This window comes from Mesorhizobium sp. 43Arga (assembly GCF_053714255.1).
In genome coordinates, this window is the sequence record NZ_JBSKBO010000005.1 from 277,267 (window position 1) to 334,937 (window position 57,671).

General features: G+C 64.0%; 49 protein-coding genes and 1 riboswitch (2 of these 50 only partly in view). Of the genes, 15 read left to right on the forward strand and 34 right to left on the reverse strand.

Annotated features, from left to right (window positions below):
- The 4 genes from trpA to ACWGS8_RS19585 all read left to right on the forward strand — a co-directional run.
- Positions 1-2, forward strand: partial view of a tryptophan synthase subunit alpha gene (gene trpA, locus ACWGS8_RS19570; RefSeq protein ID WP_454582466.1) — a 2-nt sliver only. Its footprint begins 838 nt before the window's first position; a 2-nt sliver of its 840-nt coding sequence is all that appears in the window; the start codon falls outside the window, past its left edge; its stop codon straddles the left edge of the window (only 2 of its three bases are visible, at positions 1-2).
- Between the two features lie 48 nt (positions 3-50).
- Entirely contained in the window at positions 51-977 is a 927-nt protein-coding gene (gene accD, locus ACWGS8_RS19575; RefSeq protein WP_454582467.1) for an acetyl-CoA carboxylase, carboxyltransferase subunit beta, read from the forward strand.
- Positions 978-1,161: 184 nt separating this feature from the next.
- A complete protein-coding gene (locus ACWGS8_RS19580; protein ID WP_454582468.1) occupies positions 1,162-2,487 on the forward strand; it encodes a bifunctional folylpolyglutamate synthase/dihydrofolate synthase in 1,326 nt (441 codons plus the stop codon).
- Positions 2,488-2,517: 30 nt separating this feature from the next.
- A complete protein-coding gene (locus tag ACWGS8_RS19585; protein ID WP_454582469.1) occupies positions 2,518-2,937 on the forward strand; it encodes a VOC family protein in 420 nt (139 codons plus the stop codon).
- 42 nt (positions 2,938-2,979) lie between these two features.
- Here the strand turns inward: ACWGS8_RS19585 and ACWGS8_RS19590 are convergent, their stop codons facing one another.
- The 13 genes from ACWGS8_RS19590 to ACWGS8_RS19650 form a co-directional block, all read right to left on the reverse strand.
- Positions 2,980-3,261, reverse strand: a complete 282-nt coding sequence (locus ACWGS8_RS19590) for a cupin domain-containing protein (protein WP_140770270.1) — start codon at positions 3,259-3,261, stop codon at positions 2,980-2,982.
- A gap of 208 nt (positions 3,262-3,469) precedes the next feature.
- Positions 3,470-3,793 carry a thioredoxin gene (trxA, locus tag ACWGS8_RS19595; protein ID WP_010912931.1) on the reverse strand — a complete coding sequence of 108 codons (324 nt, stop codon included), beginning with the start codon at positions 3,791-3,793 and terminating at the stop codon, positions 3,470-3,472.
- Between the two features lie 77 nt (positions 3,794-3,870).
- Positions 3,871-7,383, reverse strand: coding sequence for a double-strand break repair helicase AddA (addA, locus tag ACWGS8_RS19600; protein WP_454582470.1), 3,513 nt, complete (start codon positions 7,381-7,383; stop codon positions 3,871-3,873).
- Positions 7,380-10,514, reverse strand: a complete 3,135-nt coding sequence (addB, locus tag ACWGS8_RS19605; protein ID WP_454582471.1) for a double-strand break repair protein AddB — start codon at positions 10,512-10,514, stop codon at positions 7,380-7,382. The genes addA and addB overlap by 4 nt, the downstream gene beginning before the upstream one ends.
- A complete protein-coding gene (locus ACWGS8_RS19610) occupies positions 10,511-11,257 on the reverse strand; it encodes a nucleotidyltransferase family protein (RefSeq protein WP_454582472.1) in 747 nt (248 codons plus the stop codon). The genes addB and ACWGS8_RS19610 overlap by 4 nt, the downstream gene beginning before the upstream one ends.
- Positions 11,254-12,765 carry a tRNA (adenosine(37)-N6)-threonylcarbamoyltransferase complex ATPase subunit type 1 TsaE gene (gene tsaE / locus ACWGS8_RS19615; RefSeq protein WP_454582473.1) on the reverse strand — a complete coding sequence of 504 codons (1,512 nt, stop codon included), beginning with the start codon at positions 12,763-12,765 and terminating at the stop codon, positions 11,254-11,256. Before tsaE ends, ACWGS8_RS19610 begins: the two co-directional genes overlap by 4 nt.
- 8 nt (positions 12,766-12,773) lie before the next feature.
- Positions 12,774-15,329 carry an ATP-binding protein gene (locus ACWGS8_RS19620; RefSeq protein ID WP_454582474.1) on the reverse strand — a complete coding sequence of 852 codons (2,556 nt, stop codon included), beginning with the start codon at positions 15,327-15,329 and terminating at the stop codon, positions 12,774-12,776.
- A gap of 200 nt (positions 15,330-15,529) precedes the next feature.
- Complete coding sequence (ahcY, locus tag ACWGS8_RS19625) at positions 15,530-16,930, reverse strand: adenosylhomocysteinase (RefSeq protein ID WP_010912937.1); 1,401 nt, start codon at positions 16,928-16,930, stop codon at positions 15,530-15,532.
- A gap of 175 nt (positions 16,931-17,105) precedes the next feature.
- On the reverse strand, positions 17,106-17,417 hold the full coding sequence (locus ACWGS8_RS19630) for an HPr family phosphocarrier protein (RefSeq protein ID WP_454582475.1): 312 nt from the start codon (positions 17,415-17,417) through the stop codon (positions 17,106-17,108).
- Positions 17,414-17,815, reverse strand: coding sequence for a PTS sugar transporter subunit IIA (locus tag ACWGS8_RS19635; protein WP_010912939.1), 402 nt, complete (start codon positions 17,813-17,815; stop codon positions 17,414-17,416). The genes ACWGS8_RS19630 and ACWGS8_RS19635 overlap by 4 nt, the downstream gene beginning before the upstream one ends.
- A 164-nt stretch (positions 17,816-17,979) precedes the next feature.
- Positions 17,980-18,441 carry an HPr kinase/phosphorylase gene (locus ACWGS8_RS19640; RefSeq protein WP_454582476.1) on the reverse strand — a complete coding sequence of 154 codons (462 nt, stop codon included), beginning with the start codon at positions 18,439-18,441 and terminating at the stop codon, positions 17,980-17,982.
- A gap of 79 nt (positions 18,442-18,520) precedes the next feature.
- Complete coding sequence (locus tag ACWGS8_RS19645) at positions 18,521-20,305, reverse strand: stimulus-sensing domain-containing protein (RefSeq protein ID WP_454582477.1); 1,785 nt, start codon at positions 20,303-20,305, stop codon at positions 18,521-18,523.
- Between the two features lie 106 nt (positions 20,306-20,411).
- Complete coding sequence (locus ACWGS8_RS19650; protein ID WP_010912942.1) at positions 20,412-21,113, reverse strand: response regulator transcription factor; 702 nt, start codon at positions 21,111-21,113, stop codon at positions 20,412-20,414.
- 343 nt (positions 21,114-21,456) lie between these two features.
- Between ACWGS8_RS19650 and ACWGS8_RS19655 the strand changes: the two genes are divergently transcribed.
- From ACWGS8_RS19655 to ACWGS8_RS19665, 3 genes are all read left to right on the forward strand, one after another.
- Complete coding sequence (locus ACWGS8_RS19655) at positions 21,457-23,067, forward strand: phosphoenolpyruvate carboxykinase (RefSeq protein WP_454582478.1); 1,611 nt, start codon at positions 21,457-21,459, stop codon at positions 23,065-23,067.
- Between the two features lie 98 nt (positions 23,068-23,165).
- The gene (arfB, locus tag ACWGS8_RS19660) at positions 23,166-23,603 is read left to right on the forward strand and encodes an alternative ribosome rescue aminoacyl-tRNA hydrolase ArfB (protein WP_010912944.1); all 438 of its coding nucleotides are present in this window, start codon (positions 23,166-23,168) and stop codon (positions 23,601-23,603) included.
- A gap of 91 nt (positions 23,604-23,694) precedes the next feature.
- Complete coding sequence (locus ACWGS8_RS19665) at positions 23,695-24,324, forward strand: alpha-ketoglutarate-dependent dioxygenase AlkB family protein (RefSeq protein ID WP_454582652.1); 630 nt, start codon at positions 23,695-23,697, stop codon at positions 24,322-24,324.
- Between the two features lie 97 nt (positions 24,325-24,421).
- Here ACWGS8_RS19665 and ACWGS8_RS19670 read toward each other — a convergent pair whose 3' ends face one another.
- Complete coding sequence (locus tag ACWGS8_RS19670; protein ID WP_454582653.1) at positions 24,422-25,519, reverse strand: 2Fe-2S iron-sulfur cluster-binding protein; 1,098 nt, start codon at positions 25,517-25,519, stop codon at positions 24,422-24,424.
- A 77-nt stretch (positions 25,520-25,596) separates the two neighbouring features.
- Positions 25,597-26,844 carry an aromatic ring-hydroxylating oxygenase subunit alpha gene (locus tag ACWGS8_RS19675; RefSeq protein ID WP_454582479.1) on the reverse strand — a complete coding sequence of 416 codons (1,248 nt, stop codon included), beginning with the start codon at positions 26,842-26,844 and terminating at the stop codon, positions 25,597-25,599.
- A 114-nt stretch (positions 26,845-26,958) separates the two neighbouring features.
- Positions 26,959-27,159, reverse strand: a riboswitch (cobalamin riboswitch).
- A 483-nt stretch (positions 27,160-27,642) separates the two neighbouring features.
- Between ACWGS8_RS19675 and ACWGS8_RS19680 the strand changes: the two genes are divergently transcribed.
- The 3 genes from ACWGS8_RS19680 (at position 27,643) to ACWGS8_RS19690 (ending at position 28,438) form a co-directional block, all read left to right on the forward strand.
- Positions 27,643-27,843 (forward strand): DUF680 domain-containing protein, encoded by a 201-nt coding sequence (locus tag ACWGS8_RS19680; protein WP_454582480.1) that lies wholly within the window; start codon positions 27,643-27,645, stop codon positions 27,841-27,843.
- A gap of 72 nt (positions 27,844-27,915) precedes the next feature.
- Entirely contained in the window at positions 27,916-28,119 is a 204-nt protein-coding gene (locus tag ACWGS8_RS19685; protein ID WP_454582481.1) for a DUF680 domain-containing protein, read from the forward strand.
- A 67-nt stretch (positions 28,120-28,186) separates the two neighbouring features.
- Complete coding sequence (locus tag ACWGS8_RS19690) at positions 28,187-28,438, forward strand: DUF680 domain-containing protein (RefSeq protein ID WP_454582482.1); 252 nt, start codon at positions 28,187-28,189, stop codon at positions 28,436-28,438.
- An 83-nt stretch (positions 28,439-28,521) separates the two neighbouring features.
- Here the strand turns inward: ACWGS8_RS19690 and ACWGS8_RS19695 are convergent, their stop codons facing one another.
- The 5 genes from ACWGS8_RS19695 to ACWGS8_RS19715 all read right to left on the reverse strand — a co-directional run bounded on the left by ACWGS8_RS19695 (position 28,522) and on the right by ACWGS8_RS19715 (position 35,087).
- Positions 28,522-29,634 carry an ABC transporter ATP-binding protein gene (locus tag ACWGS8_RS19695; RefSeq protein WP_454582483.1) on the reverse strand — a complete coding sequence of 371 codons (1,113 nt, stop codon included), beginning with the start codon at positions 29,632-29,634 and terminating at the stop codon, positions 28,522-28,524.
- Positions 29,635-29,663: 29 nt separating this feature from the next.
- Positions 29,664-31,328 (reverse strand): beta-galactosidase BglA, encoded by a 1,665-nt coding sequence (gene bglA, locus ACWGS8_RS19700; RefSeq protein WP_454582484.1) that lies wholly within the window; start codon positions 31,326-31,328, stop codon positions 29,664-29,666.
- Between the two features lie 4 nt (positions 31,329-31,332).
- Entirely contained in the window at positions 31,333-32,487 is a 1,155-nt protein-coding gene (locus ACWGS8_RS19705) for a carbohydrate ABC transporter permease (protein ID WP_010912955.1), read from the reverse strand.
- A gap of 1 nt (position 32,488) precedes the next feature.
- A complete protein-coding gene (locus ACWGS8_RS19710; protein ID WP_032932653.1) occupies positions 32,489-33,502 on the reverse strand; it encodes a carbohydrate ABC transporter permease in 1,014 nt (337 codons plus the stop codon).
- Between the two features lie 229 nt (positions 33,503-33,731).
- Positions 33,732-35,087: an ABC transporter substrate-binding protein gene (locus tag ACWGS8_RS19715; RefSeq protein WP_032932654.1), complete on the reverse strand. Its 1,356-nt coding sequence runs from the start codon at positions 35,085-35,087 to the stop codon at positions 33,732-33,734.
- A 361-nt stretch (positions 35,088-35,448) separates the two neighbouring features.
- On the opposite strand from ACWGS8_RS19715, the gene ACWGS8_RS19720 reads away from it, so the two are divergent.
- Positions 35,449-36,471 (forward strand): substrate-binding domain-containing protein, encoded by a 1,023-nt coding sequence (locus ACWGS8_RS19720; RefSeq protein WP_454582485.1) that lies wholly within the window; start codon positions 35,449-35,451, stop codon positions 36,469-36,471.
- Between the two features lie 231 nt (positions 36,472-36,702).
- Here ACWGS8_RS19720 and ACWGS8_RS19725 read toward each other — a convergent pair whose 3' ends face one another.
- From ACWGS8_RS19725 to puuE, 14 genes are all read right to left on the reverse strand, one after another.
- Positions 36,703-38,151: a S8 family serine peptidase gene (locus ACWGS8_RS19725; RefSeq protein ID WP_454582486.1), complete on the reverse strand. Its 1,449-nt coding sequence runs from the start codon at positions 38,149-38,151 to the stop codon at positions 36,703-36,705.
- Complete coding sequence (locus tag ACWGS8_RS19730; RefSeq protein WP_454582487.1) at positions 38,141-38,809, reverse strand: anti-sigma factor; 669 nt, start codon at positions 38,807-38,809, stop codon at positions 38,141-38,143. The genes ACWGS8_RS19725 and ACWGS8_RS19730 overlap by 11 nt, the downstream gene beginning before the upstream one ends.
- On the reverse strand, positions 38,806-39,372 hold the full coding sequence (locus tag ACWGS8_RS19735) for a sigma-70 family RNA polymerase sigma factor (protein WP_038651547.1): 567 nt from the start codon (positions 39,370-39,372) through the stop codon (positions 38,806-38,808). The genes ACWGS8_RS19730 and ACWGS8_RS19735 overlap by 4 nt, the downstream gene beginning before the upstream one ends.
- A 225-nt stretch (positions 39,373-39,597) precedes the next feature.
- Positions 39,598-40,491, reverse strand: coding sequence for an alkaline phosphatase family protein (locus tag ACWGS8_RS19740; RefSeq protein ID WP_454582488.1), 894 nt, complete (start codon positions 40,489-40,491; stop codon positions 39,598-39,600).
- Positions 40,492-40,689: 198 nt separating this feature from the next.
- Positions 40,690-42,279 carry an ABC transporter substrate-binding protein gene (locus ACWGS8_RS19745; protein WP_454582489.1) on the reverse strand — a complete coding sequence of 530 codons (1,590 nt, stop codon included), beginning with the start codon at positions 42,277-42,279 and terminating at the stop codon, positions 40,690-40,692.
- A 170-nt stretch (positions 42,280-42,449) separates the two neighbouring features.
- Positions 42,450-44,105, reverse strand: coding sequence for an ABC transporter ATP-binding protein (locus ACWGS8_RS19750; RefSeq protein WP_454582490.1), 1,656 nt, complete (start codon positions 44,103-44,105; stop codon positions 42,450-42,452).
- Positions 44,105-44,929, reverse strand: coding sequence for an ABC transporter permease (locus tag ACWGS8_RS19755; protein WP_454582491.1), 825 nt, complete (start codon positions 44,927-44,929; stop codon positions 44,105-44,107). The genes ACWGS8_RS19750 and ACWGS8_RS19755 overlap by 1 nt, the downstream gene beginning before the upstream one ends.
- Before the next feature lie 10 nt (positions 44,930-44,939).
- Entirely contained in the window at positions 44,940-45,899 is a 960-nt protein-coding gene (locus ACWGS8_RS19760; protein WP_454582492.1) for an ABC transporter permease, read from the reverse strand.
- Positions 45,900-45,915: 16 nt separating this feature from the next.
- Positions 45,916-47,502 (reverse strand): ABC transporter substrate-binding protein, encoded by a 1,587-nt coding sequence (locus ACWGS8_RS19765; protein WP_454582493.1) that lies wholly within the window; start codon positions 47,500-47,502, stop codon positions 45,916-45,918.
- A 154-nt stretch (positions 47,503-47,656) separates the two neighbouring features.
- Positions 47,657-49,642, reverse strand: coding sequence for a CocE/NonD family hydrolase (locus ACWGS8_RS19770; RefSeq protein WP_454582494.1), 1,986 nt, complete (start codon positions 49,640-49,642; stop codon positions 47,657-47,659).
- A 96-nt stretch (positions 49,643-49,738) separates the two neighbouring features.
- Complete coding sequence (locus ACWGS8_RS19775; RefSeq protein WP_454582495.1) at positions 49,739-50,332, reverse strand: nucleoside deaminase; 594 nt, start codon at positions 50,330-50,332, stop codon at positions 49,739-49,741.
- Between the two features lie 15 nt (positions 50,333-50,347).
- Positions 50,348-50,839, reverse strand: coding sequence for an ureidoglycolate lyase (locus ACWGS8_RS19780; RefSeq protein ID WP_454582496.1), 492 nt, complete (start codon positions 50,837-50,839; stop codon positions 50,348-50,350).
- On the reverse strand, positions 50,836-51,699 hold the full coding sequence (locus ACWGS8_RS19785) for a bifunctional allantoicase/(S)-ureidoglycine aminohydrolase (RefSeq protein ID WP_454582497.1): 864 nt from the start codon (positions 51,697-51,699) through the stop codon (positions 50,836-50,838). The genes ACWGS8_RS19780 and ACWGS8_RS19785 overlap by 4 nt, the downstream gene beginning before the upstream one ends.
- 10 nt (positions 51,700-51,709) lie before the next feature.
- A complete protein-coding gene (gene puuE / locus ACWGS8_RS19790; protein WP_454582498.1) occupies positions 51,710-53,128 on the reverse strand; it encodes an allantoinase PuuE in 1,419 nt (472 codons plus the stop codon).
- Positions 53,129-53,329: 201 nt separating this feature from the next.
- Here puuE and uraH point away from each other — a divergent pair, with 201 nt between their 5' ends.
- The 4 genes from uraH to xdhC form a co-directional block, all read left to right on the forward strand.
- Entirely contained in the window at positions 53,330-53,704 is a 375-nt protein-coding gene (gene uraH / locus ACWGS8_RS19795) for a hydroxyisourate hydrolase (protein ID WP_454582499.1), read from the forward strand.
- 3 nt (positions 53,705-53,707) lie between these two features.
- Positions 53,708-55,189, forward strand: a complete 1,482-nt coding sequence (xdhA, locus tag ACWGS8_RS19800; RefSeq protein WP_454582500.1) for a xanthine dehydrogenase small subunit — start codon at positions 53,708-53,710, stop codon at positions 55,187-55,189.
- Complete coding sequence (gene xdhB, locus ACWGS8_RS19805; RefSeq protein WP_454582501.1) at positions 55,189-57,534, forward strand: xanthine dehydrogenase molybdopterin binding subunit; 2,346 nt, start codon at positions 55,189-55,191, stop codon at positions 57,532-57,534. The genes xdhA and xdhB overlap by 1 nt, the downstream gene beginning before the upstream one ends.
- Positions 57,535-57,596: 62 nt before the next feature.
- Positions 57,597-57,671, forward strand: partial view of a xanthine dehydrogenase accessory protein XdhC gene (gene xdhC, locus ACWGS8_RS19810; RefSeq protein WP_454582654.1) — the 5' portion only. 927 nt of this gene lie beyond the right edge of the window; the window shows 75 of its 1,002 coding nt (coding positions 1-75); it begins with the start codon at positions 57,597-57,599; its stop codon lies beyond the right edge, outside the window.

Here is a 57,671-nt window from a genome sequence, read left to right on the forward strand (position 1 = left end):
AGTTTTCCTACGTCTTTAGCCAACTCTTCGTCAGGACAGGAGCCGAAGCGATGAACTGGATCACCAATTACGTTCGCCCGAAAATCAATTCGATGCTCGGCCGGCGCACCGACATGCCCGAGAATCTCTGGATCAAAGATCCCGAGACCGGCGAAATGGTGTTCCACAAGGATCTGGAATCCAACCAGTTCGTCATCCCGTCTTCCGGCCATCACATGAAGATTTCGGCCAAGGAGCGGCTGAAATACTTCCTCGACGACGGCAAGTACGAGCAGCTCGAAAACCCCAAGGTCGTGCTGGATCCGCTGAAGTTCCGCGACGAGAAGCGCTACACCGACCGGCTGAAAGACGCCAAGGCGAAGACTGGCCTGGAAGATGCCATCGTCAACGCGCTGGGCACCATCGACGGCCTGCCGGTGGTGGTGACGGTGCAGGATTTCGCCTTCATGGGCGGCTCGCTCGGCATGGCGGCGGGCGACGCCATCGTGCATGCTTTCGAGGTCGCCCTGCAGCGCAAGCGGCCGCTGATCCTGTTCGCCGCCTCAGGCGGCGCGCGCATGCAGGAAGGTATATTGTCCCTTATGCAATTGCCGCGCACCACGGTCGGCGTCGACCGGCTGAAGGAAGCCGGCCTTCCCTATATCGTCGTGCTGACCAACCCGACCACCGGCGGCGTCACCGCCTCCTATGCCATGCTGGGCGACGTGCATATCGCTGAACCGGGTGCGCTGATCGGCTTTGCCGGGCCGCGCGTCATTGAGCAGACCATCCGCGAGAAACTGCCGGACGGCTTCCAGCGCTCCGAATATCTGATGGAGCACGGCATGGTCGACATGGTGGTGTCGCGGCTGGAGATGCGCCAAACGGTCGCGCGGCTGTTGAAGATGCTGCTCAAGATGCCGGGCGAGCAGAAGCCGCTGGAGCCGGAAATCCTGCCGCCCGCGGTGGTTGCCGCCGAAGCCAGGCCGCACCCCTGACGCGACACTGTGCATGTCGCCCAAAAATGACCTCGGTTTTTGGAAAACGACATGCACAAAACAAGGCTGCCTTGGCCGCCGCGAACAGTGATTGCGCCATGTCCATGGCGCGCTGTAGCCTTTTGATTGCCATGGCCATTCCGGGATTGATTCTGGTTCTCGGGCCATGCGCCGGGATCTTGTCATGACAACGCTTGCCGCCGACCGTGAAATCGAAGCCCTGATGGTGCTTCACCCGAAAGGCTTCGACCTTTCGCTCGACCGCATCACGCGGCTTTTGCAGCGGCTGGGCAATCCGCAGGACTTGCTGCCGCCGGTCATCCACATCGCCGGCACCAACGGCAAGGGTTCCTGCGCCGCCTTTTCCCGTGCGCTGCTCGAAGCCGCCGGCCACCTTGTCCATGTCCATACTTCGCCGCATCTGGTGAACTGGGCCGAGCGCTACCGGCTGGCTGACGAAGGCGGCGGCAAACTCGTCGACGATGAGACCTTCGCCGAGGCCATTGCCCGCGTCGCCAAGGCCAATGACGGCCAGAAGATCACCGTCTTCGAGATCCTCACCGCCGTCACCTTCATCCTGTTTTCCGAACATCCCGCCGAAGCCGCCATCATCGAGGTCGGCCTCGGCGGTCGTTTCGACGCCACCAATGTTGTCGCCAGGCCCGCCGTGACGGTGATCATGCCGGTGTCGATGGACCACGAAGCCTATCTCGGCGACCGGGTCGAACTGATCGCCGCCGAAAAGGCCGGCATCATGAAGCGCGGCTGCCCGGTGGTCATCGGCGCGCAGGAAAGCGAGACGGCGCTGCAGGTGCTGATCGAGACCGCCGAGCGGCTGGAGTGCCCGACCTACGTCTATGGCCAGGATTTCCTCGCCTTCGAGGAAAACGGCCGCATGGTCTACCAGGACGAGGACGGGCTGATGGACCTGCCGCCGCCGCGCCTGCCCGGGCGCCATCAGTTCGCCAATGCGGCCGCGGCGATCGCCGCGGTCAAGGCGGCGGGCTTCGAGATCAGCCATCGCGCCGCCGAGAAGGCGATGACCCATGTCGCCTGGCCCGGCCGCATGCAGAAGCTGATGCAAGGCCGGCTGACAGAGCGGGCACCGAAGGGCGCCGACATCTGGCTCGACGGCGGCCACAATCCGGGCGCCGGCGTGGTCGTCGCCGAGGCGCTGGCCGAACAGGAGGAAAAGAACCCGCGGCCGCTCTTCCTCATTTCGGGCATGATCAACACCAAGGACCAGAGCGGCTATTTCCGCGCCTTCAAGGGCCTCGTCCGGCACGTCTACACCGTGCCGGTGAGCCTGAGCGATGCCGGCGTGCCGAATGACGAACTGGCGATCCGCGCTACGGAAGCCGGGCTTACGGCCGAGCCTGTGAGTTCCGTCGCCAACGCGCTGATGCTGCTGCGCGACACCTGGGACGGCCCGCCGCCGCGCATCCTGATCGGCGGATCACTCTATCTTGCCGGCGCGGTGCTGGCCGAGAATGGCACGCCGCCGACCTGAGCGCTTGATGACCGACGCAGGGAGCCCGTGATGATCAAGGTGAAGCAGCTCGCCCATGTCTGCATCCTCGCGCATGATCTGGAAACGACGCGAAGCTTCTACCGCGACGTGCTCGGCATGGACACAAGGTTCAATTTCCTGCGCGACGGCAAGATTTTCGGCTTCTATTTGGATTGCGGCGGCCGCAGCCATGTCGAGGTGTTCCAGAAAGACGGCACGAGCTTCACCGAGCTCAATCAGATCAACCATTTCTGCCTGGAAGTCGAAGACATCGACGCCGCGATCGCTCATATCAAGTCGAAGGGCGTCGACGTCACGGCCAAGAAGCATGCCTGCGACGACACGTTTCAGGCCTGGATCCGTGATCCCAACGGCGTGAAGATCGAGCTGTTCGAATACACCGCCAAAAGCGCGCAGTTCATCGGCGGCGACCGCATCGCCGACTGGTGACCGCATTCCAGCTTGCACCAGTCCGGGCACGGCCCTGGCGGGTCACTTCAGCTCGATCTCGATAAAGGCATATTCGCCGTCATTGGCGCTGATGACGTCGTGCTCGACGCCCTCCTTGCGGAAATAGGGCGCGCCTTTCTTCATCTCGGCGAAGGTTTCGCCGTCCTTGGTCTTGAGCTTCAGCTTGCCGTCCATCAGCGGCACCACGACATAATCGTGGCCATGGCGATGCCAGCCGGTGTTGTCGCCCGGCTGGAAGCGGTATTCGGTGACGATGACGCGCTCATTGTCGATGAAGACGGTGGCCTTGGCGGATCCGGTCATGTCGCTCTCCCTGTTTCTACCGCCAGCAGAAGACATGGCGTGCCCTGATGTGAGGGCCAGAGCGGCCCAGCGCATGACCCAGAGGATCATGAGCCATCCAATCGCTACAGCGTCCTTTGCGCGTTCAAGGACGCGCGGCGCTGTAGGTGGCGCCAACAAAAAGCCCGGCGCAATGGCCGGGCTCTTGGGATCGAGAATGTTGAGTCGATCAGAGGCTGCCATTGATCCAGTGCGACAGCGCGGTCTTCGGTGCGGCGCCAACCTTCATGTCGGCCACTTCGCCACCCTTGAAGATCATCAGCGTCGGGATCGAGCGCACGCCGAACTGCGCGGCAAGCTCGGGGTTCTCATCGATGTTGAGTTTGGCGATCTTGATCTTGGCTCCGAGTTCAGTGGCGATGTCTTCGAGCGACGGCGCGATCTGCTTGCAGGGGCCGCACCATTCCGCCCAGAAATCAACCACCACCGGTACGTTGGCGTTGAGCACGTCAGCCTGGAAATTGTTCTTATCGACCTTGACGGTGGCACCCATGCGGAAAATTCCTTTCGAGAGTTCTTTGTCGCACCAAATGTGGTGGTTATCTAGCCCTTCTTCAAGCAGGTCTTGTGTCACGCTCCCGTGAGTCGGGCAAGGGCATCGTCCAAGGCCCTGGCAGGCAGGTCGATCAGCCTTGGCGCTTCGGTGAACAGAAGGGCCGCCTTGACCTCGCGCCCGGGATAAAGCGGCTTGAGCAGGGCGCGATAGAGCGCAAGCTGCAGAAGATAGGCCGGCGGGACTTCGGCGAGCGAAGCGGGCGCCGGCCGGTTGGTCTTGTAGTCGACGATCGAAACCGTGTCCGCCGTCACCGCCAGCCGGTCGATCTTGCCGGAGATCGAGCGCATTTTGCCCCTGATCTGCAGGCTGCCCGTGATCGCCACCTCGGCGCGCGATGAGGGCGCGAACAACCGGCCGAGGCGTGGGTCGTCAAGAATGGCGATGACCGAGGCCAGGGCCTTTTCCCGCTCTGATGGCGGCCACCCGGCACCCGTTCGTGCGAGATAACGCTCGGCGGCCCCTTGGCGTTCACCCTCGGCAATGCCGGGCAGCATCTGCAGCAGCTTGTGCAAAGCGAGCCCGCGCTGCACGGCAAAGCCCGGTTCGGCATCGGCGTCCAGCACCGGGGAAGCCTCGTCGACGACCGCTTCCTTGCCTTCGTCGATCAGCGCGGAGGCACCGGATGGCGACAGCGGCCGCGGCAGGTCCTCGAAGGGCGGCAAGGGCCGGAACAGGGTTCCCGGCAACGGACCGAAAGCATCGGTCTGCCGCGCCTGTTCATCGGCGCTCGCCGCGACGGGCGGCAGCTTGGTCACGTGGAAACGATGCACCGGCTCGCCGCCGGCGGGATGCGCACGCTGTTCGCTTTCCGGCGCGCCAATCAGCGCGCGGCTGACGATCGAATGCCAGGTGCCGGTGTTCGGCGCCCGCTTGCCGTGATAGCCGCAGACGATCAGCCGGTCCTCGGCACGGGTCATGCCGACATAGAGCAGCCGGCGGTATTCATCGTCGGCGAGTTCGCGGGCGCGGGCGGCCGCCGCCTTCGAGAAGCCGTTGGCGACATCGCTGGCCGAACGCCAGAGATAGCCCTTGCCGTCAAAATTGCGGCCCGAGCCGTCGAACGGCATCAGGCGCGGCAGATGCTGGTCGCTGAACGGGGCGGAGCCGCCATCGACCAGGAACACCACCGGCGCTTCCAGGCCCTTGGCGGCGTGCACGGTCATGACGCGGACCTCGTCGCGCGTCTGGTCCATCTCGCGCTTGATTTCGGGGCCGGCATTTTCCAGCGTCGACAGGAAGGCCTCCAGGCCGGGCAGGCCGGTGCGTTCCTCGGCAAGGCAGAAACTCAGGAATTCATCGAGAATGTCGCCAGCTTCCGGCCCGAGCCGGGCGATCATTTTTCTGCGCACGCCGTCACGCGCCAGCAGGCCGGCATAGAATTCGAACACCGGCTTGAAGGCAGCCTCGTCAGCCCAGACGTCGAGTTGCGCGACAATCTTCGCCAGGCGCTCGTTTTCTTCGGCATGCTGGCGCAGCGACGCGGCCAGCGACAGGCCGGGAGGCCTCTGTGCCGCGAGCGTGAACAGGGCCTCCTCCGGCAGGTCGAAGATCGGACTGCGCAGCACGGCGGCGAGCGACAGATCGTCCTGCGGCTGGAGCAAGAGATGGCCGAGCGCGATCAGGTCCTTGACCGCGATGTGGCCGGGCAGGCTCAGCCGGTCGGCGCCGGCAACCGGAATGTCGCGGCGTTTCAAGGCGCGGGTCAGCGCATGGACAAAACTGTCGCGCTTGCGCACCAGCACCAGCACGTCGCCTGGGCGCAGCCGCTTGCCGCGGCCTTCGATGATCTCTCCCTTGCCGATCCAGCCGGCAATGGTCGCCGCGACATTTTCGGCAACGCGCACCGCCGGCGCATGGGTGTGGTCGATGGCCTGCGTCCAGTCGTCGGGTTCGTCGACGACGTCGGCGCCGATCGACGGCCAAACCTCGACATAGCCCGGCGCATCGGTGCGGATCGCCTTGTGGCTCAGCGGATCGGGATCATGGCTGATGCCGCGCCGCACGAGGGGATCGGCAAAGACGCGGTCGACGGCGGCCAGCACGTCGTCGGTCGAGCGGAACGACCAGGTCAGCTTGAGGTCGGCGAAGGACGCCTCGGCATCGCGCACGCGGCCTGCGAACAGCAGCCGGCTGTCGGCGAAGGAATCCGGCGCCGCCCCTTGGAACGAATAGATCGACTGCTTCTCGTCGCCGACGGCGAAGACCGTGCGGTGGACCCTGTCGCGCGCGCCGAGGCCGGCGAAAAATTCTTCCGCCAGCTGCTTCACCACCTCCCATTGATCCGGGCTGGTGTCCTGCGCCTCGTCGAGCAGGATGTGGTCGATGCCCTGGTCGAGCTTGTATTGCACCCAGGGGCCGGCGTCCGGCCGCGCCAGGAGGTTGACCGTGCGTGTGATCAAATCGTTGAAGTCGAGAAAGCCGCGGCTGCGCTTCAGCACGTCGTAGCGGGCGATCAGCCAGTCGGCGATGGTCAGTGCCGCGCGTGTGCCTTCCAGCATGCGGAACAGCGCCAGCCGGTCGACGGTTTCGATGATGGCGCTTGCCGCCGAGGCATAGCGCTCGGCCAGGTCCGGCAGCCGGTCGGTCAGGGCTTTCTTGAAGGCCTTTGCCGGATCGTAAGGATCGCCATCAGTCTTGAGGAAGGCTCTGGCGAGCGATTGCAGGCGGCGAATGGGATCGCTCTCGGCAAAAGCCTGGCGCGCATAGGGCAAGATGTTGTTCAGCACCGATCTGGCGTCGGTGGATTCGGCTGCCTGGACTAAGCCGGCAAAATAATCCGGCAGGAAGCCCGGCAGCGGCCAGACCGATGCTGCAATCCCTTCGGCGGTCTGGCCAGCGCGGAAATGGAACTCATCGAACAAAGGCTGGAAGCCGTCACTTCCGACGGCGTCGAGGAACTGCCGCAACCCGTCGCGCTTGCGCACGATCTCGCCGAGCAAGGCATCGAGACCGGCTTCGCCGCCACGTTCCAGCACGGTGGCGAAGGCGTCGGCCAGATCCGGGTTGCCGGCGGCCGTGCCGGAGATCATCTCGCGGCGCGCAGCAGCGAACAGCGATGCCTCCATCTGGCCGTCGAGCATCTCGAAATGGGCCGGAATATTGGCTTCGAGCGGGAACTGGTGGAGCACCGATTCGCAGAAGGCGTGGATGGTCTGGATTTTCAGCCCGCCCGGCGTTTCCAGCGCCTCGGCGAACAGGCGCCGCGCCCGGCGCATGGTGTCGCGGTCGGGCCGCCGTCCTTCCAGCGCCTCGATCTTCGCGGCCAGCTCGGCATCGCCGAGTACCGTCCAGTCCGACAGCGTGGAAAAGACGCGGTTCGACATATTGGCGGCGGCGGCACGCGTATAGGTCAGGCATAGGATCTTCGACGGATCGGTGCCGTTGAGCAGCAGCCGGATGACGCGCTGGGCCAGCACATGGGTCTTGCCGGAGCCGGCATTGGCCGACACCCAGGCCGAGTTCTGGGGATCGGCGGCGCGGGCCTGGCTGTTGGCGGTATCGCTCGGGATGGGATAGGCCTTCTTCATGCCTCCCCTCCCTCGTCGCCGGCATCGCCGCCGGCCGACCATTCGAGCACGCGGGCGAGATGGTCGTAGTCGCCATCGGTCTCGCCCTCGCGAAACGGCAGCGCGCGCGACAGATAACCGGTCTGCGAGTCGGCATAATGGATCAGCAGCTTTTCCAGCCGCGCCCAGGCCTCTTCGGCAAGATCGGCGGCGGTCCTTGGCTGGCGGTTGTGCTCGAGGATGGACTCCTCGAACACCTCGCCATTCGGCTTCAGCCTGATGAAGGCCAGTTGCGACGGTTCACGCGCCCCCAGATCCTTGAAGGCGCCGCGCCGGAGCAGCGCGCCTTCCAACGCCAGCTGCGGCGCGAGCAGCGTGTGCGCCTGCGCCTTGGAGGGCGAGGAGCCTGTCTTGTAGTCCAGTATGTCGGCCATGCCGCCGGCCAGCAGATCGACGCGGTCGGCGTAGCCGGACAGCGTCACGCCGGACTGGCCGACGATGGTCTTGCCGGCACGCTCCTCGGCATGGCGTCGGGTCACGGCATCGGCACGCGTGCGCTCCCATTCGACGATGTTGGCGGCGAGCTTCTCGAAGCGCGGCCACCACACCGCCTCGACATCGGCCGGAAGGGCGGCGTCGGCAAAGCAGGCGCGGCCGGCGGCAATGAGGCCGGCCAGCGCATCGGGCGCGCGCGGATCGGCCACCTCAGACGAGAACAGGTGTAGGATGGCGTGGAACAGCGTGCCGCGCTCGGCCGCACCGGGATCGCGGATCAGCGGATCGAGCGGCATCAGGCCGAGGATACGCCGGGCATAGACGGCGTAGGGATCGCGGCGCAATGTCTCGATCTCGGTGACCGAGAAGTGCGTCGGGCGCACCGCCAACGGCGGCTTTGGCTGCGGCCGCGGCGCGAAATCCTGCTTCGGCCCGGTATCGAGTGCGCGCGCCCAGGCGAGCAGCTCGTCGCCACGCCTTCGCAGCGCTGCCGCCTGCTCGTTGCCGATGAAGGTAAGCAGCCGCTGCAGCCAGCGTGACGGCACGGCCGGCGCGTCGCCGGAGCGCGCCGAGCGGGCCAGAACGACGTGCCTCGCGCCCATGGCCATCTGGAAATCATGCGCGGCAAGGCCGATACGACGCTCTGGCGGTTCGAGATCGATGCCGGTCTTCATCAGCCGCGACATGAAGCGGTCGCTCTCCGGCTTGCGCGGCCACACGCCTTCGTTGAGGCCGCCGATGACCAGCGTGTCGACATCCTGCAGCCGCGCTTCCAGTGCACCCCAGATGGCGATGTTCCTGTCGGTGCCTTGTGCCGGCTTGACCGTTTCGGGCGCGATCAGCGCGTCCATCACATCGGGCCATTCGCTGGCGGCGAATGACAGCGATGCCGAAGCGGCGACCAGCCCGCGCAGCAATTCCGCCAGCTTTTCACCGGCATCGCCGGCATAAAGCTCGCCCAGGCCGCCATCGGCGGAACGGCCGAGACTTTCCAAAGCCATGACGCTGGCTTGGACCAGCGCGGCAAGATCGGCATCCGCCTGGCCCCGAAACGCAGATAGCGGCGCCAGCGCTTCTGTCAGTCGTGCGAGCAAATTCCGAGCATCCTCGATGGAGCGCACGGTGAGGCGGGAAAACCAGAAGGGCGGCCGGCTGTCATCGCCGAGCCCGGTGAGGCGGTTTTCGAACAATTCCGGCAGAGAAACGATGTCGGGGCGGCCGGTGCCGCCGCGCAGCGCCACCAGTTCGACCAGTTCCGCTGCATGGGTCACGGCAGCCCGTTCCAGGCCGAGGCCGAGCAGCGGGTGCTTGAGCAGTGACAGCAGGCCGACGGGATCGCCCGGCCGGAACACCGCTTCCAGCGCCAGCCGGAGCAGGCTGGCCGCCGGGCTGTTGGCGAGCGGCGTGCCCCCGGAATCGTCGGCGACAACACCAAAGCGCCTGAGCTCCACCGAGACGCGCCGTGCCAGCGCGCGATCGCCGGTGACGAGCGCGGCCCGCTGGCCGGGCTGTTCGACGGCCTGCTTGAGCGCAACAGCGATAGCCACGGCTTCATCGCGTTCGCTGGCGGCTTCCAGCAGCCTCACCTCGGCAAAGGCGCCGGCAATGTCGGACGCCGAAAACCCGCTGCGTGTTTCGGCCCACAATTCGGTGGTCTCGGCCGGCCGCAGCGCCTCGCCGACAAGCGCGGCGCGAAGCGCAAGCTGCGGCTCGGCCGCGCCGATTTCCTCGACATCGGCGCGCGGCACGCCGATCTTGCCGATCAGCCGGGCCAGGCCATATTGCGGGTGGCCAAGCACGGCCGGCCGCGCGCCGGGAGCGATAAGCGCCTGGAAGGACGCTTCGTCCAGCGTCCGGTCGAGACCGGGCAGCACGATGGCGCCGCCGGGCAGGCGGGAGATCGCGGCAAGCAGTTCGGCCGTGGCGGGTATCGAGCCGGTCGAGCCGGCGGCGATGACCGGCCCGGCCGGCGGATTGCGCCGCAGACGCGCCGCCTCGGAGCGGATCAGCGCGCTGCGATGCGCGGCCGGGTTGGAGCGGTCGCTCTCGCTCAGGAATTTCGGCCAGGCGTCGGTGACGATGCCCAGGAATTCGAGCGTCACCTGCCACCAGCCGGCAAGATTGCCGGTCACCAGATCGGCAAGCTTGGTCCAATCGGTGCCTTCCGTCTCGATCTCGTCCATCAGCCCCGCAAGATCGCGCGCCAGCCAGATCGCGTCGGCGGTGGAGGCCGGGATGACGATTTCCTCGGCGAAAAGCTTCGCCACATGCTCCGGCAGTCGGCGTTTCCAGGCCCGCACCAGCGGCGTCAGCAGCAACAGGCGTTCGATCGCCGAGATCGGCGGCGCGAGATCGATCGCCGCCGATGGCTCGGCCTCGAACAGGGCCTCGTCCTCGTCGAATTCGCCGAGCGGTCGGATGACCGGCAGGATCGCCGAACCGCCGCCGCCGCGTGCCTTCAAACTGTCGACGAAGACACCGCGCAAGGCGCGCGCGGCACGACGCGTCGGCACATAGATGGTGACATCGGCGAGCGCGAGCGGATCGCCGTCGAAACGAAATCCCGGGACCAGGCGACCGGCAAGCAGCGCCTCGGCCAGCGTCGGCAGGAACGGCGCTCCGGGGGGGATCGAGAAAACGCGGCTCGAGCCGCTCATTGCGACTCGGTTAGCGCGCCGGCGACGGTTTCTTCCGCCAGCGGAATGGCATCGGGCGTGCCGACCGTGATCCAGCGGCCGTGCATCGGCATGCCGAACAGCCGGCCGGCGGCGATGGCCTTGTCGAAATAGGCGTTGAGTGAATGCGGTTCGGCCGTTGCATTCTTGAACAGACGCGGATGAATGATCGCCGCGCCGGCATAGATCAGCCCCGCCGGATCGCCTTTTGAACGCCGCAACGCACCGTCCGGCGCCACCAGGAAATCGGTGCTGCCACAATGTCCCGTCGCCTGATGGAGATCCGCCAGCATCAGCAGAATATCCATTTTCGCGGCGTCCCATGCAAGGGCAAGCCGCCCGAGATTGAGCGGGCCGTGGTCGATCCAGAACGTGTCGGCGTTCAGGATGTAGAAGGGGTGTTGGCCGAGTTCCGGCAACGCCTTGACGATGCCACCGGCGGAATCGAGCAGCCGCTCGCTCTCATCGGAGATGACGATCTTCGGCGCCCGACGCGCCGCGACATGGGTGACGATCTGTTCGGGAAGATAGTGGACGTTGACGACGGCCTTGGCGACGCCGGCGGCGGCGAGGCTGTCGAGCCCCCAGTCGAGCAAGGTCTTGCCGGCGATCCCCACCAGCGGCTTCGGGATCGTATCGGTGATCGGCCGCATGCGCTTGCCGAGCCCGGCGGCAAGTACCATTGCAGTTCTGGGGACGATGGCGGTGTCCGGTCTTGCTGTCACAGCGTCCGTTCCTCAAGCAAGCCGTAGGCCTCGTAGAAATTCCGCAGGCTGGCAAGCGCCGGGTGAGACAGCGCCCGGCGCAGATAGTCGCGGATGCGCGGCAGGTGCTTCAAATAATAAGGTTTGCCGTCGCGCTTTTCGAGACGCACGAAAATGCCGAGGATCTTGGAATTGCGCTGCGCGGCCATGATTGCGTAGGCTTCCAGGAAACTCGCCTCGTCGAAAGCCCCCGCTGCGTGACGCGCCGCGACATAGGCATCAAGTGTTTTCTTCTCGATCTCAGGCGAGATGGTGACGCGGGCGTCCATGGCGAGCGAGGCGACGTCATAGGCTGAAGGCCCGATCAGCGCATCCTGGAAATCGACGATGCCCAGCCGGTCATGCCCGGCGCGGTCGTCGCGCCAGATGATGTTGGGCGAATGGAAGTCGCGCAGCATCAGCGTGTATTCGCTGCCCTGCAGCCGGTCGAAAAGCGCGTTCCATTCCCTGGCATAGCCGGTGCGCAGATACTCGCTGGCCAGGCCGCCCGATATCGCCGGCACGTACCAGTCGACCAAAAGATCGGCTTCGATCATCATCGCGTCGCGGTCGAAGGGCGGCACCTCGTGCAAGCTGCTCGGACCCGATTGCAGGCGTTGCGGCCAGGTCTTGCCATGCATCATGGCCAGCAGTTCGGCCGCCGCCGCATAGCGTTCCGCTATGGGCTCGCCGTCCTTGCCGAGAAACCCTTGCGAACCGAGATGTTCGAGCAGCAAAAAACCTTGGTCCTGGTCCTCGGCATGGATTTGCGGAACGCTGACGCCGCCGGCCTTCAAGGCGCGGTCGATGGCGACGAAAGCGGACACCGACTGGGCGGTGTGGGCGATCACGGCATAGGGTTTGCCGTCGCGCACGGGCGGGCCGAGCACCAGCCGCGGCGAGTTCATCAGGACGCGCGGCTCATGGCCCGCGAGCGTCACGATCTCGTACGAGCGGGCCGAGGCGTCGCCGATGAAATGGCGCCGCCGCGCTTCGCCCCAGCCGGCATTTTCGAGAAAACCGCGCATGGCCAGCGACCGCGCCGCGCGGTCGAAGGCCGCCCCTTGCCCAGACAGTCGCGCCAGCCGGCCCTCGCCATGCTGGACGAGTTCGATCGAGAGCGTCGTCTCCGGCAGATAGCCTTCCGCCCGCTCGGGCCATTCGACGAGGGCAGCGCCTTGCGTCAGCGCTTCGTCGAAGCCGAGTTCGTCGAGCTCGGCTGCCGAGCCCAGGCGGTAGAGGTCGAAATGGTGCATCGGAATGCGCGTGTCGTAGCTCTGCACCAAGGTGAAGGTCGGGCTCGGCACATCGAGGCCGGCATCGTCAGCCAGCGCTCGGATCAGCGCCCGCGCCAACGTCGATTTGCCGGCGCCGAGATCGCCCTTGAGCGCCAGCACGTCGCCGGCGCGCAGGGAAAGCGCCAGATCCTCGCCCAGCCGCGCTGTCTGTGTCTCATCCGGGAGCAGACGCTCCAGCACAGGTCCCGTCATCGAGCGCGCTACTCGGCCGCGGCGCGGATGCCCGGCATGTCGGGGAAGGTGCAGATGACGGTCGTGCCCTTGTCCTTGCCGGTTTCGATGCGAACATTGCCGCCATGCAGTTCGACAAAGCTCTTGACGATCGACAGGCCGAGGCCGGCTCCGCGCCGGCGACCGCCATTGGCGCGCGGCTCGAAGCGGCGGAATACCGAATCGAGCACATCCGGCGGCATGCCGGGGCCGTCGTCGTGAACGGAAAATTCCACCCCGTCCGCTAGATGCCGGCAGGCGAGTCGGATGGTGCTGGCTTCCGGCGCGTAATTGACGGCGTTGCTGAGCAGATTGTAGAGGATCTGGCGGATGCGGGTCTCGTCGCCGTGGAACGTCTTCGGCGCGGCAGCGGCGTCGACCTCGAGCCGGATCGAATGCTCCTGCAGCCGGTCGGCAACCAGTTCCGCTGCCGCCGCGATGGTGCGGTCGACATGCACCTCGGAAATGTCGAGCTGCATGATGCCGGCATCGACGGTCGCAAGGTCGAGTATGTCGTTGACGATGGTCAGCAGCACCGAGGAGGACGAGCTGACATGCTCGACATATTCGCGCTGCTTTTGGTTCAGCGGTCCGGTGGTGGGGAGTGAAAGCAGTTCGGTGAAGCCGATGATGTTGGTCAGCGGCGAACGCAGTTCGTAGGACACGTGCTGGACGAACTCGTTCTTGAGCTGGTCGGACTTCTCCAGCGCCTCGTTCTTGTCCTTCAGCGCACGTTCGATATGCACGCTGTCGGTGACGTCGACGAAGGTCATCATCACTTGCCCGTTGGGCAGCGGGATCACGGCATAGCGCAGCACGGTGCCGTTGTTGAGCTCGCTCTGGCCGTGGCGGTCGCGGCGTTCGTCGTCGAAGCCGGTGATGGCGGCGACGAAGCCGGGCCAGGGGCTGTCGACCGCCTGGCGGTCGCAAAGGTCGCGTATGGCGGAAACGTGCACATTGGGCTTGGCGGCTTCACCGCTCAATCCCCAGAGCGTCGCAAAGGCCGGGTTCGAGAGGCGCAGCCGACCGTCGGGCCCGAACACCGCCACGCCTTCGGCGAGGTTGTCGAGCGTCTCGCCTTGGACGCGCACCGCGGTGCGGTAGCGGCTTTCCAGGTCCATCTTTTCGGTCAGGTTCTCGAACACCCACGTGACGCCACCCTTGGGCTGCGGATTGGCGACGACGCGGATGGTCTTGCCGTCGGGCAGATGCCACCAATGTTCCTGCGATTCGACCGCACGATAGGCGCCGAGCAGGCCTTCCTTCCAGCGGCGCCATTCCGGCTGCTCGGCAATCTTGCCTTCGCTGCGCAGCCGGTCGAGCAGAAGCGCATTGTCGGGTGCGCTGTGCAGGAAGCCGCTGTCGAGCCCCCATAGTTTCTGGAAGGCCTGGTTGAAGAAGCGCAGCTTCTCGTCGGCGTCGAAGATGGCGACGGCGGTGTTGAGTTGGTCGAGCGTATCGGCATGGCTGCGCACCGTCCGCTCATATTCACCGCGGATGGCCTCGATGGCGCTGGTGTCGGCGGCAAGGCCGGCCGAACCGTCGGCGCCGGCGAAGTCGGTCACCGCGAAGACGCGGCGGTCGCCTTCGATCACCGTGGACAGCGACTGCTCGAAGACCGGATGCGTCTTGTGCTGGGCGTCGATCGCCTCGCGTGCCTGGCCGCCGAGGAATTCCCTGGCGTCGCGGACGGCGGCTTCCGCGCTTTCGGCTTCGACCGCGTCGGCATAGGCCCGGTTGACCCATTTCAGGCGGCCATGCTCGTCGCGCAGCCATGCCGGCATCTTCAGCGCCTCGAGCAGGCCGATCATCGTGTCATGGTCGGCGGCCAGCCGCTGGTTGTCGATCTTCAGCCGGGCCTGGCTGCGCTGGGTCTCGGAAAGCGAGACAAACCGCACAAGTATGTGCGCGGCGCTCTTGCGGCCATGCACTTCGAGCGGGGCGCCGGCCTGCGATTCGATGACGAGGTCGAAGGGCCTGGCCTTTTCGCGCAAGCCCGCGATGGCGTGCTCGAGCGCCGCCGCCGAGCGTGGCATCAGCCAGCGGCCGAAGGCGAGGAAAGCCGCCCGATCCTCTGGCGCGCCGCTTTCGACCGGCAATGTGCCGATGAGTTCGGGTTTCTTGTTTTCCGAGGCCCAGACCACCACGCGCTGGTCACGCAGATTGAGCAGCGCTTCCGAACGGCGCAGTGCCGCATTGATGTCGGCGACGCGGCTTCTCAGTTCGACATTCTCCGCCGAGGTGCGGGCCCGTTCGCGGATGAGAACGATGGCCGACAGAAATGCGGCGCCCGTCACGCCGACGAACACGGCAAGCTGTATGACTTCGATCGTGTTGATCGACAGGCCGGCGGTGGCCACGGCGGCGTTCTCGGCATGCGCCGCGGCGCTGGCCAAGGGGCCGGCCAGCGCGGAACTGGTCAGGAACAGCCCGACGCGGGCACGCCATGACAGGCGCCCGCCCGGAATGGTCGAGCCTGTGGTCCCCGAATCGTCGTGGCCGCCGGAAACGGCCGATCCCGCTCCTTGCGGGTTTTGCCCCGGCATGTCTTGGTCCTCTCCGCCGCCTGAATGCAAGACCGCCCTGATACGCGCCTCTCTTGATCCTCTCTCGGGCCGGAAGCGTCGCGAATCACCTGACAATAAACCCTCGCCGAATCGCCGTGAAGGCTGATCGCGCGCAAAAATAAGGCCGGGAGAAAAGTCAATCGCCCGGCCTCAATATCTGGTGGTAAATTCAGCTTTGGTTAATAGCGGTAGTGTTCCGGCTTGAACGGACCCTGCGGCGTGACGCCGATATAGGCGGCCTGCTCACCAGACAGTTCGGTCAGGCGCGCGCCGAGCTTGTCGAGGTGCAGGCGTGCGACCTTCTCGTCGAGATGCTTGGGCAGGACATAGACCTGGTTCTGGTACTGTTCGCCCTTGGTGAACAGCTCGATCTGGGCCAGCACCTGGTTGGTGAAGGACGCCGACATGACGAAGCTCGGATGGCCGGTGGCGTTGCCGAGATTGAGCAGGCGGCCTTCCGACAGGAGGATCATCCGCTTGCCGTCCGGGAAGGTGATCATGTCGACCTGCGGCTTGACGTTGGTCCATTTCAGATTGCGCAGCGAGGCGACCTGGATCTCGTTGTCGAAGTGGCCGATATTGCCGACGATCACCATGTCCTTCATCGACCGCATATGGTCGAGGGTGACGACGTCCTTGTTGCCGGTGGTGGTGATGACGATGTCGGCGGTCGGGGCAGCGTCTTCCAGCGTCACCACTTCAAAGCCGTCCATCGCCGCCTGCAGCGCGCAGATCGGATCGACCTCGGTGACCTTGACGCGGGCGCCGGCGCCCTTGAGCGAGGCCGACGAGCCCTTGCCGACGTCGCCATAACCGCAGACGACCGCGACCTTGCCGGCCATCATCGTGTCGGTGCCGCGACGGATGCCGTCGACCAGCGATTCCTTGCAGCCATACTTGTTGTCGAACTTCGACTTGGTGACGGAATCGTTGACGTTGATGGCGGGGAAGGGCAGCAGGCCCTTCTTCTGCAGCTGGTAGAGCCGGTTGACGCCGGTGGTCGTCTCTTCGGTGACGCCGCGGATCGCCGCCTTCTGCTTGGTGAAGAAGCCCGGCGAAGCCTTCAGGCGCTTCTTCACCTGGGCGTAGAAATATTCCTCTTCCTCGCTCTGCGGGTTGGACAGCACGTCCTCGCCGGCTTCGGCGCGGGCGCCGATCAGGATGTACATGGTGGCATCGCCGCCATCGTCGAGGATCATGTTGGAGAGGCCGCCGTCAGCCCACTGGAAGATCCGGTCGGTGTAGTCCCAATATTGTTCGAGGCTCTCGCCCTTGACGGCGAAGACCGGAATGCCGGCCTCGGCGATGGCAGCGGCGGCGTGGTCCTGGGTCGAGAAGATGTTGCAGGAGGCCCAGCGGATATCGGCGCCGAGCGCCTTCAGCGTCTCGATCAGCACCGCGGTCTGGATGGTCATGTGCAGCGAGCCGGTGATGCGCGCGCCCTTCAGCGGCTTCTTGGCGCCGAATTCCTCGCGGCAGGCCATCAGGCCCGGCATTTCGGTTTCGGCGATATCGAGTTCCTTGCGGCCCCAGCCGGCAAGCGAGATGTCGGCGACCACATAGTCCTTGCTACCCGTCATGGCAGTACTCCGATGCGAATTGTTATGCTGCGAATTGGTTGCGGATGCGCCCGCGCCGGTCGGCGCGTCGAAGGGCGCGAATTGCCGGCCTGACTAGCAGATCAGGCTCAAGACGACAATGGGATATAAAGAAATCTTTATCCCTGCATGTCTCGCGAGCATGCCTGGGGCGGGATCAGCATTCCTCGCCGAAGCGGGAGGCGACAAGCTGCTCCAGTGCGTCCATGACCTCGAGCGCTTCCGGCCCGCTGGCGGTGACGCGGATCGAGTAGCCCGGGCTGGCGGCCAGCATCATCAGGCCCATGATCGACGTGCCGCCGACCTTGACGCCGTCCTTCTCGACATGGACCGCGGCGTCGAAGCCGCTGGCGAGCTGGACGAATTTCGCCGAGGCGCGTGCATGCAGGCCGCGCTGGTTGACGATCGGAAACTCCCTGGTGATCGGATCTTTGGCGATCTGGTCTTTTTCCGGGGACAGCGCGTTCATTTGCTGCTCAGAAGCTGGCTGGCTACATTGATGTATTTGCGGCCGGCGGCCTGCGCCTCGTCGAGCGCGGCGGCCATGTTGTCGCCCTTGCGGATCGAGGACAGCTTGATCAGCATTGGCAGGTTCATGCCGGCGATCACCTCGGTGCGGCCGGACTCCATCACCGAAATGGCGAGGTTCGACGGCGTGCCGCCGAACATGTCGGTCAGCACGATGACGCCCGCTCCGGTATCGACACGGGCGACCGCATCGACGATGTCGCGGCGACGCTGTTCCATATCGTCGTCGGCACCGATCGCCACGGTTTCGAAATTGTCTTGTGGCCCGACGACATGTTCGACGGCATGTCGGAACTCGGTGGCCAGTTGACCGTGCGTTACAAGCACGAGTCCGATCATTCTTTGGTGGCTCCCGTCATCGCCGCTTCACAGGCGCATTTTATGCTCGCCAGCCATTCCAGGCGGCGGGAGCGCTATCTTGTCGACGCACGGCCCGTTGACAAGCCCAAAATTGCGCCGGCCCATGCCATTTTGACGCATTGCAGCAAAAAATCGGCAGCGGATCATAGAAAAGGCGCGATCGACAGCCGCGCCATCACGGCCGGCAAGGCCGTGGCGGCGTTACGCTCGGCAAGGTCGATACGCGGCACCGCACAGCCTGCGACCGGCTCGCTGATTTCCTCCTGGAAACGGGCCATCTCTGCCTTTGGCACCAGCCTCACATGCAGGTCGATCACCCCGCCCGGCTCGAACGGCAGCCGGCGCGGCATGAACCCAGGCACTTCGGCGAGACCGGCGATGGGCGCCGGCACACGACAGACCAGCCGCCCGGAGCGGGGCGCGGCAAGCAGCCTGTCGTCGCCGATCAGCCGCGAGAACAGCCCGCGCGCGCGGCAATGATCCAGGAGTGTCAGCGCCAGCGTCGTCTTGCCGGTGCCGGACGGCCCGGTGATAAGGACGCCGCGCTCCCCGATCAGGATCGCGGTTCCGTGAATGTTTTCTGGCTGCGCAACTGGATCAGGCACGATCATGTCTTTGGCTGAAGCATGATCTCTGGACGAACGGAACCGTTCGTCCGAGCAAACCGGTCTCCGCTTCGTGAGATCACGCTTCGGCCGGCAGCGTCACGACGAAGCGCGCGCCCTTGATCTCGCCGGGCTTGGTGCCGGGGATGTTCTCGGCGGTCAGCGTGCCGCCATGGGCCTCGACGATCTGCCGGGAAATCGACAGGCCAAGGCCCGAATTCTGGCCGAACGCCTCGCCGGCCGGCCGGTCGGTGTAGAAGCGTTCGAAGATGCGGTCGATATTGTCGGCGCGGATGCCGGGACCATTGTCGTCGACGGTCAGGATGTTGAACTTCCCGGCGCGGGCCAGCGACAGGCTGATGTGGCCATGGTCCTCGGGAACGAAGGAGCGCGCATTCTCGATCAGATTGGTGACGACCTGGCCGATGCGCAGATCGTGGCCGGCGACGAAATAGCCTTTCACGCCCTGTGGCAGCTTGGCGACCTTGAGCTCAATCTCGACAGCCTTCTTGTTGCGCGTGGTCTCGCGCGACACGGCGACGAGGTCGGTGATGAATTTCTTCAGGTCGACGGTTCCCGCATCCTCACGCGCCAGCTCGGCGTCGAGGCGGGAAGCATCGGAAATATCGGTGATCAGCCGGTCCAGCCGGCGGACGTCATGCTGGATGATCTCCATCAGCCGGCTGCGCGAATTGTCGTTCTTGGCCAGCGGCAGAGTTTCCACCGCGCTGCGCAGCGAGGTCAGCGGGTTCTTCAATTCATGCGACACGTCGGCGGCGAAGCTTTCGATCGCCTCGATGCGCGCATAGAGCGCGTTGGTCATGTCGCGCACCGCGATCGAGAGGTTGCCAATCTCGTCCTGCCGGTCGGAGAAATCAGGAATTTCCTCGCGGCTCTTGACGCCGCGCCGGACCCGCACCGCCGCCGCCGACAGCCGGCGCAGCGGATTGGCGATCGTCGAGGCCAAAAGCATCGACAGGATGGCGGTGACCAGTGCCGCGATGCCGAAGACGCGCAGGATCGCCTTGCGCTCGGCGGCGACGATCTTGTCGATGTCGCCGCCTTCGGTCGACAGCATCAGCACGCCGAGAACGGCGCGGAAGCGCTGGATCGGCACTGCCACCGAAACGATCTGCTCGCCCTGCTCCGAGACGCGCACGATCGTCGACGGGCTGCCGGTCAGCGCCTTGACCACTTCCGGGAAGGCCGAGCCATTGCCGCCCGGTTGCTCGCGATAGACCGGCAGGTCGGTGTTGCGGAAGAAGTCGAATATGAATTTCTGGACGCGCTCGACAAGGTCGGGCTGTTCCTCCTCGACCGGCGGCAGATCGTAGCGCAGGATCTGGCCGCGCGAATAGAGGTGGCGCGAATCGAGCAGCAGATTGGCGTCGCGGTCATAGATGCGGGCCCGCGTGCGGGTCGGCGAGATCAGCCGCCGCAGCACCGGCGCGACACGTTCGGGATTGATCGGGAAATCGAGATTGTCGAGCTGGTCGGAGCCCGGGCCCAAGCTTTCGCCGGCCTGCAGCTCAAGCAGCTTTTCCGGGTCGATGCTGATCGAATCGGTCTCGACCGTCGCCGACGCCGCGATCGCGCCGGCGATTATCTCGCCCTGCGTCATCAGGCTTTCGACGCGGGCATCGATCAGCCCGTCGCGGAAGGTGTTGAGATAGAGGATGCCGGTGACCAGGACAGCCAGGCCGGCAAGGTTGAGGAACAGGATGCGCCGCGTCAGGCTGGAAAAGATGTGGTGGCCGAGGAAGCGGCGCATCGGCACCGTGATTTTCGAGACGAAAGACGGCATGATGCGCGACGGCCGCCTGGCGGCGCCCGTCGGTCTTGTTCGCTGTGCTTCCACTGCCATCGAATAGCAGGCCCTGTTTAGTGAGTAGGCAGTAGGGGTTAGGCAGTAGGGAATAGAGAAATGGCTGAGATTCCCTACTGCCGAACCCCTACTGCCTATTCCCTATTCACGCTTCCCGGAACCGATATCCCACGCCGTAAAGGGTTTCGATCATTTCGAAGTCGTCGTCGACAGCCTTGAATTTCTTGCGCAGCCGCTTGATGTGGCTGTCGATCGTGCGGTCATCGACATAGACCTGCTCATCATAGGCCGAATCCATCAGCGCATCACGGCTTTTTACGACACCGGGACGCTGCGCCAGCGAATGCAGGATCAGGAATTCGGTGACGGTGAGCGTCACCGGTTCACCCTTCCAGGTGCAGGTATGGCGCTCCTGGTCCATGACGAGCTGGCCACGCTCGAGTGAGCGGGCCTGCTGGCTGGGCGCCTTTGCCGCAGCTTCGCGGGCGCTGGCGCGGCGCAGCACGGCGCGCACCCGCTCGACCAGAAGGCGCTGCGAGAACGGTTTGCGGATGAAATCGTCGGCGCCCATCTTGAGGCCGAACAATTCATCGATCTCATCGTCCTTGGAGGTCAGGAAGATCACCGGCAGGTCGGACTTCTGGCGCATCCGGCGCAAGAGCTCCATGCCGTCCATGCGCGGCATCTTGATGTCGAGGATGGCAAGATTCGGCGGACGCGCCGCCAGGCCTTCCAGCGCGGACGCACCATCCGTGTAGGTCTCGACGCGATATCCCTCGGATTCGAGGGCGATCGACACCGACGTCAGAATGTTGCGGTCGTCATCGACAAGCGCGATTGTTGCCATTTCAAGCGGCTCCCTCATGAGCTGTCCCTTCTTTCGTAGAGAAGGGGCTTTTGCAGGACAAATTAGGTACAAAATGTGGCATAGGCCTTGTCCGCTGTCACGCGCGGGGTGCCGCAGGCCACAATCCTACCTCGACACGGATTGGACGAACGAACATCGCCAATCCTTTGGGCAACCGTGAAACTTTTCGCATATATAAACGATTTAAACAACTTTCAAAATTTTTAAATCGATTAATGATTTGATATCATTTGGCTTTTCTGGTTTTGACCATCTCAGCCCGCTCGGCGGGCGTGCCGGAAATGCGCCGGCAAGGATGCGGCAAATCGTAGAAGGGACACCAATGTCGGAAGTCGGCAAACGCAATCCTGCTTGCCCGATCGATCGTATCGGCCTGAAAACCACCGGTATGGTGCGCTATAATTTCGGTGCGGCCGCCCTTTATGAGGAGGCGATCCGGCGCGGCGAGGCCCGGCTGACCGCGCATGGCGCGCTGGTCGCCGAGACCGGCCAGCACACAGGCCGTTCGCCCAAGGACAAGTTCGTCGTCCGCGACGCCGCCACCGAGGCGCATGTCTGGTGGGACAACAACAAGGCGATCTCGCCGGACCAGTTCGAAACGCTGTTCGCCGATTTCCTTGCCCACGCCGCGGACAAGGATCTCTACGTTCAGGACCTCGTCGGCGGCGCTGATGCCGAACTGAAACTGCCGACCCGCGTCATCACCGAGTTTGCCTGGCACTCGCTGTTCATCCGCAATCTGCTCATCCGTCCGGACAAGGCCGAGCTCGAACAGTTCGTGTCCGAGATGACGATCATCGACCTGCCGTCCTTCCGCGCCGACCCCGCCCGCCACGGCAGCCGCACGGAAACGGTGATCGCCGTCGACCTCACCCGCAAGATCGTGCTGATCGGCGGCACCTCCTATGCCGGCGAGATGAAGAAGTCGGTGTTCACCGTGCTCAATTATCTACTGCCGCAGAAGGGCGTGATGCCGATGCACTGCTCGGCCAATGAGGGGCCGGCCGGCGACGCGGCCGTCTTCTTCGGGCTTTCGGGAACCGGCAAGACGACGCTGTCGGCCGATCCGTCGCGCACGCTGATCGGCGACGACGAGCATGGCTGGGGCCCGCACGGCATCTTCAATTTCGAAGGCGGCTGCTACGCCAAGACGATCAAGCTGTCGGCCGAAGCCGAGCCGGAGATCTTCGCCACCACGCAGCGCTTCGGCACGGTGCTGGAAAATGTCGTGCTCGACGCCGATGGCGTGCCGGACTTCAACGACGGCCGCCTCACCGAAAACACACGCTGCGCCTACCCGCTCGACTTCATCCCCAATGCCTCGAAGACCGGGCGCGCCAATCATCCCAAAAACATCATCATGCTGACCGCCGACGCTTTCGGCGTGATGCCGCCGATCGCGCGGCTGACCCCGGCGCAGGCGATGTATCATTTCCTCTCCGGCTACACGGCCAAGGTGGCCGGAACCGAAAAGGGCGTCACCGAACCCGAAGCGACGTTCTCGACCTGCTTCGGCGCTCCATTCATGCCGCGCCATCCCTCCGAATATGGCAATCTGCTGCGCGAGCTCATCGCCAGCCACGACGCCGATTGCTGGCTGGTCAACACCGGCTGGACCGGTGGCGCTTACGGCACCGGCAAGCGCATGCCGATCAAGGCGACGCGTGCTCTGCTTGCCGCCGCGCTCGACGGATCGCTGAAGACAGGCGAATTCCGCACCGATGCAAATTTCGGCTTCAAGGTGCCGGTGGCGGTGCCTGGCGTCGACAGTGCCATTCTCGATCCGCGCTCGACCTGGGCCGACAAGCCTGCCTATGACCGCCAGGCGGCAAGGCTGGTCGGCATGTTCGCCGTCAATTTCGAGAAATTCGAGCCGCATGTCGATGCAACCGTCATGGGCGCGGCGCCCCGCATGCAGGAAGCGGCGGAGTAACAGCCCGGATCGCTCGGCATCATTGCCGCTCGGCACCCTTGATGGCCCGGTTTCGATCGGGCCTTTTCTTTTTCATGCCGCCGCGCCATGACTGCGGCATGCCGATCGACGACAACATCATCATTGCGGACGAAGCCGTGATCCATCCGGGCGACCTGCACGAGGATTTCATCCGCTCGTCAGGCCCCGGTGGCCAGAACGTCAACAAGGTGGCGACCGCCGTGCAACTGCGCTTCGACGCGGCCAACGCGGCCGGCCTGTCGGAACGCGTGCGTGCCCGCACGATCAAGCTTGCCGGCCAGCGCGCCACCAAGGACGGCGTCATCGTCATCGAGGCCGGGCGCTTCCGCACCCAGGAGCAGAACCGGGCGGACGCCCGGGCGAGGCTCACGGCGCTTGTCGCCAAGGCCGCCGAACCGCCGCCGCCGCCCCGCAAGAAGACCAGGCCCTCGAAAGGCGCGGTCGAGCGGCGGCTGAAGAGCAAGGCCGGACGCGGCACGATCAAGAAGCTGCGCGGCCGCGTCGGCGACGACTGATCCGTCTGCCGGAGCGTTTTCGGGTCGTTGTCAGCACCTCCATGTGGCATTCTTCAAGGTCAACGCAGCAACCGGATTGTCAACCGACCTCATGCTCGTTCTGCCCAAAGGCGTTCGCCACATGCCGGCCTATCTCTCGCGCGCCATCCAGGACGCGCTGGTCGAGGATGTGCGAAGCATCGTCCAGCAGGCTCCGCTGTTCGTGCCGGCCATGCCGCGCACCGGCAAGGAGATGAGCGTGCGCATGACCAATTGCGGCCCGCTCGGCTGGGTCACCGACAAGGAGCGCGGCTATCGCTACCAGCCGACGCATCCGTTGACCGGAGAGCCATGGCCGCCGATCCCGGAGGGGCTGCTCGAGCTTTGGCGGCAGGTGTCGGGCTATCCGAATCCGCCGGAGGCCTGCCTCATCAATTTCTACACGGCGGACGCGAAGATGGGCCTGCACCAGGACCGCGACGAGGCCGATTTCTCGGCGCCTGTCGTCTCCGTCTCGCTTGGTGACGATTGCCTGTTCCGGGTCGGCCAGACGACGCGCGAGGGCGCCACCAAGTCGTTCAGGCTGAAGAGCGGCGACGTCGTCGTGCTTGGAGGCGAGGGCCGTCTCGCCTTCCACGGCGTCGACCGCATCTATCCCTCGACCTCGGCGCTGCTCAAGAATGGCGGCAGGATCAATCTGACGCTGCGGCGGGTGACGAAGCCGCACGAGAACGCCTCATAAGCCGATCTTGATGCAAGTCCCAATCGAGGCTGCCAGGTGGAGCGCCACGGCATCGCCATCGCGCCCGCAATTTCGGGATCCGTGGGGCGCGAGCGGGTTACGCCTCGATTTCGAGAGCCGAAAGCGGCTTCGAGCAACAGGCAAGGATGAAGCCGTCATCGATCTCGTGATCGAGGATGCCGCCATTGTGGCTCATCTCGACGGCACCGGAGACTTTCTTCACCTTGCAGGTTCCGCATAGGCCGAATTCGCAGGCAGCGGGGATCCGCACGCCAGAGGCGCGCGCCGTCTGCAGCACTGTCTGGCCGGCGACGCACTCGGCATCGACACCCGAAAGCGCGAAGCGGATCGGCGTTGCTTCGACGGGAACGGCCACGCCGTCTTCCCCGGGCGCTGCGAACGGTGCCGGGATTTCCTCCACCGCGGGTGCGGCGAAGCTCTCCTGGTGATACTTCGTCATGTCGAAGCCGGCGGCGTCCAGCATGCCGCGCACGGCGCGCATGAAAGGGTCCGGCCCGCAGCAGAAGATCTCGCGTTCGCGGAAATCGGGCGCCAGCAGCGGCAGCCGGATCGCGTCAATGCGGCCCATATGGCCGTACCAGCCCTCGCGGCTCGATCGCTCCTCGATCATGAAGCCGAGCGACAGGCCCGGCATATGGCCGCCGAGCAGTTCGAGCTCCTTGCGGAAGATGATCTCTTCCGGGCGCCGCGCGCAATTGACGAAGCCGACATCGGTCCATGGCGCGCAATCGTTCAGCCAGCGCAGCATCGACATCATCGGCGTCACACCGGAACCGGCCGAGATGAACAGATATTTGGCGGCCGGGTGGCTGTGCAGGGAAAAGTCGCCGTTCGGTCCATAGGCCTTGACGTGCGAACCGGGCACAAGGTGATCGAACATCCAGCGTGTGCCGATGCTGCCTGCCTGCGCCTTCACCGTCACCGCGATCGAGAACGGCCGCGACGGCGACGACGACAGCGTATAGGTGCGCATCAGCGGCCCATCCGGCGTCGGCAGTTCCAGCGTCACGAACTGGCCCGGCTTATAGCGGAACCAGGTCTGGTTGTCGGAGCGGAAGGTGAAGGTCTTGACGTCAGGCGCCTCGTCGCTGACGCCGATCACTTCCAGCACCTGCAGCCTGTCGTTCCAGGGCGCCATCTGGTCGAGATGGCGATAGAGGCCAAGATCCGTCATCGCATTCATCCCTCTTGTCCTTTCATTTTGCGCATGGCGTCATCCCAAAACCGCGGAACACTTTTGGGCGCCATGCGCTAGGCAACGCTGCGCAGGGCCGGCCGGCCGTCGTCGGCAAGACGCGGACCGATGAAGCGGGCGTACCAGTCGACGAACTGGATCACACCGCCCTCGTGCAGCTCCGAATAAGGGCCGGGTTCATAGGCCGGCGACAGGATGCCGAAAGCGTTTTCCTCGACGATGCGGCGGTCCTGGTCGTTGGTCTCGGTCCAGACATGGGTGAGTTCGGCAAGATCGTAGTCGACGCCCTCGATCGCATCCTTGTGCACCAGCCATTTGGTCGTCACCGCGGTTTCCGTGGCGCTGATCGGCAGCACGCGGAAGGTGACGGCATGGTCGATCAGGATATGGTTCCAGGTCGTCGGGTAATGATAGTGCATCAACGTGCCGATGCGGTCGGCCGAGACGCTGTCGGACAGGTTCTTCTTCACCGCCCGCTTGCCCGTCATCGTGTAGCTGACCGCGTCGCGCAGCAGCGGCGCGCGGGTGGCGCGGTATTGTCCAGCCGGGTCGATGCGGAACTTGCTCGGCAGGCCTGCCGCCTCGCATTTGGCCCAGTGTGCCAGCATCTCCGGATCGCTGTCGGCGCCTTGCACGCCGGTCACCGTCGGGGCTTCCGGGAAGGTCTTGCAAAGCTCTGGATGGTTGCCGGCGCAATGGTAGCACTCGCGGTTGTTTTCCCAGACGAGCTTCCAGTTGCCCTTCTCGACGATGGTGCTCTCGAAGGCGATCTTTGCTTCGCTGAGCCGGTGCGGCTTGAGATAGGGTTCGATCATCGCCCGCATCGGTGCGAAGTCGGCGGGTTCCTTGGCCAGGCAGATGAAGATATAGCCAGCCACGCTTTCGCAGGCGACCGGCTTCAGGCCGAACTGGCTCTTGTCGAAACCTTCGGCCATCTGGCGGGCAAACAGCAGCCTTCCGTCCAACTCATAGGTCCACTGGTGATAGGGGCAGACCAGTTTGGCGGCCATGCCCTTGTCGGTGTTGCAGACGCGGCTGCCGCGATGGCGGCAGGAATTGTGGAAGGCGTTGATCCTGCCCTGCTGATCGCGCACCAGCACGACCGGATAGTCGCCGATTTGCACGGTGATGAAGCTGCCGGGCTTGGGCAGTTCGCAATCATGGCCAATGAACAGCCAGTCGCGATACCAGATCAGCTCCATGTCGAGCTTGAAGAAGTCGGGATCGGTGTAGAAGGGCTGCTCGAGCGAGAAGCCCTCTCTGCGGCTGTTCAAGAGCCTCAGCATATCGTTGCGCGCGTCCATGTCCTGTCCTCTTCGTTCAAGGACTGACTATGGTGGTGATTGAGGAAGGATCGGCCACGCGCCGGCGAGCGCCGGGCATGCAGCATCCGCCTCTTGACCGCCCACCGCGATCAGTCGAGTTCAAATTCTCGGGCTGGTTTCCGGGCTCTGGAGTGTCCTTGCGGACGGTCGCGACACCTTCCCAGGCTTTCGCCCAGTGGTCTCCCGTTGCGACTTGAACTCCACCACCGTTGCGGGGGCAGCGCCGGACTTTGACCGGCTTCCCAATTCTCCGCCTCGTCGTCACGAAGCGGCACCTGAGATGACATGATCTAATCACGACGGCGTTTGCGACATCGGCATGAAAGCGACATCGCATCCATGTGGCGCGACACGCATGCGCAACGATCAGGTCACGGACAGCCGTCACGAAAATCGATTGTACCGACCGTCAAAATCGACCCGGAAAGGGAGCAAAAAAGGTTAACGGTTTCGAAAAGTGACTATTAGCAGATTCTAAAATCGAACCGAACGGTTCGTTTCTGTTGACGGTGCGTGCAGGAGGGTGTGAACGCTGGGCCTCCGATACAGTCTGTGATCTTGCGGCTGGTTTTAACTAAACAACTGATATCAGTAGGAAAAATGTTTGACTTGGGAGCCCCTGGCACAATTTCAAGTGGTGGATTCTTGGTCCACACGGAACAACTTCGTGATTGGAAACGGCGATCTGGCTTTCCCACATCGAGGCAGTCCGAACGACGCGATTTCAATCCCAAGACACGCCGCTAGACGGACGGAAAAAATACTGGAGTACTAAAAATGAAAAAGATTGTTTTCACTGCCGCCGCCCTTCTGGCCATTTCCGGCAGCGCCTTCGCTGGTAGCGACCACTATGGTTCGAATGCCCCTGCAGCCACTGCTGCCGTCGACAGCTCGTACACCGCTTCGACCAAGAAGTCGGAACCGGCTGCTCAGACGCCTGCCCAGGGCGCCGATCGCAACCTCTTCGGCAACAACTAACAACAGGTGCCGGCTAATGGCAGGCTCTTCGCCCGCCGCTCTGGCCGACTCTGAGAAATTCAGGAGACCAACATGAACAAGATCATCCTTGCTGCGGCCGCCGTCCTGGCCATTTCCGGCAGCGCTTTCGCGGGCAGCGACAATTTTGGCTCCGACGGCGCCAACCAGCCGACCGCTACGGTCGACCATTCCTACACAGCTTCGGTCGACAAGTCGGCTCCGGCCACCCAGGTGCCTGCTCAGCAGGGCGCTGACCGCAACCTCTTCGGCAGGTAATGCCGGTTTACAGGAATGGCGGCTCGCCCGGCCATTCCTGCGAAATCCAGAAATTCAGGAGACTAACATGAACAAGATCATCCTTGCTGCCGCCGCCGTTCTGGCCATCTCCGGCAGCGCCTTCGCTGGCAGCGACAATTTTGGCTCAAAAGGCGCCAACCAGCCGGCCGTAACTTCGCCCTCCGTAACTTCGATTGACAACTCGCGTACGGCTTCGATCCGCGAGAACGGCTCGCCTGTCTACAAGCTGCTCAATTCGTCGGGCGACGTGCAGAAGTCAGCTCCTCAGGGTAGCGACCGGAACCTCTTCGGCCGTTAACAGCCGAAGCTGACTTTCCAAAAAAAGCGGCGGGCCTGGCCCGCCGCTTTTTTTGTCGCCTTGACCCGTTAGCGCTGGCGGCCTCAGGCCGCTTTTGCTTCCGGCCTTTGCAGCGCGAAGGAATGTCCGTCGGCATCGAAGATATGCAGGTCCTCGGCGTTGGCGCTCAGCCGCAATGCCGAACCGCGTTTGACCTCGACATTGCCCGGCAGTTTGGTCACCAGCGGCAGGTCGGCGCGGCCGATGTCGACATAAACCAGCTGAACCTCGCCGAGCTGCTCGATATAATCGACCGTTCCCTCGAACAGATAGTCCGCGCCGCTGGCGATCATCAGGTCTTCCGGCCGCACGCCGAAACTGACCGCCGCGCCCTTGGCCGAGGCGGGCGTCGTGATCGGCACCGTCGCCTTGCGGCCGCCGACATGGTTGACGACGGTCGGGTTGCCGGTCTTGTCGATGGTTGCCGGCAGGATGTTCATGGCCGGCGAGCCGATGAACTGGGCGACGAACAGATTGCCGGGTTTCTTGTAAAGGTCCATTGGCGTGCCGACCTGTTCGACATGGCCATCCTTCAGCACCACGATGCGGTCGGCCAGCGTCATCGCCTCGACCTGGTCGTGGGTGACATAGATCATCGTCGTGTTGGGCATCGATTCCTTGAGCTTGGCGATCTCGATGCGGGTCGCGACGCGCAGTGCGGCGTCAAGGTTCGACAGCGGCTCATCGAACAGGAACACTTTAGGATTGCGCACGATGGCGCGGCCGATGGCGACACGCTGGCGCTGGCCCCCCGACATCGCCTTGGGCAGCCGGTCGAGATATTTGGTTAGCTGCAGGATTTCCGCGGCCTGGCGCACGCGGCGGTCGATCTCGGCCTTGTTTTCCTTGCCGATCTTCATCGAGAACGCCATGTTGTCGTAGACCGTCATATGCGGATAGAGCGCGTAGGACTGGAACACCATGGCGATGCCGCGCTTGGACGGCGGCACATCGTTGACCACTTCGCCATCGATCTTGAGCTCGCCTGACGTGATTTCCTCGAGCCCGGCGATCGAGCGCAGCAAGGTCGACTTGCCGCAGCCCGATGGACCGACGAAGACGATGAACTCGCCCGATTTGATATCGAGGTCGATGCCGTGGAGAATGTTGAGATTGCCGTAGGACTTCTTCACTTGCCTCAAATTGACATCGGCCATTGGTTTCCTCCCAGTGATTTCGCAAAAATTCAGTCGATGCGCCCGAACCAGGCGCCATAGCCGCCAAGCTCGACCGAACCGGGGTTCGCCTGACCGGAAAACCCGTGTCCCGGCAAAGGTTGCAGGGATCGCCTGCCAAGGTCAACCTTGGCCGGCTTGGCGCCGAGGTTGAAGACGCAGACAACCTGCTCATTGCCGGCGCGGCGCGTGAAGGCGACGGTGTCGCCCTCGCTCTCGATGAAGGTGATGTCGCCCTTGGCCAGCGCCGGGTGGGCGCGGCGGAAGCTCAGGAAGCGCCGATAGTGCTCGAGCAGTGAAGCCTGGTCGCCTTGCTGGACATCGACCGCCTGCGCCAGATGTTTTGCCGGCACCGGCAGCCAGGGCTTGGCCTGGGAGAAGCCGCCATTCTTGGCGCCGCCATCCCACACCATGGGCGTGCGGCAGCCGTCGCGGCCCTTGAATTCCGGCCAGAAGCGGATGCCATAGGGGTCCTGCAGATCCTCGAAGCGCAATTCGGCCTCGCCCAGCCCGAGTTCCTCACCCTGGTAGATGCAGACCGAGCCGCGCAGCGACATCAGCAATGCCGAGATGACCTTGAGATAGGCGACAGGGTCGGCCTCGCCGGCGGCCCAGCGCGAAGCCGGACGCATCACGTCATGGTTGGAAAACGCCCAGCACGACCAGCCGTCGCTGGCGACCTTGCCGAAGGCCTCCAGCACCGAACGCACCTTGGCGGCGCTGATCTTTTCCGGCGCCAGGAAGTCGAAGGAATAACACATATGCACGCGCTTGCCGCCGGCCGTATAGGCCGCCACGACTTCCAGCCCGCGCTGCGAATCGCCGACCTCGCCGACAGCGGCGGTTGCCGGATATTCGTCGAGCAAAGCGCGGAAGCGTTCGAGGAAGCCGAGGTTTTCCGGACGGCTCTTGTCGTAGAGATGGTCCTGGTAGTTGTAGGGATTGACCGCGGGCGCGGTCTGGTCGTTGCGTTCTTCAGGCGGCAGCGGCGGATTGTTTTCCAGGCCCTGGCTGTGGAAGTAGAAATTGATCGTGTCCAGGCGGAAGCCGTCGACACCGCGTTCCAGCCAGAAGCGGGTGACGTCGAGCAGCGCGTCCTGGACTTCGCGGTTGTGGAAGTTGAGGTCGGGCTGCTCGGCCAGGAAATTGTGCAGGTAGTATTGCTGGCGGCTGGTGTCCCACTGCCAGGCCGACCCGCCGAAGATCGACAGCCAGTTGTTGGGCGGCGTGCCGTCGGGCCTGGCGTCCGCCCAGACATACCAGTCGGCCTTGGGATTGCCGCGGCTCGATCGGCTTTCCTTGAACCAGGGATGGATGTCGGCGGTGTGCGACAGCACTTCGTCGATCATCACCTTGAGCCCCAGCCGGTGCGCCTCCGCCGTCAGCGCGTCGAAATCGGCCAGCGTGCCGAACATCGGGTCGACGTCGCAATAGTCCGAGACGTCATAGCCGAAATCCTTCATCGGCGATTTGAAGAAGGGCGAGATCCAGATGGCGTCCGCACCCAGCGCCGCGATGTAGGGCAGCCGTCCGATGATGCCTTTGAGGTCGCCGATGCCGTCGCCGTTCGAATCCTGGTAGCTGCGCGGATAGATCTGGTAGATGATCGCGCCTCGCCACCAGTCGCGATCGATGGCGAGGTCGGGGTTCGAACTGGCTTTCAAAGCGGATTGCATGGTCTCAGCCTCCTTTAACCGAACCGGCAAGCAGCCCGCGGACGAAATAGCGCTGCAGCGAGAAGAACACGATCAGCGGCACGATGATCGTCACGAAGGCCGATGTCGTCAGGATCTCCCAATCGCCGCCGCGTGAGCCAAGCAGCGCATTGAGCTTGGCCGTCAGCACGATCTGGTCTGCTTCCGTACCAAGGAAAACCATCGCCACCAGGAGATCGTTCCATACCCACAGGAATTGGAAGATGGCGAAGGAGGCCAGCACCGGGAACGAGAGCGGCAGCACGATCTTGACGAAGATCTCGAAATCGCTGGCGCCGTCGATGCGCGCCGATTCCATGATTTCGCGCGGCAAGCCGGCGATGTAACTGCGCAGAAGGTATATGGCAAAGGGCAGGCCGAAGCCGGTATGCGCCAGCCAGATACCGAGATAGGTTTTCGATGGTACGCCGAAGAACGTGCCGACGCCGTTGTAGAGCTTCAGCAAGGGGATCAGCGACATCTGCAGCGGCACCACCAGGAGGCCGATGATGACTGCGATCAGCAGCGCCCGGCCGGGAAAACGCATCCAGGCCAGCGCGTAGGCGGCAAAGGCAGCGATCAGGATCGGGATGACGGTCGCCGGTATTGTCACCGTCAACGAATTCATGAAGGAGCGCCCGATGCCTTCGGAGAACAGCACGGTCTTGTAGTTTTCGGTGGTGAATTTCGGCGGCGCCGACGAGGCATAGTAGACGCGCTGGCCGCGATCGCCCTCGAACGCCTTGGGCGAGGCCATGACGAAACTGCCATCGGCATTGAGCAGCAAGGTCACGCCGTCTCCAAGATCGGCGGTCGTGCCGGCGGGATATTGCGTCGGCGCCGCCGACTTGACGCCGAAGGCGCTGATGTTGCGCTTGGCGCCATCGCCGAAGATGTTGCCCTCAAGGACGAACTTGCCGTCCTTTTGAACTTGCGTCGAGGCGGCAGGCAAGCGGCCGGCTTCGGTCTGGGTGGAGCTGGAAAAGGAATTCCACCAGCCCGAGGCGATGATCTGGTCCTTGACGCGCAGCGAGGAGACGAGAATGCCGAGCGTCGGGATGGTCCAGATGGCAACGAAGACCAGCACCGCGATGTGGACGCCGAAGCGGCTGGCGAAGGAGTTTCCGGTCGCGACGGCCATCTCAGTGCCCTCCCGTCTCTTTGTTGGCCTGGCGGATGTTCCAGACCATGATTGGAATGACCGCGATCATGATGATGATGGCGATTGTGGCGCCGCGGCCGAAATCGCCGCCGCCGCGGAACATCCAGTCGAACATCAGATTGGCCAGCACCTGGCTGTTCCACTGGCCGTTGGTCATCGTCAGCACGATGTCGAACACTTTCAGCACCAGGATGGTGATCGTGGTCCAGACCACGGCGATGGTGCCCCAGATCTGCGGCACCATGATCTTCCAGAAGATCTGGAACGGGTTGGCGCCGTCGATCACGGCGGCTTCCAGCGTCTCTTCCGGAATGCCGCGCAGCGCCGAGGACAGGATGACCATGGCAAAGCCGGTCTGGATCCAGATCAGGATGATCATCAGGAAGAAATTGTTCCAGAACGGCAGCGATATCCAGACCTGCGGCTGACCGCCGAAGTGCTGGATGATGGCGTTGAGGATGCCGATCTGCGTCTGGCCGTCGCCGCGATACTCGTAGATGAATTTCCAGATCACGCTGGCGCCGACGAAGGAGATGGCCAGCGGCAGGAAGATCAGGCTTTTGGCGATCGTGCCCCACCAGATCTTGTCGGTGAGCACGGCGATGATCAGGCCAAGAAAGGTGCAGGCGGCGGGCACGACTGCCAGCCACAGCACGTTGTTGAGGATCGAGTTGCGGAACTCACGGTCGCCGAAGGCCCATTGGTAGTTGGCCAGACCGACGAAGTTGACGCCGCCGCGATCGAGGAAGGACAGCCGCAGCGTCTCGACCACGGGGTAGATGAGATAGATGGTCAGGATGATCATCGCCGGTCCGACGAACAGCCAGGGCCGGACCAGGCCTTGCCGGCGAAGATTGTCGATGGCCGCGGCGCCGGCGACGCCGCGTGACGGGAATATCACGTCGACCAGTTTGTTGGCGCCCCAGAAATAGGCGACGCAGCCGCCGACGCCGATAATGATGACGAAAATGGCCGAGAAAATCTGAGACGCCATGCATTCCTCCCCTGCGCATGATCCGGCGAAGCTGAGATGACCTCGGGACCAGGCGCCGATTCAGTTGTTTGGAGCGCAAATCGGCCGCAGAGAATGTCTCGCATGCGGATTGCGCTTCATGTCGATGCGCTCATGACGAAAGGCTGCGGTGCGGGCCGCCGTGGGATCCGGGCCGATAAGGTCCGGACCCCGTGCGAGGACTGTGCTCGTCCCCGGATTCGGCCACCGCCTACTTGATGGCGTCCCAGCTCTTCTGGATGTCGGTGGCGACATCCTGCGCGGACTTGCCGCCGACCAGGTCGATCATGCCGGTCCAGAACGCACCGGCGCCGATTTTGCCCGGCATCAGGTCGGACCCGTCGAAGCGGAACGTCGAGGCATTGGCCAGGATTTCGCCCTGTTTGCGCAGCGCGTCGCTGGCATAGGCCTCCTTGTTCACCGACTTGAACGGCGTCACGAAACCGCCCTGGGCCATCCAGATTTCATGCGCCAGCGGCATCTTCAGGAATTCGATGAACGCGCGGGCCGCCTTCGAATCCTTGGTGATCATGGCCAGAGTTCCGGCGCCAAGCACGGGCGTGCCGAGTTCAGGCTTGGAGGCATAGGGCGGGAAATAGAAGAAGTCCGCGTCCTGGCCAACCTTGGTGCCTTGCGGGAAGAAGGTCGGGATGAACGACGCCTGCTTGTGCAGATAACATTTCGGCGGCACCGAGAAGAGACCCTTCGGGCTGTCGCGGAAATCGGTCGCCGCGACCGCCTTGGCGCCACCGTCGACCATCTTGTCGTCGGTCGCGATCTTGCCGAAGATGTCGATGGCGTTGACCACTGCCGGATCGTTGAACGGGATCTCGTTCTTCACCCACTTGTCGTAGACTTCCGGAGGCTGGGTCCGCAGCATCAGGTCCTCGACCCAATCGGTCGCCGGCCAGCCGGTGGCACCGCCCGAGCCGAGCCCGATGCACCATGGCGTGCCGCCATCGGCGATGATCTTCTTTTCAAGATCGGCGAGTTCTTCCTGCGTTTTCGGAACAGTGTAGCCGGCTTCCTTGAAATTGTCCGGCGAGTACCAGACCAGCGATTTCACGTCGGCTTTGTAGGGGAAGGCGAAGAAACCCGGCTTGCCGTCCTTGTCCTTGAAAGTACCAAGGTCGACCCAGGACTGGCCGGCGCCGTAATTGTCCTTGATCCATTTGGCGGTATCGTCGCCGAGCGGCGTCAAAAGCCCCTTCGACGCCAGGTCCTGGATCAGGCCGGGCTGCGGCAGAACGGCGATGTTGGGCGGACTGCCGGCCTGTGTGTCGATGACGATCTGCTGTTCGTAATTTTCTGACGAGGAGTATTTGATCTCGGCGCCGGTCGCTTCCTGGAAATATTCAAGAACCGTGCGGATCAGACCTTCGTCTTCGCCGCGCCACGGCCCGAAGATGGTCAGGGTCTCGCCCTTGAGATCGACTTTCTTGAGCTCTTCGTAATTTGCCCAGTTGAAGCGCTTGTCCTCGCCTGGCTTGAACTTCAGTTCGGCATGCGCGGGCGCATTCAGGGCGAACGTGGCAAACGCAGCGCCCAGCAAAAGCATTTTATTCATCGGTATTCCTCCCAGTGGGTCACACACACCGGACGGAACCTCCATTCCGCCCGCCGACGCCGCAGGACTGTGACTCAGTCGCAAGGGAACCGCAACCTTTCGAAGAGTCTTCCAAAGCGCTTTGGCTTTTCTGATCTCGCCATTGAATCGGTCGGAAGTCAAGAGGCTCGGTTAGCTAATCGATTTAATTTTGCAGATTTTGACATCGAAAAGTGCGCCGCAGCATGGTATTTTGGCAGTGCAACAGCAATTTTTGTTTCAAACTGGTCTCAACCCCGACTATGGTCGTCTCGATACCGTCGCGCCCTTGGGGCGATTGGGTCGATTCAATTTAAAAGCGCTTTGAGGGATGGAGACCATTGTGAACCTCAAGCAGCTCGCGCAGATGCTGGCGCTTTCGCAGACCACGGTAAGCCGGGCATTGAACGGCTATCCGGAGGTCAACGAGGAGACGCGCAGGCGCGTCATGGACGCCGCCAAGCGCCATGGCTACCGCCCCAATCCGAGCGCGCGGCGGCTGGCGACCGGCAAGTCCGGCATGATCGGCTATGTCCTGCCAACGGGCGCGGCCGTCGACATCGACCCGCATTTTGTCGAGTTCCTGTCCGGCCTCGGCGACTATGCCCGCTCACACGAGCTTGACCTCGTGCTGTCGCCGGCCGATGCCGACGACCAGGAGACGACCTATCGGCGCATCGTCGCCAACCGGCAGGTCGACGCCGTCTATATCTCCTCGCCGAGGCTGCAGGACAGTCGGGTGGCGCTGGTCAGCACGCTCGGCATTCCCTTCCTCGTCCATGGCCGTAGCGAAGGCCTCGATTTCGACTATCCCTATCTCGACATCGACAATGAGGGCGCCTTCCACGAAGCGGCGCGGCTGCTGGTCCAGCTCGGCCACCGGCGGCTGGCGCTGATCAATGGCGACGACCGCGAGACCTTCGCCATCCATCGCGAGCGCGGCGTGCGCCGGGCGCTCGCGGCAAGCGGGCTGAGCCTGGGCGAACGCCATGTCTGCTCCGTGGTCATGACCGAGGAGAACGGCTATCGCGCCACCAGGCGTCTGCTCGAGGGGGGCGACGCGCCGACGGCGATCGCCTGCTCCAGCCTGATCATGGCGCTGGGCGCCGTGCGCGCGGTGCGCGACCTCGGCCTCACCATTCCCGGCGATGTCTCGCTGATCGCCCATGACGACGTCTTCCCTTGGCTGAAGCCGGAGAATTTTTCGGTGCCGCTGTCGACGACGCGCTCATCCATCCGCCTAGCCGGCGCCCGCGTCGCCGAGCGCCTTGCGGCGCGCATATCGGGACTGGAAGAAGGCGCCCGCGGCGAAGTCTGGCCGGTGGATCTGGTGGTGCGGGGCTCCGTGGCGGGAGCGCCGGGGTAGGGGCTAGGTCCGATCACAGTCCACGACCGGGTTCTGCCGAGGAGCGCCTTCCAAATGCACGTCACTCAAAAGTGACCTTGGTTTTGAAGCAGCGACGAAGGCCTATTAACGCCGCATTGGCCCGCCTGCTCCAAAATGGGCGGATGAACACGGATCAGCCCAGCGCGGTTTTCGGCCGGCGCGGGCGCGAGGCAGCTCCCGGCGGCATAGCCCCGAAGCTCAGGGAAAAACCTACTCCTTCGCCGCCTCGGCCGCCTTGATGTCGAGGAGCCCATAGCCGAAATCGTTGTCGCGCCCCTTCGGGCCGAGATCCTTGGCGGTGGCTGCCAGCGCCTTCTCGATGTCGTCGGCCGGGCGGCCGGGCGAAGCATGGAGGAGATTGGCGATGGCGCCGCTGACGATCGCCGCGGCGAAGGAGGTGCCGGTAACGACATCCGAGCCGGCGCCGCTTGGTGCCACCATCTCGACCCCGGGCGCCGAAATGAAGAGATAGGCGCCGCGGTTGGCCTGCGGCATCAGAGCGTCCTTGGCGTCGGTCGCGGTCACCGCGATCACGCCGTCGAAGGCCGCGGGGTAGCCATAGGGCGCTTTCGGCCCGTTGTTGCCGGCGGCGGCGACCAGCACTATGCCGAGCGCGCGGGCATTGCGGCAGGCGGCACCGAGCAGGTCGTTCTTCGGTCCGACGAAGCTCATATTGATGATGCTGACGTTCTGTTCCGCCGCCCAGTCGAGCGCCGACAGGATGACATCCATGGTCGACTTGCCGCCTTCGAAGGCGCGGGCGTGGTAGATCCTGGCGCCCGGCGCCATGCCTTCCAGCGCGCCGACGCCGGCGATCAGCCCGTCGATCGAGGTGCCGTGGTCGCGCTTTTCGACCGGCACGTCGGGCATGGCATCGAACTGCGCGGCAATCACGCCGGCCAGCGCCGGATTGCTGTCGTCGATGCCGGTATCGATGACGGCGACGCGGACGTTTTCGCCGCTCGCCTGTTTGGCATCGAGCGCGATGCGCTCGAAGGCATAGTTGACGATGCCGGCGGCCTGCTGCAGCGAATAGATGTGGTTGGGCTCGCGCCGCTGCGTGCGGCCGTCGGCGGCAAGCTGCGCCAGCACGACGCCGACGGGGCGGCCGTCGGGAATGCCGAAGCGCACCAGCGTCGTGCCGAGCAGGCGTGACTGGCGCTGCGAGCGCACTTCAAGGCCGAAGGAGGCGGCGATCTGCTGCACGGCGCCGGCATCGCCGTCGACCGTCACCAGCACCTCGTCGGGCACGAACTCGCCGGCCACGGCGCGCGGCGGCTGAACGGCGATGAGATCGGTCGGCGAGATGGTCGGCCCGCCGGCCGGCGGACCGGCCTGGTCGTTGCCGGGCGGCGTCGCCGGTTCCGGCCGAAGCGGCGGCACCGGTCCCGGAGGCGCGACCGGATTGGGAAACAGGTCGACGATCAGGGCGGGAAGAATGAAGGCGCCCGCCTGGGCAAGCCCCGCACCACCGGCATTGTCGCCGGCACGGCCGGCGTCCTTGGCACAGTCGGCGCCGGCCGCATTGGTGCCGTCGCGGCAGTCGATTTTCGTCTGGCCGCTCTTGGCGGCGTTGGTCTGAGCCGACGCAGGCACGGCGGCGATTGTCATCGCCGCCGCCAAGGTTGCCGCAAATCGAAGGGCCGCCTCAGCCGCCATCAATCGGTTTCCTTCCCTCGATCACAGTGTCGGCGAAAGGCTGGGCCGCAATAAGGCCAAGCTGCTTGGCATAGTCGGCCGCATTGGCGGCAGGCATGCCGATCCGGAACACGCCGTCCGCGGTCGGCCCACCGATGACCTTCAGCCCGTTCCTGCCGAGGAATGCCGAAATGTCGGACATCTTCGCATCCGGCTTGAACTTGACCAGGGCGAACGGCATTTTCGCCAGATCGTCTTGCGCGCCGGCAATTTCGAAATCCTTGCCCTTGCCGCCGGGCTGCACCAGCGACTGCACCGCAATCAGCGCCAGCAGGACCGCGGCCGCCGCCCAGGCGACGCCGACGGGCACCGCCATGAAGCGGCCCCAGGCCTGCGCCAGCCAGGAGGAGCCGGCCGGCTTGCGTGCAGGTCCGGCCTCGGCATCGAGCGCCTTGGCGAAGCGGCTGAGCGCATCGGCTGGCGGGCGGATTGCTTCATTGGCGGCCGATGTGCCGGAGAATTCGGCCTCGGCCTCGCCAAGGGCTGCCATCGCCGCCGGATCGGTCGCCAGCCACTCCTCGACGGCTTCGAGGTCGGAGCCTTCCAGCGAGCCGTTCAGGTAGAACGGCAGCAGCGTTTCCATTTCGTCGCGACGCGACATTTTTTCAGCTGCGCTCATGGCCACCCCCTGTCGTAACCGGCGGCCTTGAGGGCCTCGCCGAGTTTCTTGCGGGCGTAGAACATCCGGGTCTTGACCGTCGCGACCGGGATGGCGAGCACCTCGCCGATCTCTGTCACCGACTGCCCGTGATAATAGGCAAGATCGATCACCGTGCGGTGTTCTTCCGGCAAGGCATCGATGAAGCGGCGCAAGGCGGCGGCCTTGTCCTCTTTCATGGTGACGACCTCCGGCGTGTCGGCGCTGTCCGGCACCGCGGCGGCCGCCTCGTCGTCGATCCAGTCTTCCTTCTTCTTGCGCAGCAGCGACAGCGCCTTGAACCGGGCGATGCCAAGCAGCCATGTCGAGACTTCGGAACGTCCCTCGAAGCCCGGCGCCTGGCGCCACAGCTCAAGGAACACCTCGTTCGCGATATCGTCAGCCATCATTTCCGATCCCGTCTGGCGCGCCACAAAGCGGTAGACCCGCGCGTGGTGACGCATGAACAGGAGCCGCACGGCGGCACGGTCGCCCTTAGCGACCCGGTCGACAAGCGCGCGATCGGTCTCCGTCGCTGCCGTCATGGCCGGTCGAGCCGCCTGGCTCCTGTCTGCTCTGTCGCCGGTCGGTCCAAAAAGGTTCATCCTCCGCCAAGGAATTTGCGGAGGCTAACCGAAGAAAGGGGCGGTTGCCAGTAGCGACGCCTTTCCTTCCCCCTTGTGGGGGAAGGTGGATCGGCGCGCAGCGCCGAGACGGATGAGGGGTGCTCCAGCGGAGTGAGACGTCGGCCTTCCCTGGAACACGTTTGCTCATCCGTCGCCTTCGGCGACACCTTCTCCCGCAAGGGGAGAAGGGAAGAAGCGCTCACCCAAAAACGGTTTCGCCTTCATTGTCACCGGCACCGGCACACCCAGCCGGCTCAGCACCGTCGGCGCCAGTTGCAGCTGGTCGAGCAGCGTATCGGCTTCGGGCCCTTTCGCGGACCCGAAATAATACAGTGCGAAATCCTGCATCTCGTCATCATGGCCGCCATGGTGGCCGCGATCGGTCTGGCCGTGGTCGGCGGTGACCATGACCTCGTAGCCGGCCGCGATCCAGCCCGGCAGGAAGGCCGCCAGCATGCCGTCCATCGCATAGACGGCATGGTCCATCTCGTGGCAGTCATGGCCGAAGCGGTGGCCCATCGAATCCAGCGTGCAGGTGTGCAGGATGCCGTAGTCGATGCCGTGGCGCTTGGTCAGCATGGTCAGCGTCGCGAACAAATCGACATCGCTCGGCGTCATCTGGTTGCGGGCGTTGTAGCCGGTCATTGTGTGGAAGCGGCCGTGCGTGATCGGGCCGCCTGGCTCGTCATATTCCATGTCCTCGACCAGGTCGAACGGGTAGGAGCGGAAGAATTCCGACCAGTAGGAGTGGGTCACCGCGCCGGTCTTGCCGCTGGCCTTGCTGACCTCGGAGAAGATGTCGGGCTGCCCGACGCGAAAGCGGTTCTCGTTGGAAAGAATGCCATGCACCTGCGGCGACACGCCGGTGTGGATCGAGGCGTAGCAGCAGGCCGAGGTCGACGGCAGCACTGAGCGCATCTTCCACACCCGCGCTTCGCCCGATTGCACCCAGCCTTCGAGATTGCCCATCAGCCGGCGCCAGTTGCGATAGGGAACGCCATCGAGGATGATCAGCAGAAGCTTGGACTTGAGCGCCATGGGCTGCTCCATCAGGTCTGGCAGTTGAAACGGGAACGCCGTGGGCCGTTTCGGGCACACGGCGTTCTTACACGTGAATCAGGCAGGCAGGGTCCGGCTAAAGCAATTCCAGGAAAAGTGTGAACGGTTTTCCGCCCGGAATTGCGTCAAGACAGAGAGTTAGAGCATTTCACCGTTTCCGTGAAACGGTGAAATGCTCTAAGCGTTGAGCCAGCACTCACCAAGCGCGTAGCCATCCATCAATTCGCCGATCGGGCTCTTGGCAAAGCCGCCGATCTTGTTGGTGGCGGCGGCATCGATGAACTGGTTGAAGAACGGCACGATCAGGCCGCCCTCGTCGCGCATCAGTACAGCCATGTCGTGGTAGATCGCCTTGCGCTTGGCCTGGTCGAGCTCGCCGCGCGCCGCAAGCAGCATCTTGTCGAATTCCGGCCGCTTGAAGCGCGTGTCGTTCCAGTCGGCGGTCGAGACATAGCCGGTGGAATACATCTGGTCCTGCGTGGCGCGGCCGCCCCAGTAGGAGAGCGAGAAGGGCTGTTTGTTCCAGACTTCCGACCAGTAGCCATCGCCGGGCTCGCGCTTGATCTCGATCTTGATGCCGGCCTTGGCGGCGCTCTGCTGGTAAAGCTGGGCGGCATCGACGGCGCCGGGGAAGGCGACGTCGGAGGTGCGCAGCAGGATCGGGCCGCTGTGGCCCGACTTCTTGTAGAGAGCGGCCGCCTTTTCCGGGTCGAACTTGCGCTGTTCGATGTCGGTCGAAAACAGCGGATAGGCTTCGTTGATCGGGAAGTCGTTGCCGACCGAGCCATAGCCGCGCAGGATCTTCGTCAGCATTTCCTCGCGGTCCATGGCGAGTTTGAGCGCCATGCGCAGGTCGTTATTGTCGAAGGGCGCGGTGTCGCAGAACATGTTGAACGGGTAGTAGCCCTTGCCCGACACGTTCTCGATGCTGACGCCGGGGATGCGCTTGACCAGGTCGACGACCTTGGGCTCGACGCGATTGATCATGTGCACCTGGCCGCCCTGCAGCGCGGCAAGCCGCGCGGTGGCGTCATTGATGACAACGATCTCGATCTGGTCGGCATGGCCTAGTCTGTCGCCTTGCCAGTAATTGGCGAAGCGCTCGCCGCCATGGCGCACGCCCGGTTGGTTGACGGTGACCTTGTAGGGACCGGCGCTGATGCCGGCATTCGGGTTGTCCTTGCCGCCATTCGGCTGGATGACGAGGTGGTAGTCGGCCATCAGATAGGGGAAGTCGGCGTCGGCGTCGCCGAGCGTGACGATGACTTCCTTGCCGCTTGCCTTGACGCCCTTGATGTTCTTGAGGATGCCGAGCGCACCGGATTTGGACTTCTCATCGGCATGGCGCTCGATGGTGGCGGCGATGTCTTCAGCCGTGACGGTCTTGCCGTTGTGGAACTCGATGCCATCGCGCACCTTGATCGTCCAGGTCTTGGCATCCTTCGAAGCGCCGATCTCCTGCGCGATCATATTGGTCAGGCTGTTGTCGGGCATCAGCCGGACCAGATACTCGCCCCATTGCTTGCCGAAGCTGTAGGTGACCTGGCTGAGGTTCAGCGCGGGGTCGAGGCTGTTGGTCGACTCGCCACCCTGCAGGCCGGCCTTGAGGATGCCGCCATTGACCGGCGTCTGCGCGAAGGCTTTCCCGGCCAGTGTCGTTGCCAGCGCCGCCGACACACCCAGTGCCGCCGTGCGGCCAAGGAAGTCGCGGCGCGATATCCGGCCCTGGCCGGCGAGATCGGCGAGATGGTCGAGTTCAGTCCTCATGTTCCTACCCCTTGTTGGAAACAACGTCACGGGCAGCGCCCGTCCGCAAGGACGTGTGGCGCTTTCGTGTTGCATCCGGATGACGACAGCCGCCCGAACGGCAGGTCGGGCTATTCCTTGTCTCACGCAATTCCCGTGGGAAAACCGCTCACACTTTTCCTGGAATTGCTCTAGTTTCCCGCGCTGGCCATGCGCCGCCCCTTGATCGCCTTTTCCAGCCAGCCGATCTCCATCTCCGGGACGGACGACAGGAGAAGGTCGGTATAGGCGTCGAAGGGCGGCGTCAGAACCTTGCTCTTCGAGCCGTAGCGGACCACTTCGCCGCGATACATCACCGCGATCGAATCGGCGATCGACTTCACCGTCGCCAGGTCGTGGGTGATGAAGAGATAGGCGACCTTTTCTTGCTGCTGCAGGTTGAGCAGCAGCTTGAGGATGCCATTGGCCACCAGCGGATCGAGCGCCGAAGTCACCTCGTCGCAAATGATCAGCTTCGGCTTGGCGGCGAGCGAGCGGGCGATGCAGACGCGCTGCTTCTGGCCGCCGGAAAGCTCGGCCGGATAGCGGTCGACGAAGCCCTTGCCCATCTCGATCTCGTCGAGCAGTTCGGCGACCCGCTTGTCGCGTTCCCTGCCGCGCATGCCGAAATAGAATTCGAGCGGCCGGCCGATGATGGTGCCGACGGTCTGGCGCGGGTTCATCGCCACGTCGGCCATCTGATAGATCATCTGCAGCTGGCGCAGATCCTCCTTCGGCCGGTCAGCTAGCCGGTTGGCCAGCGGGCGCCCGTCGAAGGTGACGGTGCCTTGCTCGGGCGGCAAAAGTCCGGTGATGGCGCGCGCCAGCGTCGACTTGCCTGAGCCGGATTCGCCGACCACGGCCAGCGTCTGGCCGGGGTAGATGTCGACCGAGACGTTCTTCAACACCTTGACATGGCCGCCGCCATAGGCAGCGGTGACGTTCTTCACCGACAGGAACGGGGTGGCGCCGGGATTCTGCTCTTGGTGCTCGATCTCATGCACAGAGACCAGCGCATTGGTGTATTCCTGGCGCGGCTCCTTGATGATCTGCCTTGTGCCGCCCCATTCGACCAGACGGCCATGGCGCAGCACCATGATCTCGTCGGAGACCTGGGCGACGACGGCAAGGTCGTGGGTGATGTAGAGTGCCGCCACATGGGTGTCGCGGATGGCGTCCTTGATCGCCGCCAGCACGTCGATCTGCGTCGTCACGTCGAGCGCCGTTGTCGGCTCGTCGAAGACGATCAGATCGGGTTCCGAGCACAGCGCCATCGCCGTCATCACACGCTGCAGCTGGCCGCCCGAGACCTGGTGCGGAAAGCGTTCGCCGATGGTTTCCGGGTTTGGCAGGCTGAGCTTCTTGAACAGCGCGACCGCGCGCTTCTCGGCCTCGGCGCGTGTCGCCGTGCCATGCAGCAGCGTGGCTTCCACCACCTGGTCCATCAGCCGGTGCGCCGGGTTGAAGGCAGCCGCAGCCGATTGCGCGACGTAGCAGACCTCGCGACCGCGCAGTTTGCGGAAACCTTCCTTGCCGCCCTTCAGGATGTCGCGGCCGTTGAGGATCACCTCGCCGCCTGTGATGCGCACACCGCCACGGCCATAGCCCATCGACGACAGGCCGATGGTTGACTTGCCGGCGCCGGATTCGCCGATCAGGCCCAGCACCTTGCCCTTTTCCAGCGTCAGCGAGACATCGTGCACCAGCACGATGTTCTTTGGCGCCTCGCCGGGCGGATAGACCGTAGCCTCGATGCGCAGATTCCGGATATCGAGCAGCACGCCTGGCTTCGCTTTGCTGTCAGCCATCACCCGCGTCCTCCCTTCAGGCTTGTCGTGCGGTTGAGAATCCAGTCGGCGACAAGGTTGACCGAGATGGCGAGCGCGGCGATCGCTCCCGCCGGAATGAGTGCCGCGGCGATGCCGAAGACGATGCCGTCCTTGTTCTCCTTGACCATGCCGCCCCAGTCGGCGTCGGGCGGCTGCACGCCAAGGCCGAGGAAGGACAGCGTCGACAGGAACAGCACCGCATAGATGAAGCGCAGGCCGAGTTCCGAAACCAGCGGCGACAGCGCATTGGGCAGGATCTCGCGGAAGATGATCCAGGCGCTGCCTTCGCCGCGCAGCTTGGCGGCTTCGACATAGTCCATGACGTTGATGTCGACGGCGACCGCGCGCGACAGGCGGTAGACGCGGGTCGAGTCGAGAATGCCCATCACCAGGATCAGCGTCACCAGGTTCGTCGGCAGCACGGAGAGCACGACCAGGCCCATGATCAGGGTCGGGATCGACATCAGCAGGTCGACGAGGCGCGACAGGATCGTGTCGAACCAGCCGCCGAACACCGCCGCCGAGAAACCGAGTATGGCGCCGAGCGAGAAGGACAGCGCGGTGGCCAGCACGGCGATGAACAAGGTAATGCGGGCGCCGTAGATCATGCGCGACAAGAGATCGCGGCCGAGATTGTCGGTGCCCAGCCAGTGCGCGGCCGACATTGGTTCCCAGACGTCGCCGACGATCTCGGCATTGTCGTGCGGCGAGATCCATGGCGCGAAGACCGCCGCCAGCACGAACAGGGCGGTCAGCACCAGGCCGATCAGGGCGGGGATGGGAATGCGTCTTATATCGAGCATGCCCGCCCCCTCACTTTGGGTGTCTGAGACGCGGATTGGCGACGATCGCCGCAATGTCCGCGATGATGTTGAGGCTGATATAGACGGCGGCGAAGATCAGGCCGACCGCCTGCACCACGGGCACGTCGCGCTTGGTGACGTGGTCGACCAGATATTGCCCCATGCCGGGATAGACGAAGATCACCTCGACGACCACGACGCCGACGATGAGATAGGCGAGGTTGAGCATGACGACGTTGATGATCGGCGCGATGGCGTTCGGGAAGGCGTGTTTGCGGATGACGGCGAAGGCCGAGAGCCCCTTGAGCTCCGCCGTCTCGACATAGGCCGACTGCATGACGTTGAGGATCGCGGCACGCGTCATGCGCATCATGTGGGCCAGCACCACCAGCGTCAGCGCCGTCGCCGGCAGCGCGATGGCCTGCATCCGCTCGCCAAAGGGCATGCCGTCATAGACGGTCGAGATGGCGGGGAAGATTTGCCAATGCACCGCGAAGAAATAGACCAGCAGATAGCCGATGAAGAATTCCGGGAACGAGGTCGAGGCGAGCGCCAGCCCGGAGATCAGCTTGTCGACCCAGCCATTGCGGTAGCGCACGGCGATCAGGCCAAGGATGATCGCCAGCGGCACGGCCACGATCGCCGCCCAGAAGGCGAGGAACAGCGTGTTCCACAGCCGGCCCTTGATCGAGGTGGCGATATCCTGGCCACTCGACATGGCGGTGCCGAGGTCGCCGGTCAGCACGCCGCCGAGCCAGTGGAAATACCTGACATAGGCCGGATCGTTGAGGCCGAGCTGTTCGCGCAGATTGGCGAGCGACTCCGGTGTCGCCGATTGTCCCAGAATGGCTTGGGCGACGTCGCCGGGCAGGATTTGCGTGCCGGCGAAGATCAGGACCGAAATGGCCAGCAAAAGGAGGATGCCCAGCGCGATGCGCTGGGCAATTAGCTTCAGGATGGGTGACGACATCTCCGCAAAGCCGGACTCAGGCCTGCAGCCAGCACTTCGCCAGGGCGTAGCCGTTCATCAGTTCCTGGTGCGGATCGTCCACCCAGCCATCGACCTTGGCGCCGGTCGCGTCGATGAACTGGTTGAACATCGGCAGGATCAGGCCGCCTTCGTCGCGCACCATGACGGCCATGTCGTGGTACATCTGCTTGCGCTTGGCTTCGTCGAGTTCGGCGCGCGCCGCCAGCACCATCTTGTCGAAGTCCGGGCGCTTGAAGCGCGTGTCGTTCCAGTCGGCCGTCGACAGATAGGCGGTCGAGTACATCTGGTCCTGGGTCGAGCGGCCGCCCCAGTAAGAGGCGCAGAAGGGCTGCTTGTTCCAGACCTCGTTCCAGTAGCCGTCGCCCGGCTCGCGCTTGATCTCCAGCTTGATGCCGGCCTTGGCCGCGCTCTGCTGATAGAGCTGCGCGGCATCGACGGCGCCGGGGAAGGCGACGTCCGAGGTGCGGAGCAGGATCGAGCCGTCATGGCCAGACTTCTTGAAGTGGAACTTGGCCTTGTCCGGATCGTACTTGCGCTGCTCGATCTCGGTGAACAGCGGATAGGACGCATTGATCGGGAAGTCGTTGCCGAGCGAGCCATAGCCGCGCAGCACCTTCTTCAGCATCTCCTCGCGGTCGATGGCCAGCTTCAGCGCCATCCTGAGGTCGTTGTTGTCGAACGGCGCCGTGTTGCAATGCATGATGAACACGTAATGGCCGGGGCCTGCATGGTTGCGGATGGTGACGCCCGGCACGCGCTTGATAAGGTCGACGATCTTCGGCTCGACGCGGTTGATCATGTTGACCTGGCCGCCCTGCAGGGCCGCCGTGCGCGCCGTCGCGTCATTGATGACGACAACCTCGATCTGGTCGGCATGGCCCATCTTGTCGCCCTGCCAGTAATTGGCGAAACGCTCGCCGCCATGGCGCACGCCGGGCTCGTTGGTCTTGACCACATACGGGCCGGCCGAAATGCCGGCATCGGGCTTGTCCTTGCCGCCATTGGGCTGGACGATCAGGTGGTAGTCGCTGAGCAGATAGGGAAGGTCGGCATTGGGCTCCTTCAGCGTCAGCACCACTTCCTTGCCGCTCGCCTTGATGGTCGCGATGCCCTTCATGTAGCCGAGCGCGCCAGACTTCGACTTCTCGTCCGAGTGGCGCTCCAGCGTGGCGGCCACATCCTCGGCGGTCACGGTCTTGCCGTTGTGGAACTCGACCCCGTCGCGGATCTTCAGGGTCCAGGTCTTTGCATCGTCGGAAGAGCCGATCTCTTCGGCGATGCGGTTCTCGAGCTTGCCGTCCGGCGACAGCTCGACGATCATTTCGCCCCAGCACTTGCCAAAGGCGAACGGCACCTGCGTCATCATCAGCGCCGGATCGAGGCTGTTGGTGGATTCACCGCCGACCAGGCCGGCCTTCAGCGTGCCGCCCTTGACCGGGCCTGCCGCGCGCGCCGCGCTTGAAAGCAGCGAATTGGCGAAGGGTGCGGCGATGCCGAGCGCTGCCGCCCGACCGAGAAAATCACGACGGCTCAGCTTGCCTGCAGCAACGCGTCGGCTCAGGAATTCCAGTTCGTTCGACATTTTAAGTTCCTCACTCTGTTGGTTCGACTCTGCGGTCGACTTTCTTGCTTCTTGTGAGGGGAATAATGACCGTAACGGAAACCGGTAAGCAAGACCGAATGCGACATGCCGTGGCGTAAATCGTACGTCGTATTTGGACCAAGGGTGTCAGCGCTCAAACAAGCGCGCGTGGAATCTTTTCCTCGAAATTGCGCTCGAACACGATTTTTTCGCCCTCATAGGCCTCGATTCTGGCGCTGACGATAAAGTTTTGTGCGTCTGATCGCATCTCGGCCCATGTCTCGGTTCGCACCGACCATCCATTTCGCGACAGTGTCTGCGTCCAGTGTGTTTTCCCCGAGGCCGACAATGGATCGTCAGGATGGATCGTCCATGTTTCGCGGGCGATGCTGCCATTGACCAGGCCGTGCTCGAGATCGCGCACCGCGCCGAAATCATCCGCTATGGAAAGCGTGACGATCCCGGTCTTTTCGTCGCGATCGACATGGCGCTCGGAATTGGCTGCACGGATCGTCTCGGTCGCCCAGGGCGTAGCGCCTTCCGGTTCGGCGAACGTCGCTTCGTTGCCTTTTGCCAGCGGCCGCAACGGCAAGGCAAGTGTCGCTGCCGACAAGGTCAGGCGGACCGGCTCCGGCGAGGGCCAGATCATGGGCCAATAGGCGTTCGACACGGCGATGCGCAGGCGATGGCCGGCCGGCACGCGATAGGCGCATTGATCGAGCACGACGCGCGCCGACACGGTCTCGCCCGGCACCAGGGCCCGCGGGAATTCGTGCGAGTCGCGATGCGTCAAATTGAGCACGCCATAGGAGATCAGTTCGGAAGCGCCGTCGGGATGGACGTCGCAGAGCCGCACCGCGATGTTGGCCTGCAGGCGATCGGAAGCGAACGTGACCTCGACTTCCGGCGCGCCGACAATGTCGATGGCCTCGGTTAATTCCGGCTGGTCGAAACAGACAGACAATGCATCGTCGGGACGCTGGTCGCCCGGCAATTCAGGGCCGAAGGTGAATGGAAAATATTCGCCGCCGGCGAGGCCGCAACTCTGCGGCGAGGCGACGATGGCCGGTTTGCTCCCCTTGGAGAGCAGATCGATGGTACGCACCTTGATCGCGGGCGACGGCCATTGTTGTTCCGCCACCCAGCGGCCGGGCCGCTCGGGATGCCAGCGGGCCGGGCGCACGCTGTCCATCACATAGGCGCGGTAGGCGGGATCGTCCTCGACGCCCGTCTCGACGCCCTTCAGCCAGCGGTCCCACCAGCGCAGCGCCACCTGCAGGAAGCCGATGGCCGGCTGGGGGCCGGCATAGTGCGGGTATTTGTGGATCCAGGGGCCGACAATGCCCTTGACCGGCGCCTCGATGTTGCTGACGAGGTGCGAGATCGTGTTGCGGTAACCGTCATGCCAGCCGCCGATCGACAGAACGGCGGCCTTGACGGCGGAAAAATCCTCGCAGATCGAGCCGCGCTTCCAATAGGCGTCGCGGTGCTGGTGGCTGAGCCACAGCGACAAAAGGAAGGGCTGGTTCTCCAGCCGGGTCAGCCACAGATCGCGCCACCTGTTGTCGCCGGCGATCAGCGGGTCCGGCGGCCGTGACGAATAGGACAGCATCGTCGAGGCCCAGCCGAAATTCTCGATCAGCAGGCAGCCGCCCTTGTAGTGGATGTCGTCGGCATAGCGGTCGACGGTCGAGCACAGGCTGATCACCGCCTTCAGCGCCGGCGGTTCTTTGGCCGCAACCTGCAGGCAGTTGAAGCCGCCCCAGGAGATCCCCATCATGCCGACATTGCCGTTGCACCAGGGTTGAGCCGCCGCCCAGGCGATCACGTCGCAGGCGTCCTGCAATTCCTGCTCGGAATATTCGTCGTCCATCAGCCCTTCGGAATCGCCATTGCCGCGCATGTCGACGCGGATCGAGGCGTAGCCGTGCCCGGCGAAATAGGGATGCGTCAGCTGATCGCGAAAGATGGTGCCGTCGCGCTTGCGGTAGGGCAGGTGCTCGAGGATGACAGGTACCGGATCGTCGCCGGCATCCTGCGGCATCCAAACCCGCGCCGACAGCCGGCAGCCATCCGGCATGACGATGCCCATATCGGGGAATTCGACGACCTTGCGGGGAAACTCGGTGACGGTTTTCATGGCCCGCATAACGCCCCGCGGCGCCGCAACTTTCAATCGCCATTCGCGACTGGAGCAGCGAATTATGCGACCTGTGCCGCTACCTGCCGCACACGCTCAATTCAGCGGGATGTCGTTGTCGCCCTTGCTCGCCTGGTAGGCGTCGGACAGCTCGTCGTAGCGTGCCGAAATCTTGCCGATGCGCGTCTCCAGGCGCTGGCGTTCGGCCTCGGGCAGCGCGCGCACCATCCTGCGGATCGAAAAACTCTTCCAATAGGCATTCTCGGCGTTGTAGCCGCCGGGGTCGAGGGTAAAGACCTCTTTCAGGATTTTCAGGTCGTGCGGGATGGCAAAACTGTCGCGCGAATCCTCGTGGCTGAAGAGATAGTAGAAATTGTCGAAGCCGGTCCAGGTGATCGCCGACAGGCAGAGCGAGCAGGGCTCATGCGTGGCGACGAACAGCGCGTCCTTGGTGTCGACGCGCTCGGCCCTTGGCATTTCGTAGAACCGTTTCAGGCAATGCACCTCGCCATGCCAGAGCGGGTTTTCGATCTCGTTGTTGGTCTCGGCCAGCACCAGCGAACGGTCGTCCTTACGCAGGATCGCCGCGCCGAACAGCTTGTTGCCGTGGGCGACGCCTTCCGCCGTCTTCGGCACGATGTCGTGCTCGATCACATCGAGCAGGCGGTCGATCAGCGATATATCGGTCATGGGGATCAAAAGCTTTCAGGGGAGATGGATCTCGTAGGCATGCGAGAAATGAAACTCTTCGAGATTGGAGCCGTCGCCGCCACGGTCGACAATCAGGAAATCCTGGGGCTCGCCGAGCGGCGTCAGCACACCGTGCCAGAGATTGCGGGAATAGTTGATGCCTTGTCCGGGTGCGGTGATGAAGGCGTTCGGCTCGCCCGGCCCTTCCTTGCCGTCATGGCAGACGACGACCAGGAACGGGCGCGGCGACAGCGGAATGAAGGCCTGGCTGCCGAAGGGGTGGCGCTCGACCATGGTCAGTTTCAGCGGCAGCTCATAGGGCGTGCCGCGCACCATCGAGATCAGCACGCGAGCGTTCGGCCCCGCGGCCTCTGCGGTAGCGAGGCCGTGGTAGCGTTCGGCCTTGCCGCCATTGATCGGGTAGTGGTTGTCGCCACCCATGTCGATGACATCGCCGAAGGGGGCAAAGGTCTCCCGGGTCAGCGGCCGCGCGACGACGCGGGTCACCGCGCGCGGCCGCCAATGCCAGCCCCGCCGAGCTTGGCGTGCCGGTTGACGTCCTTGTAGAGCAAATAGCGGAATTTGCCGGGGCCGCCGGCATAGCAGGCCTGCGGGCAGAAGGCGCGCAGCCACATATAGTCGCCGGCCTCGACCTCGACCCAGTCCTGGTTGAGGCGGTAGACCGCCTTGCCTTCCAGCACATAGAGCCCGTGTTCCATCACATGCGTCTCGGCGAAGGGAATGACCGCGCCCGGCTCGAGCGTGACGATGGTCATGTGCATGTCGTGGCGCAGATCGGCGGGATCGACGAAGCGTGTCGTTGCCCAGCGGCCTTCGGTGCCCGGCATCGGCGTTGGCGCGATATCCTGCTCGTTGGTGAAGAAGGCTTCCGGAATGTCGAGGCCGTCAACCACTTCGTAAGCCTTGCGAATCCAGTGGAAGCGGACTGCCGCCTTGGCCTCGTTGCGAACCGTCCAGCCGCTGGCCGGCGGCAGGAAGGCAAAGCCGCCGGGCCGCAACACATGCTTCTTGCCGGAAAGCAGAACGGTCAGCTCGCCCTCGACCACGAACAGGGCGCCTTCGGCGCTGGTATCGGGCTCCGGCCGGTCGCTGCCGCCGCCGGGCTCCACCTCGACAATGTATTGCGAGAACGTCTCGGCAAAACCGGACAGCGGCCGCGACAGGATCCAGACGCGGGTCTTGTCCCAGAACGGCAAGGCGCTGGTGACGATGTCCTGCATCACGCCTTTGGGGATGACGGCATAGGCCTCGGTGAAGACGGCGCGGCCTGTCAGCAATTCAGATTGGCCGGGATGGCCGCCATGTGGTGCGTAGTAGGTGCGCTCTGGCATCCTGATCGTATCCATGGGTTCAAACCTATTGCGGTAGCATGTCTCTGAGGCGGAGCAGCGCGATGCGCTCGACCTGTTTGCAGGCGGTCTCGAATTCGACGCCGCGGCTGTTGCCGATGCGCGCCTCGAATTCCGCCAGGATCTCCTCCTTGGTCTTGCCCTTCACCGCAATGATGAAGGGGAAACCGAAGGTGGTGACGTAGGCGGCGTTGAGCTTGGAGAACAGTTCGCGTTCCTTGTCGGTCAGCGCGTCGAGGCCGGCGGAGGCTTGCTCCCTGGTCGATTCCGCCGTCAGCCGCCTGGCCTTGGCCAGCTTGCCGGCAAGGTCGGGATGGGCGTTGAGCACGCCCAGCCGCTCGCTCTCGCTGGCGGCGCGAAAGATGCGGCAAAGCGCATTGTGGAGCCCGCCCGCCGTATCGTGCGCCGGGCCCAGCTCCAGCTCGTAGGCGCGTTCGGCAATCCAGGGCGAATGCTCGAACACGCCGCCGAAAGTGTGGACGAAAGTTTCGAATTCCATCTTCGACGGGCGCAGCGCCGCCGGCTTGTAGGGATGGTTCTCCTGCCAGTGCTTGGCGATGTCGATGCGCCGCGCCAGCCAGACCTTGTCATGCGATCGGACATAGTCGACGAAGCGCTTCAGCGCCGCCACCCGGCCCGGCCGCCCGACGAGGCGGCAATGCAGGCCGATGTTCATCATGCGCGGCCGCCCGGCCTGGCCCTCGGCATAGAGCGTGTCGAAACTATCCTTGAGATAGGCGAAGAACTGGTCGCCTGAATTGAAGCCCTGCGGCGTGGCGAAGCGCATGTCGTTGGCGTCGAGCGTATAGGGGATGATGAGCTGCGTGCCGCCACTGTGCTCGAACCAGTAGGGCAGTTCGTCGTCATAGGTGTCGGAGACGTAGTCGAAGCCGCCTTCTTCGGCCACCAGCCGCACCGTGTTGACCGAGGTGCGGCCCGTATACCAGCCGGTCGGGCGCTGGCCCGTCACCTCGTAGTGCAGCTTGATCGCCGCTTCGAGGTCGCGGCGCTCGTCTTCGGCGCTGTGGTCGCGGTAGTCGATCCATCGCAACCCATGCGATGCGATCTCCCACCCGGCGTCCTGCATGGCCGCGACCTGGTCGGGCGAGCGGGCGAGTGCTGTGGCGACGCCGTAGCAGGTTACCGGGACTTGCGATTCGCTGAACAGGCGCAGCAGCCGCCAGAAGCCGGCCCGCGCGCCATATTCGTAGATCGATTCCATGTTCCAGTGGCGCTGGCCCACCCAGGGTGCGGCGCCGACGATCTCCGACAGGAAGGCTTCCGAAGCCTTGTCGCCGTGCAGCACGCAATTCTCGCCGCCCTCTTCGTAATTGACGACGAACTGCACGGCGACATGCGCCCCGCCGGGCCATGCCGGATCCGGTGGATTGGCTCCGTAGCCGCGCATGTCTCTTTCGTAACGCATTGCCCCTCCTGCCGGACGCCGCCGAAGTTGTGATCAGGATAGTCGAAAGGGTTGCCGCCGCATTCCCTTGAAATTTTTGAAAGTGTTTTTGTGCCGCTCCGCTCGACCGGGACTTATGCATCGCCTTTAATTGGCGCACAATTCATTGCTTTGTTCGACTGTATCGGGCCAGTTCGTTCATATTGGAAATGGGAGGCGCCAGTGGCAGAAACGTCGAGAGCCGATGGCGGACGTCTGACGACGCATGTCCTCGACACCGCGACCGGCAAGCCGGCGGCCGGGTTGTCGATCGCGCTCTATCGTCTCGACGGTTCGGCCAGGACGCATCTGAAGACGGTCGCGACCAATATCGACGGCCGTTGCGACGCGCCGCTGCTGGCGGGCGCCGAGTTCCGCGCCGGCGAATATGAACTGGTGTTCGCGGCTGGTGACTATCTGCGCGACCAGGGCGCAAAACTGCCCGAGCCTGCCTTCCTTGACAGCGTGCCGATCCGTTTCGGCATGGCGGAGGCGGTGCATTATCACGTGCCATTGCTGATCTCGCCCTATGGCTATTCGACCTACAGGGGGAGCTGAGGCATGGCCAAGGTCACTATCCGCAACGAGATCCGCTTCATCCTCAATGGCAGGGATGTCGTGCTGTCCTCCGTGGCGCCAGACGCGACCCTGCTCGACTGGCTGCGGCTCGACCGTTCGCTGCGCGGCACCAAGGAAGGCTGCGCCGAGGGCGATTGCGGCGCCTGCACCGTGCTGGTCGGCAGGCTTTCGGCCGGCGGGCTGGTCTATGAAAGCGTCAATGCCTGTATCCGCTTCCTCGGTTCGCTGGACGGCGCGCATGTCGTGACGGTGGAACATTTGCGTGGTCAGCCCGGCCAGTTGCATCCCGTCCAGCAGGCGATGGTCGATTTCCACGGCTCGCAATGCGGCTTCTGCACGCCGGGCTTCGTTATGTCGCTCTATGGTCTGTGGATGAAGTCGCCGGATCCCTCGAACGCGGCGATTGAAAAGGCGCTGCAGGGCAATCTCTGCCGCTGCACGGGCTATGAGGCGATCATGCGCGCCGCGCACGCCGTCTCCAGCTACGGCAGAGCCGCGAAGGATCCGCTTGCTGCGGAGCGCAAGGCGATCACGGCGAGGCTGGAAGCCTTGCGGGACGGCGCGCGGGTCGAGATCGGTTCGGCCAAGGCGCGGCTCATCGTGCCGGCCAATGTCGATGATTTCGCCACTGTCCTGGACCAGGAACCCGGCGCCACCATCGTTGCCGGCTCGACCGATGTCGGCCTGTGGGTGACCAAACATATGCGCGACATCTCGCCGGCGGTCTTCATCGGCAATCTCGACGGGCTGTGCACCATCGCCGAAGACAAGGGCGTCATTTCGATCGGAGCCGGCGTCACCTACACCGAGGCCTTTTCGACACTGTCGAAACGCATTCCGGCGCTGGGGCCGCTGTTCGACCGCATCGGCGGCGAACAGGTGCGCAACATGGGCACCATCGGCGGCAACATCGCCAACGGCTCGCCGATCGGCGACACCCCGCCGCCGCTGATCGCGCTCGGCGCGCGCCTGACGCTGCGCAAGGGCAAGAAGCGGCGCACGATCCCGCTGGAAACCTTCTTCATCGCCTATGGCAAGCAGGACCGGCAGCCCGGCGAATTCGTCGAGGCCGTGCACGTGCCCGTGCCGGCCAAGGGCGCGAAATTTGCCGTCTACAAGATCACCAAGCGCCGGGACGAGGACATCACCGCTGCCCTCGGCGCCTTCTTCCTGACGCTGGCCATGGACGGCACGGTCGCCGATGTGCGCATCGCTTATGGCGGCATGGCGGCGACCCCGAAGCGGGCGTCTCTTGTCGAAAAGGCGCTGCTCGGCAAGCCATGGACCGAAGAGACGGTCGAGACGGCGATGGCGCAATACGCTGGGGATTTCACCCCGCTTACCGACATGCGGGCCTCAGCCGAGTACCGGGCACTGGCGGCCAAGAACCTGTTGTTGCGCTTCTTCGTCGAAACCTCCGGCACCAAGGCGCCCTTCCAGGTGTCCCGCAACGAGGCGGCATGATGAACAAGCACGCCACGTCAAATCTCAAGGCCGAGAAGATCGTCGGCGGTGTCGCCACCGATCAGCGCCATGATTCCGCCCACAAGCATGTCAGCGGCACCGCCGTCTACATCGACGACATGCCGGAACCATCAGGCACGCTGCATGGCTGCCTCGGGCTCTCGGCCGCCGCGCACGCTACCATCACCCGCATGGACCTTTCGGCGGTGCGCGCTGCTTCCGGAGTCGTCGATGTGCTCACGGCAAAGGATGTGCCGGGCGAGAATGACATTTCGCCGACCGGCCGGCACGATGAGCCGGTGCTCGCCGACGGCAAGGTCGAGTTCTTCGGCCAGCCGATCTTCTGCGTTATCGCCGAAACCCGCGAACAGGCACGCCGCGCCACCAGGCTGGCCAAGGTCGAATACAGTCAATTGCCTTTCGTCACCGACATCGGCGAACTCGATCCGAGGAAGGACAAGCTCGTCACGCCGCCGCTTACCTTGAAGCGCGGCGATGCCGCCGCTGCGATCAAGGCGGCGCCGCGCCGGCTGAAGGGAAAGATGCGCGTCGGCGGCCAGGAGCATTTCTATCTTGAAGGCCATATCGCCATGGCCGTTCCCGGCGAGGATCAGGACGTCACCATCTATTCCTCGACCCAGCATCCGAGCGAAGTCCAGCACATGGTGAGCCATGCGCTCGGCGTACCCAGCAATGCCGTCACGGTGGAGATCCGCCGCATGGGCGGCGGTTTCGGCGGCAAGGAAACGCAGGGCAACCAGTTTGCCGCGCTCGCGGCCATCGCTGCCAAGAAACACCATCGCGCCGTCAAGATCCGGCCCGACCGCGATGACGACATGATCGCGACCGGCAAGCGTCACGATTTCCTCGTCGACTACGAAGTCGGCTTCGACGACGAGGGCAACATTCTCGGTGTCGATTTCATGTTCGCCGCGCGTTGCGGCTTCTCGTCGGACCTGTCAGGCCCGGTGACGGATCGTGCGTTGTTCCATTGCGACAACACCTATTTCTGGCCGGCCGTGCACGCGCAATCGGCGCCGCTCTACACAAACACCGTGTCGAACACCGCCTTCAGGGGCTTCGGCGGCCCGCAAGGCATGGTCGGCGCCGAGCGCGTCATCGATGAGGTGGCGTTCGCGGTCGGCAAGGATCCGCTCGAGATCCGCAAGAAGAATTTCTATGGCACCAGCGACCGCAACATCACGCCCTACCACCAGACGGTCGAGGACAACATCATCCAGCGCATCGTCGCCGAACTCGAGGAGAGCGCCAGCTATGTGCGGCGGCGGCGCGAAATATCGGCCTTCAACGCCAACAGCCGTTTCATCAAGCGCGGCCTGGCGCTCACGCCGGTCAAGTTCGGCATTTCCTTCACGGCCACGCACTACAATCAGGCCGGCGCGCTGGTGCATGTCTACACCGATGGTTCGGTGCATCTGAACCATGGCGGCACCGAGATGGGGCAAGGGCTGTACCTCAAGGTCGCGCAGGTGGTGGCGGAAGAATTCCAGATCGATCTCGACCAGGTGAAGATCACCGCGACCACCACCGGCAAGGTGCCCAACACCTCGGCCACCGCGGCATCGTCCGGTTCGGACCTCAATGGGATGGCGGCACAGAACGGCGCTCGCCAGATCAAGGACCGGCTGACCGATTTCGCCGCCGAGAAATACCAGGTGCCGCACGATCAGGTGCTGTTCCTGCCCAACCGGGTGCGTATCGGCAATCAGGAGATCGCCTTCGCCGATCTCGTCAAGCAGGCCTATATGGCGCGCATCCAGCTCTCGGCCGCGGGCTTCTACAAGACGCCGAAAATCCACTGGAACCGCGACAAGGGCGAGGGCCGCCCTTTCTACTATTTCGCCTACGGCGCCTCCTGCTCGGAAGTCTCGGTCGACACGCTGACCGGCGAATATGTGGTCGAGCGCACCGATATCCTGCACGAGACCGGCCGTTCGCTGAACCGCGCCATCGACCTCGGCCAGATCGAGGGCGGCTTCATCCAGGGCATGGGCTGGCTGACGACGGAGGAATTGTGGTGGGACGACAAGGGCCGGCTGCGCACCCACGCGCCGTCGACCTACAAGATCCCGCTCGCTTCCGACCGGCCGAAGATCTTCAACGTCACTTTGGCCGACTGGCCGGAAGCTGGCGAGCCGACGATCCACCGCTCCAAGGCGGTCGGCGAGCCGCCCTTCCCGCTCGGCATGTCCGTGCTGCATGCGCTGTCGGATGCGGTGGCCAGCATCGCCGACCACAGGATCTGTCCGCGCCTTGATGCTCCGGCAACGCCCGAGCGTGTGCTGATGACGATCGAGCGGCTAAAAGGCGAGGCGAAGGCCTGAATCCGGCAAAACGTGCAATTCAGGCCGAAAAACCCTATGTTTCCCGCACGGGAATGCGAATGATGACTTCGAAAGCGCAAAGCCTGAAAGACTTCCTGGCTGGCCAAGGTCGCATCGCCTTGGTCGAAGTGGCCGGC

Bases quoted from the DNA above. Each gene is read 5' to 3' on its own strand.
- ACWGS8_RS19740 (WP_454582488.1), bottom strand. From the start codon at position 40,491: ATGGCGCTCAAGTCCAAGCTTCTGCTGATCATCCTCGATGGCGTTCCC.
- ACWGS8_RS19585 (WP_454582469.1), top strand. From the start codon at position 2,518: ATGATCAAGGTGAAGCAGCTCGCCCATGTCTGCATCCTCGCGCATGAT.
- ACWGS8_RS19670 (WP_454582653.1), bottom strand. From the start codon at position 25,519: ATGACGGATCTTGGCCTCTATCGCCATCTCGACCAGATGGCGCCCTGG.
- ACWGS8_RS19690 (WP_454582482.1), top strand. From the start codon at position 28,187: ATGAACAAGATCATCCTTGCTGCCGCCGCCGTTCTGGCCATCTCCGGC.
- accD (WP_454582467.1), top strand. From the start codon at position 51: ATGAACTGGATCACCAATTACGTTCGCCCGAAAATCAATTCGATGCTC.
- ACWGS8_RS19725 (WP_454582486.1), bottom strand. From the start codon at position 38,151: ATGGCGGCTGAGGCGGCCCTTCGATTTGCGGCAACCTTGGCGGCGGCG.
- ACWGS8_RS19680 (WP_454582480.1), top strand. From the start codon at position 27,643: ATGAAAAAGATTGTTTTCACTGCCGCCGCCCTTCTGGCCATTTCCGGC.
- ACWGS8_RS19695 (WP_454582483.1), bottom strand. From the start codon at position 29,634: ATGGCCGATGTCAATTTGAGGCAAGTGAAGAAGTCCTACGGCAATCTC.
- trxA (WP_010912931.1), bottom strand. From the start codon at position 3,793: ATGGGTGCCACCGTCAAGGTCGATAAGAACAATTTCCAGGCTGACGTG.
- ACWGS8_RS19650 (WP_010912942.1), bottom strand. From the start codon at position 21,113: ATGGCAACAATCGCGCTTGTCGATGACGACCGCAACATTCTGACGTCG.
- ACWGS8_RS19710 (WP_032932653.1), bottom strand. From the start codon at position 33,502: ATGGCGTCTCAGATTTTCTCGGCCATTTTCGTCATCATTATCGGCGTC.
- ACWGS8_RS19775 (WP_454582495.1), bottom strand. From the start codon at position 50,332: ATGACCGATATATCGCTGATCGACCGCCTGCTCGATGTGATCGAGCAC.
- ACWGS8_RS19760 (WP_454582492.1), bottom strand. From the start codon at position 45,899: ATGTCGTCACCCATCCTGAAGCTAATTGCCCAGCGCATCGCGCTGGGC.
- addA (WP_454582470.1), bottom strand. From the start codon at position 7,383: ATGAAGAAGGCCTATCCCATCCCGAGCGATACCGCCAACAGCCAGGCC.
- ACWGS8_RS19750 (WP_454582490.1), bottom strand. From the start codon at position 44,105: ATGGCTGACAGCAAAGCGAAGCCAGGCGTGCTGCTCGATATCCGGAAT.
- ACWGS8_RS19730 (WP_454582487.1), bottom strand. From the start codon at position 38,809: ATGAGCGCAGCTGAAAAAATGTCGCGTCGCGACGAAATGGAAACGCTG.
- ahcY (WP_010912937.1), bottom strand. From the start codon at position 16,930: ATGACGGGTAGCAAGGACTATGTGGTCGCCGACATCTCGCTTGCCGGC.
- ACWGS8_RS19785 (WP_454582497.1), bottom strand. From the start codon at position 51,699: ATGGATACGATCAGGATGCCAGAGCGCACCTACTACGCACCACATGGC.
- ACWGS8_RS19765 (WP_454582493.1), bottom strand. From the start codon at position 47,502: ATGTCGAACGAACTGGAATTCCTGAGCCGACGCGTTGCTGCAGGCAAG.
- ACWGS8_RS19705 (WP_010912955.1), bottom strand. From the start codon at position 32,487: ATGGCCGTCGCGACCGGAAACTCCTTCGCCAGCCGCTTCGGCGTCCAC.
- ACWGS8_RS19685 (WP_454582481.1), top strand. From the start codon at position 27,916: ATGAACAAGATCATCCTTGCTGCGGCCGCCGTCCTGGCCATTTCCGGC.
- addB (WP_454582471.1), bottom strand. From the start codon at position 10,514: ATGAGCGGCTCGAGCCGCGTTTTCTCGATCCCCCCCGGAGCGCCGTTC.
- ACWGS8_RS19620 (WP_454582474.1), bottom strand. From the start codon at position 15,329: ATGCCGGGGCAAAACCCGCAAGGAGCGGGATCGGCCGTTTCCGGCGGC.
- tsaE (WP_454582473.1), bottom strand. From the start codon at position 12,765: ATGACGGGACCTGTGCTGGAGCGTCTGCTCCCGGATGAGACACAGACA.
- ACWGS8_RS19655 (WP_454582478.1), top strand. From the start codon at position 21,457: ATGTCGGAAGTCGGCAAACGCAATCCTGCTTGCCCGATCGATCGTATC.
- ACWGS8_RS19715 (WP_032932654.1), bottom strand. From the start codon at position 35,087: ATGAATAAAATGCTTTTGCTGGGCGCTGCGTTTGCCACGTTCGCCCTG.
- bglA (WP_454582484.1), bottom strand. From the start codon at position 31,328: ATGCAATCCGCTTTGAAAGCCAGTTCGAACCCCGACCTCGCCATCGAT.
- ACWGS8_RS19645 (WP_454582477.1), bottom strand. From the start codon at position 20,305: ATGGCAGTGGAAGCACAGCGAACAAGACCGACGGGCGCCGCCAGGCGG.
- ACWGS8_RS19770 (WP_454582494.1), bottom strand. From the start codon at position 49,642: ATGAAAACCGTCACCGAGTTTCCCCGCAAGGTCGTCGAATTCCCCGAT.
- ACWGS8_RS19675 (WP_454582479.1), bottom strand. From the start codon at position 26,844: ATGGACGCGCGCAACGATATGCTGAGGCTCTTGAACAGCCGCAGAGAG.
- xdhA (WP_454582500.1), top strand. From the start codon at position 53,708: ATGGCCAAGGTCACTATCCGCAACGAGATCCGCTTCATCCTCAATGGC.
- xdhB (WP_454582501.1), top strand. From the start codon at position 55,189: ATGAACAAGCACGCCACGTCAAATCTCAAGGCCGAGAAGATCGTCGGC.
- ACWGS8_RS19580 (WP_454582468.1), top strand. From the start codon at position 1,162: ATGACAACGCTTGCCGCCGACCGTGAAATCGAAGCCCTGATGGTGCTT.
- ACWGS8_RS19635 (WP_010912939.1), bottom strand. From the start codon at position 17,815: ATGATCGGACTCGTGCTTGTAACGCACGGTCAACTGGCCACCGAGTTC.
- ACWGS8_RS19735 (WP_038651547.1), bottom strand. From the start codon at position 39,372: ATGACGGCAGCGACGGAGACCGATCGCGCGCTTGTCGACCGGGTCGCT.
- puuE (WP_454582498.1), bottom strand. From the start codon at position 53,128: ATGCGTTACGAAAGAGACATGCGCGGCTACGGAGCCAATCCACCGGAT.
- ACWGS8_RS19745 (WP_454582489.1), bottom strand. From the start codon at position 42,279: ATGAGGACTGAACTCGACCATCTCGCCGATCTCGCCGGCCAGGGCCGG.
- arfB (WP_010912944.1), top strand. From the start codon at position 23,166: ATGCCGATCGACGACAACATCATCATTGCGGACGAAGCCGTGATCCAT.
- ACWGS8_RS19590 (WP_140770270.1), bottom strand. From the start codon at position 3,261: ATGACCGGATCCGCCAAGGCCACCGTCTTCATCGACAATGAGCGCGTC.
- ACWGS8_RS19630 (WP_454582475.1), bottom strand. From the start codon at position 17,417: ATGAACGCGCTGTCCCCGGAAAAAGACCAGATCGCCAAAGATCCGATC.
- ACWGS8_RS19665 (WP_454582652.1), top strand. From the start codon at position 23,695: ATGCTCGTTCTGCCCAAAGGCGTTCGCCACATGCCGGCCTATCTCTCG.
- ACWGS8_RS19755 (WP_454582491.1), bottom strand. From the start codon at position 44,929: ATGCTCGATATAAGACGCATTCCCATCCCCGCCCTGATCGGCCTGGTG.